Raw genomic sequence first — 57,671 nt, 5'->3', positions numbered from 1 at the left:
CGGTATCGTTACCCTCTGGAACCTGACCTTGCCCTTCAGTGCTATCTTCCCCTGGTTCGTCATTTGAATCCCATTCGCTTTCTTCATTGGCGCCTAGGTTTTCCAATTCCAAAATTTTAGTTCCGACAGGTACCTCATAAGACACGACCAACTTACTCCCTCCTATAGCACTTTCCTTTGAGGCAAAGGCCAAATCGTCCCCATCTTTATGATCTAACACAAGGCTTGTATACCCTGGTTCTATCCCCAAGGTATCCAAGGCAATCTGCACTTCGCTATTTACACGATACGGTTGGTCTATACTGCCCAAAGAAGCCCCGATGTCGGGCGCGGAGGTTTCGGAAAGATTTTGTTCCGTCCAATCATTCGACTCACCTTTGAACACAATAACTTCCCCATCACCATCATCGGTACTCACCACAAAGTCCAAACGAGCTTCAACGATTACCCCACCAATAGAATCCAAAGGGCTCAGATCAAACATAAGGTAACTCTTTCTACGTCCTTCCTCTAAACGGATGAGAGATTGGTTATAGCCCTTACCATTTTGGATATAGGCATCATGTATGGGATTAAAGACAGCGACCCTATTTTCAAATTGTATTTCGTTTTCGGGAGTTTGGCTTTCACTTTCGTCCTCCAACAGGTCTTCATCTACATCTGATGGACCTGTAGTCTCCTCATCCGACCCATTAATTATTGGGATATTTTTGTCTAACACGGCATCACGCAATGTATCGACATCTTTATTACAGGATAAAATCAATAAAAAAGTAATTCCTATAAAACATAGGCGATTGGCCAAGGTAGGAGTTTGGCGTAATTTCATAAGTAGTGTTCTTTACTGGGGAATTTAACGGCTAAAACTATGCCGCTATATACGGTAAGCACCCCTGATAAAGTCGCTAAACGGTCATTAAATTCGACGAAATGCGTATAATTTTAACATTTCATACACAATTCCGAATAATCAGTTATGTTTCGCACCCTTTTTAAGTGAAAGACACTTACTAAATTTGACTAAAGTCTAACAACAAGGCCCAACGCAATATTTGAACCGCATTTCTTTAAAAACCCAAGGAAGGTTAATCGGGAAACACAAGTGAATAAGCATCTACGCCATAATCGAGATCTTGGGGTTTTCGCATAATAGTACGTAGGGTACCGATAGAAGTATTCAACTCAGATATGTTCCTTTGGACAGAAGCCAACACATTTTCATCCGTTTTCCAACGCCATTTATAAATACCGATTTTCCAGTATCCCCCATATGGTTGCTCCGTATAAACCGTACGCTCCTGTTTTCTATACACCTGAACTCCATCGATCCATACCTCGTAGAGTCCATTACCCTCGTCTCCCCAAACCAAGTGTATTACTATCTTAAGGGTCTGACCCGCCTTGGGTATGATACCGACGGGCGTAAATTTTCTCCCCGTAGCCGGAGTGTTGTTAACTACGAACAACTCCCCAACAGGATTAACACTACCGTTATAATTCGTGGGCGCCAACTGTAAGTTCGTCATGGGGCTCGCCGGATTACTAAAACTCCCATGGGTCTGCCACAATATCCAAGGCAATTCATCTGGCACATAATCATCCCCAAATTTATAATCGAAGCCCCACCATTGTTCGGTTCCTACAGGGTAGTCAACATCTGAAGGGTGTTCCCTAATTTCTGCACGATAGTTAAACTCCGCCCCACATGTTGCAGGGGCCGTGGGCGTAGTAGGGTTTACCTTAAAATAAAGTCTCCCCTCCCTTTCTTTTACCATGCCCAAACTACAATGGCTGCTGATAAACAATTTATGGTTATCGAAAAAACCTTCCTCGGGTACCGAAATATTATCCCAACACCATACTTTGGCCCCACTCTCGTCGGCCGACTTACTCCCCGTAGAACATGGAAGATTTTCAGTCTCCGGAAGTCTTGAAGTATTCTGTTGCTGTTCAACGGAATCGGATTTAGTTCCGGTAATATTTTCCGATGATATATCTATTGACGGCTTGTTGGTTGAAACCAGCGTATCTTGTAACAAATCTTCATCCGAGCATGACCATGAAAAAATAAAAAAAAGAGGCAGTAACACTATCATTTGAATTCTATAAAATCTTGCGATTGAGCTTTTCATAATTTAAGACTTAGGGACGAGGGTGTTCCTAGTCTTAACGGCAAATACGTCTAGATGTTCACTATTTTCGATGAAAGACACGGAAATCTAAAAAAAATATGCAGAAGTGACATTTTATCGACAAATGACACGACTCTAACTGCTATATTACATAACATACGTTTTTGAACATTGTTAAATTAACCAACATTAAGTTTTCCTTTTTCAAAAAACAGCTGTCTTACAAGCTATATATTACACTTTGCCATCTCTAAGAGATGATCTAAAATTAAACTATGATAATGGAAAAAAGTATGTCTCATTCCAGTGCGAACCTTTAAATTAGCCGTTTCAAATCAAATATTTAGGTATCATATACGTGTGTTCCCGTATAATTTTTTAATCTAAAAAAAAAGAAATTGCCGAAAGCCAAAATTCAACAGAAAAGGAGCCGCCTTAATTGGTATTTGAGCAGAATACGAACCATGTCTCTGCCCGAGGTAGTTTATAGGGTACGAACGGCCCTAAAAAAGAAAAAGGACCAACGTTTTAAAATGGGCTATCTTCCCAAAGGAAACCTGAACCATTTGCCCAAGCCCCTTTTTTTCGCCCCCCGGACGGAAGAAGAGATTGTACTTCGCGACTATTCCATTTTCGGGCATGGCCTAAACTATCAACAAGCCATTGACTGGCATAAAGATTTGATGGACGGAAGGGAGTTCCCCAAAAAATTCTCCTTCGACATCGATACACGAAGCGGTAAAAATGGTACGGTAAAAGTGGTTTGGGAAGTAAACCGCTTGCAATACCTCGTACACATATGCCATAAATACCACCAAAGCAAGGACAAAAAATACCTCGACCTGTTCGTTCAACATATTGAGGACTGGCACAAGGCCAACCCTTATTTGACCGGGGTAAACTGGTATTCGAACATCGAGGTGAACATACGAATAATCAATTGGGTGTTCTGTTGGGAAATGATCGGGGCCAACGAACTTATGGCAAGCGATGCCGATTTTAAGAAATTTGCCGAAACAACCTGGCTTCCCCTGATCGAGCTACATGCACGGCACGCCTACCGCTACGAATCGAAATACTCTTCGTCGAACAACCATTTGATAGCCGAGGCCAGTGGCCTGTTTATTGCCGGCTGCTATTGGTCGTTCAAAGACAGTGACCGATGGGTCAAAAAAGGCCAAGCCATTTTGGAAGAGGAAATCGAAAAGCAACATTCGGCCAATGGCATCAACAAGGAAGAGGCCTCGGAGTATATTCAGTTTATCACCGATTTTTTCCTAATCGCATTCTTGATCGGGGAGCGATCAGGCCATGGGTTCAGCAAGACATATACCCATACGCTTAAAACCATATTCGACTACATCTACCATTTGATGGACATGGGCGGCAACGTACCTTACTACGGTGACGACGATGACGGGAAAGTGATTTCACTGACCACCGACGAAAGCCATTTCAACAATTTCAGGTCTTTGCTGACCTCGGCGGCCATCGTATTCAAAGACCCTAAATATAAGGGAAAGGCGCCTTTATTCGACCTTAAAAACCAGGTTTTGTTCGGCGACGCGGGCAGGCAAATATTCGACAGCCTTGTTGTTCCCCAAAAAGTGGAACCCAAAACGGTACTCTATAAAAACGAGGGGCACTTTTTTATTAAAAAGGGAAGCGATAACAGTGAGGTCTACCTGCATGTAGACATCGCCCCGCTTGGCTATTTGTCCATTGCCGCGCATGGCCACGCCGATGCCCTGTCATTCTTTCTCAACATCGACGGAAAGCCCTATATCATAGATCCCGGCACCTATACCTATCATTCCTTTCCTGAATGGAGGGCCTATTTTAAGGGAACCTTGGCCCATAATACCGTTCGCATAGACGGCCTGGACCAGTCGGTAAACGGAGGGCCCTGCCTATGGCTCAACCATTACCAGACCGAGGTACTGGAAGTAAAGGACACGCCCGAAGAAATCGTTTTAAAAGGAAGCCATAACGGATATGCCCAGCAGGGCGTACAACACATCAGGACCTATACCATCGATAAAAAAGACGATAGCATCCTGATCGTCGACGAGCTTAATACCGAGAACAACGAACCCCACACCTATGAATATCCATTGCACCTGCACCCCGACATTCAAATAGAACAGGTAGGGGCCAACCAATTTACGATCGAGCATCACGGGGAGCGCAAAGTAAGCGTTTTGCTGGACAAACGTTTAAGTCCAGAAATTGTGCGGGGTTCCAAGAGTCCATTATTGGGCTGGTTCTCCCCCTCTTTTTTACAAAAACAGCCTACTTCGGTTATCTATAGCAAAATAGAGGTTTCCGGAAATTTGCAATTGACCACAAAAATAAACGTGCAAAAAAAATGAAAAAGAAAATCCTTATACACTCACCGAACCTTTCGACCCCTGGAGGGAAGCAAACCTACTTTGCTTCGTTACTAAATCACTTTACCAGTGATATCGAGTTTTTCTTTTACGGGGCACAAGGCAAAAAAGAAGGAAAGCTACGGGTCATAACTAGACTAATTTCCGATTTTTGGAAATTCTACCGAAAGCTCAAAAAAAACAAATATGATTTGGTGCACCTCAACCCTTCAATGAACATGAAGTCGTTTTTTAGGGATAGTGTCTTTGCATTAATATGTCGGCTGACCGGTACGCGAATGACCGTATTTTGGCATGGCTGGCAGTGGGAATTCGAGAAAAAAGTAACGCAAAGGATCTTACCATATTTTCGCGCAACCTTTGGTAAAGCCGACTCTATGATCGTCCTTGGAAAGGAATTTGCCGATCAATTGAGAAAATACGGGTATAAGAAGCCCATTTACCCCATAACCACCGTCGCCGACCCTATCTTTTTTAAACTGGACAACAAGTTTGAGAAGGCCGAAACATCGAACCATGAAAATGATGGAATCACCCTTTTATTCCTTTCCCGTATCGAACGGGTCAAAGGTATCTATGAAGCCTTGGAGAGTTTTGTGGTCCTTCAAAAAAGGTTTCCCAACGTCAAATTAAAGATTGCGGGAACTGGAGGAGAACTACCTGCGGTTGAAGAATATGTTCGTTCCCGTCAAATGAAAGGAGTGGAATTACTAGGCTGGATAACCGGGGACAACAAAGCCAAAGTATTTTATGAATCTGACATTTACCTATTACCCTCGTATCACGGAGAAGGACTCCCCTGTTCCATATTGGAGGCCATGGCCACCGGTTTGCCCGTTATCTCCACCGACGTGGGAGGCATTAAGGATTTCTTTGAGGACGGACAAATGGGTTACTTGGTCGAAATGAAGCATCCGGAACAGATAACCGAGAAAGTCAGTTTATTAATAAACGACCGTGATAGCATACGTACTATGGGCCAGTACAATATCGTTTATGCCCATAACCGATTTACACCTGAAAAAGTAAGCTCTGAACTAGAACGTATATATTCAAAAAGCATTCTTGGTTCATAGGAAAATCACAAACTTAAGATAATCGTCATTAAAATCAACAATTACAATTATTGTTAATAGTTTCAACTCTATGCTCTTGTTGATAGTTTCAATTCTTGGCCCAATCTGATGTCCCATTCGTATGGAATGATTGGTCTAATACCCCCATCATGATGAAAAGTAAGCTCTCCGAAGTATAATTTACCATCTACATCATACCAATCAACCCGAACGTAATCAAAATCCGAAGCTAAAGTTTCAGAAAGCATAATCATTTCATTTAAAGTCTGAGGTTTTTCCACTTCAGTATCACTAGGGTCAGTAAAAGCCCCTGACCTTTTAGGAGAAGACCATTTGTACGGTTCGCGTTTCCATTCTAAATCGTACCAATTTCGACTATGTTTTTCTGTACCTCTATCAATATCAACCTGTATCATTCTCGCTTTTCCATTAAAGCAATGCAATTTAAAATCTAAAGGTATATTACCTTTACTATCAAGTAGCAACTTCTCAACTATAATACGAGGTTTGATATTTTTATATTGCCACTCTCTAGATTTTCTATAGTAATTTTTTCTGATTCTTTTCTTTAACTGACTTCGAAGCTCCTTCCAATCCACTACCTCTTTATCATAAATAAAAATTCCGCCACTACTATCGTGATTGGTTTTGATTATACAAGGAGTATCCTTGATATTCTCAGAAACTATCTCATTAGGATTCTTAGTCTGAAAATAAAGTGGAACTAAATATTTATCTCCAATTCTTTCTAAAATTATTTCACGGACTTTATATTTATCAGCACATTTCGTAAGTATGTCCCTACGATCATAAAGTTTTAACCAATTAATCTTCTCATTAAGAGTTGTAGGTGGATTCAACTGAAGTTTTTTACCCATACTAATCCTATATTTATAGGCTAAAAAAATCTTATCTGGAAGTATTCCTTGTAACCAATGGTACAGGTTACGAACTAAATTACCAACAATGGTCTTCCTATATATTTTGTAAAAAAATGAATTCATAATTCACTAGTTATATTTTCCAATATTGTTCGACCATTTTAATCATCCGACCAAAAAAAACAAAGTAGACTAAAAATTTCTCATGATTTTAAAAGAAGAAATATCACAGAAAATTATTAAAAAAACGCCTCATCCTTAATCCATGAACTTTATAATCAAACTCCTTTAATCCTAGTTCTTTGCCATTTATACCAATAGCTCGTGCTCTATCTGGTTCCTTCAAAACAAAACTCATTTTTTCAGTGAAAGAAAGTATGCTATACTCCTCGGCCACCAAAGCAGTTTCGCCGTCTTTAAAATAATTTTTAATTTCTCCAACATCTGTCGTTATTACAGGATTACCCGATGCTAGATATTCGCCTATTTTGTGTGGAAATCTTGACGCATCCTGTAATGTCGGCCTCAGAGGAATAAGTAAGGCTATAGCATGATTATACAAATGCACAAGTTGCAAATAAGGGATGTTCGTAAATAGTTTGACTGGGCTTCCTTCAAACTGTCTATTAATTTTATCCTGTAGTTCTTTGGTAGCCTCTTTTGAACCGCCACTTACAATCATATACATTTCTACATGGTGGACCTCTAATTTCTTGTAACACTCTAGGACAAAGTCAATAACCCCCATATAATTCACACTTCCACAATACAAAAAATAAGGATTCTCCATTTTTTTAGGAAGATTGAATTTTTCATAATCGCATAAAATCGGAAGTTTCATACTAGGCCTAGAGCGTGCAATAATCTTATAATAATCCATCAGTTTATCACTGATAGGAAGCGCCCCATCAAAATACTTATATAACCAGCGACTTACGATATAATCATTAACTTTTTCCGATAGTTTTGTTCTCTCTTGCATTGCGTTAGGCATTTCAACAAGATTTAATATCACTGGAATGCGAAAGAAGAATGAAAAAAACAAATAACGAAAAAGATGTAGCGCCTTCATATTCGAGACGAGAGCCAAATCAATATTATCATTCTTCTTTAAAAGTTGCAAATATTTAAACTCCCCGTATATTCCCTTTATTTTAAGTAGATTTCTTCGAAAAAAGGATTTAGGCTTAATAACGGTTCCCGATGTATATGTATAGTCTATTCCCTCAAAATTGCCATTATTATCAAACCCATCATGCTCATATGGCCCGTACGTACCCTTTCTACAAACCACCGTAACTTTACAATTCTCAGACAACAACGCCTTCCCCATCAAAATAGTTCTTTGAACTGCCGCTAAACCATATGGAAAGCCTGAAGTGCCTAAAAACACAATATGCCTACTATCATTTTCCATTTATAACATATTTTAAACAAAAGTAAATTATACCCCTCACTTTCTCTAACATAATCGAACATTTGAAAGCCCTGAACTCACTACTTTTGCGTTATTCCTAAAATAGAAAAACAGATTACTTTTTCTATCTAATTATCATGTTAATGAAATCAAGTTTAATTGAAGAGATTGCTATATTTCAGTACTTTTCACCCATGATAAATTACGCCCATCCAACATTGCATTAGAATCTTAAAAAAAAACATGAAAATCATTTTTTTAATTGACAACCTTAGAAAAGGCGGTAAAGAGAGACGTATGTTAGAACTTGTCAAAGGTCTTTCAAAAGATAAAACATTTAATCTCGAAGTAGTTATTTTCAAAGATATCATAGAATACCCCATCGTACACGATCTAAACGTTAGGCTACATATCATTGAACGAAAACCCAAATATTCGCCAGCCCCTTTTTTTAAAGTCTATAAAATCTGTCGCGAGTTTAAACCTGATATTATACATTCGTGGTCAACGATGTGTACCTTGTTTGCCATTCCATCATCCCTATTACTCAACATTAAGCTAATTAATGGGAACATCGCAAAAGCACCGCGAAAGCTCAGTATTTGGCATAAAGAACTGTTTTTGGCCAAACTATCGTTTATATTTTCAGATGTGGTAATTGGCAATTCATCCGCTGGATTAAAGGCTTACAGAGCTCCCAAATCAAAAAGTAAAGCTATTAAAAACGGGTTTGATTTCAAACGCATTCAACATATTGAGGAAGCGCAAATAATTAGAAAAAAATATAACATAAAGACCGATATAGTTATAGCCAAAGTAGCAGCTTTCGCCAATCGCAAAGATTACGACACTTATATCTCTGCTGCACAAATAGTTCTATCGTCAAGAAAAGACGTAACCTTTCTTGCTATAGGTAGTGGAACCAACTTAGAACAGTTTAAAAAGAAAGTTCAAGCAAATGGGGAAGAAAACATAATCTTTACCGGCCCTGTTCAAGATATAGAATCGTTGGTGAGTATTATAAATGTAGGGATATTATCAACCAATGACACGGTACATGGCGAAGGTATTTCTAATTCCATATTGGAATATATGGCTTTGGCCAAACCTGTTATCGCAACAAGAGGAGGAGGTACGGATGAGATTGTACTTGATGATGAAACAGGCTATCTTATTCCGCCGAAGTCCCCCCAAGCTATGGCTAATAAAATTATAGAACTGATAAACAACCCTGAAAAATCATCTGAAATGGGTCTAAAAGGTAAATGTCGGATAGAAAAACATTTTAACCTCGAACACATGACCGATATGTATAAGAAAGTATACGAAGAAATTTTAAGCTAGTTAAAAGCTCCACACATAAAACTGATAGAAACTCTCATCAGAACAATAAAATTATAACCGTCCATACTAAAACACATGGACGGTTGAATCCCTTACCAACAAATACCCTCATAGTTTTCACTGGGGGCATTGTCTTTGATCTTTACCAGATCGATAAAATGCTTGTCGGCATACCTGAGGTTAATATCCTTAAATTCCGGCTCGTTATGCGAAATGACAATAGTCTCCGAATCATTAATTACTTTTTCCAAGTCATCGGAAATAAGTTCGGATAAATGAGGAATATGCTTATCGATATAAGCCTTATTGGTTCCCGAAAGCATGGAAACGTTCACGTTCTTATCGTAAATCGCAATGGAAAACCCCTTACCCAGTAGACTTTCAGCCAATTCTACAATAGGGCTATACCTTAAATCATCCGTACCCTTCTTAAAGCTCAACCCCAAAATACCTATTTTCCTATTGTTTTTTTCCAAGACCAAGTTAAGGGCCTGATTTTTCTGGTTCTCGTTGGAATCAAGGATAGAATTTAACACCGGGCTCTCCAAATAAAAATCATGGGCCATGGTCTTAAAGGCTTTTAGATCTTTTGGCAAACACGAGCCCCCAAATGCAAAACCTGGTTTTAAATAGTATGGCGATAGGTTCAGTTGGGTGTCCATACAGAAAAGGTTCATCAACTCATGCGAATCGATATTCATTTTTTTACAAATGTTTCCGACTTCATTGGCGAAAGAAACTTTTAATGCATGGAATGAATTGTTTACATATTTTATCAGCTCGGCTATTTCAATATTGGTTTCCTTTACGGGAGCATTGATTCCTTTGTACATTTCGGCTATCTTTTTTGACGCCTTTTCATTATCCGTACCGATCACGGTAACTGGGGGATTGTAATAATCCTTCACCGCAGAGCCTTCTCTCAAAAATTCGGGATTAGACACTACCGCAAAGGCCTCATTTCGCTTCTTCCCCGAACGTTCCGCTATTATCTCCCCGATTTTTTGATTGGTCCCGGGCAGCACAGTACTCCGAATAACCGCAATGTGAAAACCATCTTTTTCTTTTAAGGCCTCCCCTATCTGCTCTGCTGTCTGGTAAATGGCATTCAGGTTTAAATGACCGTTTACATCCGAAGGGGTGCCCACACAAATAATGGAAATCTCGGTATTCAGTACCGCATCCTTAAAGTTTTGGCTAGCCGAAATCCTGCCCTTCTCCCAATTGGATGTGAGCAGGATATCGATGTCCTTCTCTATAATGGTAGCCTTTCCTGCATTGATCAGGTCTATTTTGTGCGGAACTACATCTACTCCGGTAACCGTATGCCCGTTTTCTGCCAAACAGGCAATACTCACGCACCCCACATAACCTAATCCAAAAATTGATATATTCATTTTTTACTTTCTTTATGATTGATTTCTTTATTTTAACTTGTCCAACAAAAGGGTGGTGACGTCATCCCACTCCTCCAAAAGCTCTTGTCTAAACACATCGGGTTCCGGAAATGTCAATTCCCCACTTCTCATTTTCGCTACGGTTTCCACAATCTCGGAAGGATGTAATTTTAAAAGCATTCCCTTCTTCATCATGATTACATTGGCCGGCATATCGCGAATACCTGCGTAGATGGAAGGTACACCCAACATAGCCCCTTCCCTTGCCACACTATCTCCGGAAGAAATAACTACCTGACTATAATACATCAATGAATGAATATCTTTTACGGGTTCTTTAAGAATGATCCAACTTTTAGGGAATTTGTCCACCAGCTCTTTATTCTCCAATGAAAGCACAACTTTTAACGTCGTTGGAAAATTGGCCGATATGGATAATATAGCCCCTGTTTCCTGAGAAAGATAATTAGAGGTCTCCGTGGAGACTTCTCTAATAAAAATATATTCTTTCGGTGCCAAGCCATACTCTTCAAGAGCCGAAATCTGGGGCTTAAAATACTTCGGCGAAAGATATGACCACTCCTTCAACGCATTGAAATACTTTACCCCTTCAAACTTCTTTTCAAATGGGGGCAAGTATACGTCATCTGCGGAAAATTTTAAAAGGGGAAAAACAAATCTTCTAGGATCATCAATAAAGGCCACATTGGGAATGCCTTTAAGTTTTGCTATAAAGTTCGCTTGATAATGGGCCGTGATGACATACCTATATTTAGAAGACTTGATCAACCGGAACAACTTCCATAACCTTGGCACGATAATCTTAAAAACCATCGAATACATGCCCTTATTGTGCCTGTAATCCCCTATGCAGATAATATTGTATTCTGGCAATTCATATTGAATTACCGGTAAAAGCTTACCTCGGTTAACACAATAGATATCGACCTCGGAAGGGTCGAAGTTTCTAATCGTGTTACGAAACATGTTGTATTGGGGCAAGTGATATATATCAATTAAAACTTTTTTCATTTTCGTTTTTTCATTTTCAAAACTCAATTAACCAGTGTTTCTAATAGCTTAGAGAAATGAGCCTACACAAGCCATTACTTTGCCCATATACCCTTATCTGTTTTTGCTAGAATCTTATTAACTTGGATGGGCGAAATTACAACTAATGGGACGAGACTAGCCACGGTTCCCAAAACAATACCCACCACACCTAAATCAAGAACTCTTACAAAAAATATGGAAGCGGGAATATTGATCAATGCCGCAAAAAGCCACGCGTACATCTGTAACTTAATCTTACCTGTGCCGTTCAGCACAATATTAAACATGTTCACCCAAGTCGTAAGGCATATTGAAATAGCCACTGCTATAGAAACCTCCATAGGCACTGTCAATCCATCTTGCAACCAAAGTCTATATATAATAGGTGACACCAAAACCATAACCAAGGCGAGGGCTACTGTCGCCAACCAAATTTTAACTACCCCCCGTATGGATTTTTTCATCCACTCGAATTCTCCCTTCGCATAGGCCTCTATATTTGAAGGCCAAAGCTGATTATTTAATATTACGAACAGGAGCATAAAAATGGACAAGTACTTATAGGCGGCTTCATACTGGGGTACTCCTTCCAAAGAAACAAAACTGGCAATAAGGATGTTATTCGTTTGATGAATAATTAACATCGCTATTTTTATGAGGAAAAACTTTGTTCCTAAAGAAAATAAACTTTTGAAATAATCTTTGCGTACGTACTTTAAACGAGGTTTATACTTTTGGTATTTCCTGTTAAAATAAAAAAGCCCCACAGCAAGAGGGACTATTGCAAAAGTAAGGGCTTTGGCCGTACCAAATAGGAAAAGTGAATCTGACACTATAAATGGAAGTACCAGGATAAGTGCAAGAAATGAAAGTTTGGTCAGGAAAGTAAAAAACTCCACATAGGCCATTTGTTGCATGGCAAAGAAAATTTCATAAACATTTCGGGCAACGAACCGTATTCCAAAAGCCAAGATAATTACCGCTCCAAGCAAAACTACTTCTTCCTTTAAATCAGCCGAAATATTGATCCAGTCCGTCCAAGGCAATGTAAAATTCAGTATTAGAAGAAATAGGGTAACAAGGGTAATCATCGCCCCTAAGGCAAAATACGCCGTACTCACATAACGTATGGCATCTTCATCGTCTCCCCGTGCAACCGATTCGCCAAATTTATTACGCAATCCAAGCCCTATTCCAACATCAAAATTCAAAAACCAGTCAACAATGGAAAGGAGGGTAAGATAAATTCCAAACTTGACCGTTCCGAGGTAATCTAAAGATAAAGGGAAATAAAGAAAGCCAATAATCACCCCCAAACCTTTAATAAGGACAGTCTGTAAAACATTTTTCTTGGCACGTATTGACCGGGCATCCCCTTTCAAAAAAAAATCCTTAAATCTATTTATAACTCCCATTAAAATGAATAAACTAACCTAATTAGTAATTTTCGTTAATTGACTTGTCTCTATTTTTCGCACCCCCATACCAATACCTATGTGAATTGCATAAAGTACAGAAAGGTATTTTAGGAATAAAAATGAATTCGTAAGGTTACCTACAAAATAAAGCACACTTACTAAAAATGGGACCATAAAATATATCTTAAATTTAACAAGCCGCAGGTAGTAAGGAATAGGAAGGAGAACAAAAAGTAGAAAGCAAACAAATGCCGGGATACCATATTGAAACATCGACATAAAATATCCACTGTGCAAATCACCCTCTTCTGCAGTTGCCCTCGATCGCTTTCCCGTTATTCTCAATAGGTTTTCATAATAAACCTCATTCTTTAAATCCCCAAAACCCAAAAACGGTTTTTTTCCAATGTTATTCAAAACAAATGAATAATACTCTTGGCGCCCCTCTACAGAATCGGTCAGACGATCCTGAACCAATGAGCTTTTCATAATGTCCTGATAGTAAAAAACAGAAAGTGAAAGGATGATAGCGAAACCAGCGACGGCAGCAAATAATAGTCTAGCCAAGCTAACCTTTGCTATAAAAATGAAATAAATAACTATTACCAGAAACAAAATGATCCAACTCATTCGTTGAAACGAACAAATCACCCCTAATGTAAATAATGTCACCAAAAATGCTCTTAAAATTTTGTTTTTGACCATCACCAATACCCACGTAATCGCAACAATCAGGTAATATGAATTAAAATATTCAGTATCGAAGATACCGTTAGACCTAATAAAATTGCCAAAAGCAGCCCTATCATCACCTATACGCAGAAAAAAAGGATTAATAGTCAATTGAAGTAAGCTAATAATACTAGATGCTATCGCTCCAATTATTATCGACTTACCTATTATATCATACGAATGCTGGTCTTTCAAAGAGCTTATACCAAAGACTATCAGAATGAAAGCAACCGAATCAATTATAGTAACATAACCCTTCTCCACCCCCGTATAAAGCACGGATAAACTAAGAAACAGAACATATAGGAAAAGAGGTAAAACAAACCATGGCAATTTCTTGTCGTCCACAAAATTAAATCTTGTCCCAGAAAATACCTTATCCCGAACCATACGAAACAACAATAACAAATAGACTACCCGTACGATTTGTACTTCAAAAAAACTTATTCCAGGAATCTTAAAATTAAGCAAGACATTAAAGCTCCCTGTTAATAAATAGAACGATAAAAAGAACATTTCCAATTTGAACTTGGATTGACTTTTTAAAACAAGATATAGGGCTACGATAGCAGCTATAAGCATGTAAAGGTAAAAATGCTCATAATGGACCTTATCAAGATCAAAATAAAAATATCGTGCGTATTTACCCATATTCAAAGAAACAAACCAATGCCCCTACTAGTTTTCAGATTACTACACCGATAAAGATTTACTCACCAGTTGCTCCTCTTCATTCACTCCGTATTTTGAACCATACCCATATTTATGATTGTCACGCGGGGCATCATTAAAAATGATATAGCTCTTCTTGTGTTTATTTTGGGGAATCAAATCCTCTAGGTCTTCTAAAAACCGGACTTTTGAAATGTTTCTACGTACGACGAACAAATTAATATCTATGTCATCCAACAGCAACAAGAAGTCCGACACCAGACCCACGGCAGGTGTATCAAGAATTACATAATCATATTCTTGCCTCAGTTGCCCTACCAAGGTATTCATTCGATTGCCAGAAAGCAACTCATGCACATTAGCTTCAACTATTGATGTAGGAATGAATTTTAAGTTAGTGACCTTCTCATGCGAATAGGTTATCTCTTCATGTGATTTCAATTCACCATTCAAATAACTAGCGAGGCCTTTTCCTTTAATTTCGCTAAGCCTCCCTACCAAACTAGGGTTTCTTAAATCGGCATCAACCACAATGACTTTCTTACCTGATTCGGCCAAAGTGATACCAAGGTTTATAGCATTATAAGTTTTGCCCTCTTCAGGCAATATCGAAGTAATACCTATAACCCCCTTCCCACTAGAGTTGACCAATTTTAGTTTCGCGCAAAGGTCTCGAAACGATTCCTTTAGTTTCCATAAGTCAACATCAGAACCTTCATTTTCCGATCCCTCCTCGTAGTGTACTATACTAGCAATAACCGGAATCTCACTATTGGCTATAATTTGCCCTATGTTATCAATAGCTTCCTCCGGAGGGAAAAAAATCATTTTACCCAAAGGAACCAACATACCCAATGTTACGGCAAGTGCCAACAATAATGATTTTTGTGGTGCCACAGGTCCATCTCCTTCCATTCTAGCCTCATCCAATACCCTAGTATCAGAAGTGCTTTCAGCACGCGCGATACCTGTTTTTGCCAACTCTTGGCTCAAGTATTTGAAAAGGTTCTCATAAAGGGTGCTCTGTCGCTGGATATTAAGCAACTCTATCTCGGTAGTAGGGAGTGAACTGATTTCACTATCGATACGTGACATTCTAGAGTTTATACTTCCCAACGCGATTTGAGAAGAACGGACAGCACTTTTTAAATTGCTCAATAGTACCTCCGTGGCCTCCTGAACCTGTTGGTTTAAAATGGTCATTTCTTGATTATTACTGGTCACATAAAACCTTTTCTTCGAACGCTCAGTATACAGTTGTTTAAGGTCTAAAATATTCCTATTGATTAAAGGGTCTTCTATACCGATACCCGAAGGCATGATAAACTCATCACTATTTCTATTATTCTCTACACTTTTAATGACAGAATTATAAAAATTGATGTTCATTCTTAATTTCGCAGCCTCTACCTGCAAATCATTGGTTTGATCTAACGCATTTGATGCGGTCGCACTTAAATCAACCGCTTTTCTATTTCTTTTAAACTCTTCTAAAACCACTTCAAACTTGGACAAGGAATCCGAAATAATGCGCAACTGATTCCGAATAAAACTCTCTTTACCGGCAGCAATTTCATTTCTCGACCCTAGCTCGTTTTGAATATAATTCTTAGTGAGCATGTTGAGAAAATCAACTTCTTTATTCACATTAGTTCCTGTGGAAACAATTTTAAATATACTAGCCTCTATATCTATATTATTAGCCTCTACCGAGGACATATAATTTTTAGCGACATCTTCAACATCGTGAACTACAAAGCTTAAGTCTGCACCTGAAAAATCTTCTAGGTTCACTTCATAAGAGGGTTTCGTGAGGGTAAATGAGAAAAACTCGTGTTCGACAGCCTGCCCAAAGGCAAACTCCTTTTCAAAGTCAAAACTGCGCTCTACCACACGCTTAGACCCATTAGACGGATTTGAAACAACAAAGTCATCGGCTTCAATTGACAACTTATATGCAGAGTCGGATAATATGGTTATTTCAAAGGGCACCCCATATAATTGGACGGCACTATCATTCAAGGTTACTTTAAAAGGAAAATATCCGTAATGCTCTTTACGCCCAAACAACTTTTCACTATGGTATGTCACATCGAAATTCAGATCTTTTACCGTTTGTTTAATAAGGCTAAAAGACTTTATAATTCCTATTTCATTAAAAAGGTTTTTTTCAACTTCTATCAAGCTAACCCCACCTTCAACATATTCACTATCGCCCAGAACACGATTTTTCCCCTTAGAATCGATTAGAATTGAAGTCGACGCCTCATAAACAGGGGTTGACACAGCAATGTAAATCAGTGCAAGAAAAACAAACGCCCCGATACTCAATAAAAAGAAAAATTTATTCTTATAGATTTTCAGTAAAAAAGCCTTAAAATCAACTTCCTGTTGACTATTGCCTCCATTATTCTTTTTTTCCTTCATTTTAATATTTCTTCATTTTTCAAGAAACCTTATTCAAGAAAACACTAAAAGCGTTTTTCCCTTAGACGTTTCCGACTCACTTCCTTTTTTAAGGATATTTTTTTAATTACTATTGAAACTAAGAACCAATATGGTAGTGGATATCGCTGACAAAACTAGGCTAAACACCCCCAAATTGCGCTGAAAAATATTGGCCTTCGATGTCTCCACATATAATACATCGTTAGGATGTAAAAAGTAATATGGGGAATTTATTATCGTTGGGCTGGTAAGGTCTAGGTTTACCACAATTGACTTTTCCCCCACTTGGCGGACCAGCTTTACGTTTTTACGCTTTGCCGAAATATTTAAATCTCCTGCGGCACTCAAGGCCTCAAAAATAGTAGCCTGGGTATTGTATATATAGTTCGTACCCGGATTTTTCACATCGCCCAATACCGACACCTTAAAACTAGTCAGCTTAACCGTCACCAAGGCATTCAAAAGATACTTGTCTATTTCTGCCTGTACCTGATTCCTTATTTCCTCAACAGTCTTATTGGCCACCTCTAACTCCCCAACAATAGCAAGATTGATCCTACCCTCCGTATCGACCGTGTACCCATTAAGAAAAAGCGAAGCCGGATTGGCCTGCAAGTTTCTGTTTTCGACCGTTGTAATATTGAAAAAAGCAGCTTGGTCAGGATCACGGCTCTGTACCTTAACACTCAGCACATCGTTAGGTTGAACCAAATATTCCGATTTGTTTAAGCGTATCGACAATTCTTGATCCTCGCTCTGAAGATAGTTCACCCCTTTTGAGGTATAACAAGAAGCTAGCGACATCATCAGTAACAACAAAATCGTTTTTCGTATTAGTCCCACTCTGCAAACACCCTGAAACCGGGATTTTGCTATGGTTGGTCTATTAAAATTTGGTTTGATATGCATCTTTCCTATTTATTTTACTTTGTATTTGTATGGCTAATATTTTTCAAAAAGCTTTCTTGTGATGATTCCCGAAAATGGTTAAAAAAATGATTTTAACATCTAACCAGAGGCTCCAATTTTCTATATACCACAAATCGTGGTTTACACGCTGGTTTTTTTGCTCATCAGTTACCGTTGGCCCACGCCATCCGTTCACTTGAGCCCAACCCGTAATACCTGGCTTGACATAGCTCCTTACCATATAATGGTTTACACTCTTTCTAAAATCGTTCTGTAGATTGACCCTATGCGGTCTAGGGCCGATTACACTCATCTCCCCCTTAAGAACATTGTAGAACTGTGGTAATTCATCCAAGTCCATTTTTCTCAAAAACTTTCCCACACGAGTGATTCTTGGATCATCGACCACGGTCGACCGTGCCCCGTTTATCGGATCCTCCGTTACATGCATCGTTCTAAACTTATAGCATTTAAACGTTCTTCCCCCCTCGCCCTTCCTTAAGGGTGAATAAAAAATGGGCCCCTTGGAATCTATTTTTATAACAATGGCTATAATTAAAAACACAGGAACCAAAAAGAGTAATACTAGGAAAGCAAAACAAAAATCGAACAAACGCTTTAAGACGGTCGTACTAAAATGGTCCAATGGCGATTCCCGCAGCTTGAAAACAGCAAGATCACCCATAGTAACCGCTTTATAATTCTTCGATTTGAGTAATGGGTTTTTTGGAATCAATTTCACCCTCACCCCAAAACTATCAGCTATTCGTATAGTCTCCATGATTTTCTCATGTTTCATACCCCCCATAGCTATAAAAATCTCGTCAATGCCGTTATCATTCAAAGCTTTTGGCAAGTCATCTATACTTCCGAAAACACTAAAATCCAAAACGTTCTTCGGCTTCTTCTCCGTGTTTTCCAAATAGCCCATAATGTTATACCCATATTGGGTCATGGCGTTGGTAAAACTCTTAATATTGCTTTCGTCGTAGCCCGAACCAATCAACAAGGTGTCGGAAAAAAGATGTGCAGCCCTCTTTTTTAAATATCGCAACAGATATTTATGGCTGACCAAATTCAAATAGGAGAATATAAAGATGGGAACTATAAAGGTTGACCGTTCAAAATATCTAATCTTCAAGAGAATAACTACACTCATCACAAAACCTACAAAGAAAAAGAGTGAAGTTATTATACTCTTAAAATAACCGAAATCGGGATTAAAATAAAACTCGCTATTTCGGATATACATTATAATAACCAACCAGGTAATATTATAGATTGCTATCAAGGAAAGCATCTTTGGAAGGATTGCTGTATGGCTTAGTGAAAAGTCCGGTAGTTTAAAAAGAAAACATATCGTTAAAACCACATTTAAAAGAACAAACTCAAAAGCCAATAAGTTTATAAGTATGAATCTATTCTTTGAGTTCATTTTGAGAGACTAATTTTAATTTTTCGCTTAATAATTAGTATTGTTTATTGTAAACCTTGTGGAGTGAAAACGGGTGTCAAATATAGGAACGAAATAGTTAACATATAGAGAATACGAGCCCTGCAAAGACAATCAACCAAATTATTAGTTAATCGGTATCTTTTAAAGGGAAACACCAAGAAACACGCTACCCATATGAGCCGGTATTTCCCAAACCACATCATTCTTCCCTCGTTCGGAATAACAGCTATCGATACTTCGTAATTGGCAACTGAACAAGGCAGAACAAATCTTTTTCATTACAGGTTATTAATAAGCCATTTACACTTCAAAAGCTAAAAACAAACCTTACATCCACAAGCAACGGCACATTAACTAGGCTATTCTACCCTACTCAACTTACAAATCACATCATCTTGATTGTCAGTCAATACATTCACATAAAAATACTACATTTTTTCAAAGGAAAAATACTACTTCTATTATTACGGCTTAACCGCCCCATTCTACTTGTAAAATTTGAATGGAGCCGCTTTGTCCCAAAGAAAAAGGGAAGCCATTAGCTTCCCTTTTTCTCCCATTCGGGTTTCCTGTAATCACACGCTTTTTCGTCGCGCTTCTTCGTAAGGGCTACGCCATATCATCCCTAGCCTTCAAACAACGAGGGGCCAATTAAATATGATGGTCTATGACCTGGTGGGCATCAATTAACGGTCCACCATGTATGACCTCATCCGAAGCTTGGTTAATAAACTTGTCGAAATTTAGATGAAAGGAATGGGCCAATTGTATCGCCTTGCTGATATAAGCTCCTTTCTGAAGCCAAGTATTCATAGGGTCCAACAATTCAGTAGGCACATTATGGCAGTATTTAGGCATGTGCAAACCAAAAATAGGATGCTGTTCATAATCTACCCTTTCCAACTCCCCTTCTAAAATAGAGGAAATCATGGCCCGTGTGTATTTCAATTTGATTCTAGAGCCCACTCCATAAGGACCACCGCTCCAGCCCGTGTTCAAGAGCCAGACGTTCACATGGGCCTCGGTCATCTTTTTACTGAGCATTTCGGCATAGACCGTCGGATGCAAGGGCATAAAAGGCTCCCCGAAACAGGCCGAAAAAGAAGGTACAGGTTCGTTGATACCTGCCTCCGTACCCGCAACCTTCGCCGTGTAGCCCGAAATAAAATGATAAGCGGCCTGCCCCGGTGTAAGCTTCGATACCGGTGGTAAGACGCCAAAGGCATCACAGGTCAAAAAGAAAATGTTCTTTGGATTGCCTCCGTAAGAAGGCACCTGTATGTTGTCGATATGATGGATCGGATAACTTACCCTTGTATTTTGCGTAATGGAACTATCGGAATAATCGACCTCTTTGGTCCCTTCCTTAAATACTACATTTTCCAAGAGCGCCCCAGGTCGTATGGCACGGAAAATATCAGGCTCTTTTTCTTCGGTCAGGTCGATAACCTTGGCATAACAACCTCCTTCAAAGTTAAAAATGATGTTATCGGCAGTCCAACCATGCTCGTCATCGCCTATAAGTTTACGCTTTGGATCGGCGGACAAGGTTGTTTTACCCGTCCCCGAAAGACCAAAGAATATGGCCGTATCACCGTTCTCCCCATAATTGGCGGAACAATGCATGGGCAAAACGTTCTTCTCGGTAGGCAGAATGAGGTTGAGGGCCGAGAAAATTCCTTTTTTAATTTCACCGGTATAGGCAGAACCCGCAATCAAGACCGTTTTCTTCGTAAAATCTAGGACGGAAAAATTTCCCGCCCTTAGACCGCTATTGGCCGGGTCTTTGGCTTCGTAACCGGGCGCACATATGACCAGCCATTCTTCCTCAAAGTTTTTAATTTCATCATCGGCCAACTGAATGAACATGTTCTTTACAAAGTAATTCGACCAAGGGTATTCCGTAATCGTACGTACGTTCATTCTATACGCTGGTGCCGCACCTACGTAGGCATCGCGCACGTACACTTCCTTATTCGACAAATACGCTACTACCTCGTCGTAAAGCTTTTTGAAGTTTTCCGAGGCTATCGGTTTGTTTATCCGGCCCCACCATACTTTATCTTCGGTATAATTGTCCTTTACGATAAAACGGTCTTTTGGCGAACGCCCCGTAAACTTTCCTGTATTGACACAAAGCGTACCATTAGCGGTCTCGGTCCCCATACCTTTTTCAAGGGTCAATTTTTGAAGGGTCTCCCCGTCGAGGTTCCAATTGGCCTTTACATTTTTCAGCCCATACTTTTCAAGGTTGGTATTCTTTGGTGTTCGAGATAGTGTTTCCATACTTCCATTTTTTTATTCATATTAAAAGGCCCTATTACGGACGCCCCAAGCCGCATTCCCTTCTTAATGACCGCCACCACAGCTCCCCTGACAGCTAAAAATAGTCCACATATCAGGGAAGAATGACAATGGACAAAGCCACGAACAATACTGCTATGATTTCTTTTGTTTATATGGTCTAATCAATAGCAAGTACCGGAATATGGGAATGTAAAGTCAACATTTCAGTAAGTTCTCCCTTTGACGGTTCGCTTTTCTGTACGTGGTTTCTAGGAAGAATAGCAATCATATCAAGCTCATTTTTAGACGCATAGTCCAGTACCCCTTTAACTACATCGGGATTTTCCACAAAAACATGCTCCGAATAGAAGCTTTCCAGATAATACTCTAAGGTATTTTCATTTTTCTCGTCTGCAGGGGAATACCCGTAAGTTTCTTGACTGTTCTGTACGGTAATTACATATACCTTGGCATTGAAGCGTCTTGCCACCCTAAGCAAGGTATCAAGAACACGTTTATCTTCTATTTCTTCTTTTCCCAATACTAAACCGATTCGCTCTATTTGAAGCTTATCGGAGGTAAAGGGCACTACCAAAACAGGACAATCTATCTCCAAAACCAACTTCGATGTATTTGTGGGCGTAGAATCCTCCTTGTCGAATGCACCGAACGTACCCATGATAATAAGGTCTATCTGTTCTTCTTTCTGGATTTTTACCAATGATTCGGTCAAAGTTCCATTTATGACCATCCACTCGATCTTGTTCTTAAGAATTTTGGCATATTCTTGCTCAATACCTTTAAAAGCCTCCCTAGCCATATCCATATCATTACTTTCGGAAATATGGGCCAGTACGATTTTAAGTTTAGCATCTTGCCCTACATAATGCACGGCATAATCAAGCGCCTTTTTTGAAGTCTTGGAAAAATCAAAAGGAATAAGAATTGTAGGCTTTTGTTTCATCGTATGTAATTGATTATCGTTTACTTCAAATTTAGACACTGTATATCCCAAAAAACATGATTGTCGTCATATAAGCGAAATTTAGAATGCAAAAGAACCTCCTTAAACCCACCAACCTTCCTTAACATTTAAAAAATACTGAAAGTCAGAGGCTTGAACACTTTTAAACCTATGTTACCAAACGGTTGTATCCAACAGGGTAGCAAAAATTGCCTAAAACACCTTTTCCTATGGATGGTCTGTAGCCTTTCTACCTTAGAAAAAAATATTAGGGAGAGGGGTTCCGAACCGGGTTCAGTAGGAAGAACAACCCTCATTCAAAAAACATCTTCACTCCAATGAAAAAGGACATAACCCGAAAGGTCAAGCCCTTAAAAGCTTTTTAGTTGCACCCCACCCGGAATCGAAGCAAGCATATCCATGAAACGAAACACCCGTCACTATACCACAACAGGTTAAAATAGTGTCGACAAAAGATAAACAACACAAATACCTTATGATAATTTAAGGTTTTATTTGTGTTAAAACATAAGAATTTTACTACAAACATTTAAAACGGATCATATGGAATAGTCATAAGAATTTACAACCATGACCAATTCACCAACCCTTGCATAAGCATATGCAATCACACATACGCCCCTACCATTTACAAATAACGATTTACCGACGAAAAAGTCTTATTACCCACAGTAACAGAATTCACTTTTACCCCAAATTTTTATAAGAACAACTTTTAAACATTTAAAATGAAAAACGAAAATTTAAATCCGTAATCTCTTTATTTTTGGCCGCCATTATCAATGCCACATTTCTTTTGGCCCAATCTGGCGCACCGATAACCCGACCTGTCGACCTAAATGAAAACAACTTTTTCAGCGACACTTCGGGCAGCATCCCAGCATCTCGAAGAAAAACATTAGCAAACAACGGTCCGGGAGACGATTCCGGAACCTTAAACCAATTAATAACCACGCTTGCCGATCAAGGTGGAGGGGTAATTACGATTCCCGCAGGAACTTGGCTCTTGGGCGCCATTAAACTGAAGTCAAATATCCATTTGGTTTTTGACCAAGGAGCCATAGTAAAACCCAAACTCGGAAATTTCACGGATCATTCGATTTTTGAAATAGGTTATACGGGAGTAAAAGTGTCAAATGTCAGCATCAGATCCAACACAAACAAGTTCAAAATTGACATGTCGGAACTCCCCTATAACACGAGGATATTACCCTTCAATATAAAAGAAACGGAAAACTTCATGATTTCCGGATGCCATGTGATAGACAAATGGACGGTCCATTCTACCGTAAATTTAGGGTTAAGTAAAAGAAACGGGGTATGGGCCGGCTCAAAAAATGGTCTGGTCAAAAATATTTCGGTAATAAATGCCCATGGGGGATATGGTGCCGTACAAACCAGGGTGGCACACAAAGTGTTTTTCAAGAATATTAGTTCCCAAGGAGGAGGAGCAACCCTTCGTATAGAAACCGATGGCAGGGAAACCAGTGGAAACCAAGCTCCTCAAAATATCGCTAGAGTTTCCGAAATTTCGGCCTACAATATATCGTGCAAAAACGGGAATTCGGCAGTAATGATTCAACCTTGGGGCGCAAAAAATGGTTGGTTCGACATCCAAAAGGTGAGAGCTACAAGTTGTATGGCCGCCGTACGCATCGATCGGGCATTTGTTGATTTGAACGCTCCAAGTATTGGTAATTTTGACCCAGATTCGCGTATTACCGACATCGCCAGTACTTACGGAACAAATGCCTAAGTAAAAGATGGAAATATCCCATTTGTTCCTTGTAATCTACGAACGAACCCCAATATTTTAAAAACAACCAGCAAACCTGGGCAGGCAAGATGGTTCCAAGGACCTTCTTTGGCGCCCCTTTTGTATTCGGCCAGTAGTACCACGGGACAAGACCCTAGATACTACAGTATTAAAATTCCTTCTGCAGCCACCCTTGAACAGAACGCCACAAACTTCCCTCCGAATACACCCGTTATTCGAAGATGGAACCATCGGGTAGATAATTGTGCCGCTCAAGGAAACAATGGTGATAACAACAGTGAAGCACCTATAGGAAAAATCATAACACTTAAAAATAATAAGGCCTATGTAAGTTCTGAGAATGGTTCAAAAGCCATGACCTGCTTCAGAACAACCGCAGGAGATTGGGAAAAATTCAAGGTTGTTGATGCAGGAGAAGGAAAAATAGCCCTTAAAGGCAACAATAATAAATATGTTAGTGCCGAAAATGGTATAAACCGAATGACTTGCAATAAAAGTACCATTGGCCATACGGAAAAATTCAACTGGGAGGAGCTTAATACCAACACGGTCGTCTTACGCGGAAGCAATGGAAAAAACGTTAGTTCGGCAGGTAATAAAAACCCTATGATATGTAACCTCACCACCATTGGACCATGGTCGAAATTTATTTGGACCGTTCCCAACAACTCCAATAGGGCCGGTAATAACTCAAGCCTATCTATGAAAGCTAGTATAGGGATCATCAAGAGTACTACAGTATTTCCAAATCCATCAAAAGGAGGTACCGTATTCTTACAACTCGATGATATTGACGGAAACCTCATCACCTATTATTCATTATTAGATGTATCGGGTAACATAGTTCTACCGAGAAAAAAGGCGGTCAATCCAAAAACCATTATTGACACTTCATCCTTGAATATCGGGGTGTACTTTGTAAAAGTCGAAAACTCGCAGGGAAGCAAAATGCTTAAGCTTATCTTACAATAGCAGCATAAGACGGCGCATGGTTTTTACAAAATCACCGCGCTAAAAAAACTCCGATTTAGCCATAGGGGGACCAGAAAATGACAATTGTCAGGAGCGGGACATTTTATCCCGCTTCATCTGGTTAAAAAACTCCGAAATACAAACTATTCACCTCTACAATAAGGTCCCGACCTATAAACTGCCCTTCGACTATAGAAGTAACGAACCAAGACGTGGACCCCATATCCATACCCTGGCATACGGTTAAATTAAAGGGTCACCCGAAATAACTTGACTAAGGGGATAAGGTTCACCAACACCGTATATCAGACCTAATGATACAGCCCTTAGTACATCATTGATTTACCGCACCCCAAATAGCAGACTTCCTTCATTGTAAATCCCAATTCTACAAACACTCCGGTAGGGCATCACCCTAAGGCAAGTAAGAGTCTTTTTTAACTGGAATGAACAAGGGCAATACCGAAAACCCGTCTTGGCGAGAGATTCTTTTTTCATTTCTTCTTTGCCCCCTATTGGGCTTCGCGCTATCGCGGGATAGACTTCTCGCCCGAACATCGATGCCATAAAAAACAAAAAATCCAACCTAAATTAATAGATTGGATTTCTAATTTTGCTCCCCCTCTTGGGCTTCCCGCTGTCGCGGGATAGACTTCTCGCCCGAACATCAATGCCATAAAAAACAAAAAATCCAACCTAAATTAATAGATTGGATTTCTAATTTTGCCCCCCTCTTGGGCTTCCCGCTGTCGCGGGATAGACTTCTCGCCCGAACATCAATGCCATAAAAAAACAAAAAATCCAACCTAAATTAATAGATTGGATTTCTAATTTTGCTCCCCCTCTTGGGCTTCCCGCTGTCGCGGGATAGACTTCTCGGATCAAGCTCAAAAGTTGTGTGTGAATTGAAATAGGAGTTCGATATTTGCAGTAAAACGAACAGCATTGGAATTATCTATCGACCTATTAAAGCTTATACTGCCGGAACTTTTACTAACCCACTTTAAACTAGTTTCCCATGAAACTGAAGATGGTATGCTTCATTTATATTTTGAAGAAAAAGAGGATACCCCTAAAGAGGAAAAACACCGCATTTTAATAGGCCATGGATTTCATAAGGAGATCGTCGTCCAGGACTTTCCATTGCGGGGAAAGTCGGTCTTTCTCCACATTAAGCGCCGCCGTTGGCTGGACAAGGCCACGGGGCAAGCCGTGCAAAGAGATTGGGAGTTGGTGGCCCAGGGAACTCGTATGACCGTAGAGTTCGCTGCTTTTTTAAAAGTACTTGGTCAGTACTAAAGCAAATGACTGTCATACCATCGGCCAATTCTATGGGGTAAACGGCAAAAAACTACAGCGACAGTTTAGGGATTATCTAAGCGATTTCAGGCAGTGGAAGGAGAAATCCCATGCCAAGCAATGGCTTATATTCCCCGAAAACATAGGGCCTAATCTGTCCATTGACGAAACAGCACTCTCCAAAGGAGAACTCTACACCATAATCACCAATAAAAAAGGCAAGGGCAAGAAAGGGTCCATAGTGGCCATATTCTCCGGTACCAAGGTGGGGCCGATTATAGAGCAGCTGTTAAAGATATCTGCCAAGAAAAGGGCCATGGTCAAAGAAATCACTCTGGATATGGCCAACTCCATGAAGACCATCGCCAAGACCTGCTTCCCAAAGGCGATACAGGTAACGGACAGGTTCCATGTGCAAAAACTGGCACTGGAGGCCCTTCAGGACATCCGAATCAAACACCGATGGGAGGCCATAGACCAAGAGAACCAACAGATTAAAGAGGCCAGGGCAAAGAACGGGACATTCGTCCCAAAAGAGTTTAGCAATGGGGATACCAGAAAACAACTCTTAGCCAGAAGTAGGTACCTACTTTACAAATCACCAAACAATTGGACGCAGAACCAAGCCGAAAGAAGTAAAATATTGTTCGCCCAATATCCCGATATAAAGGTCGCCTTCGATCTTGTGCAGGGGCTCAGGAACATATTCAATACAGCAGCTTCTATACAATCTGCATATACAAAGCTGGCACATTGGTACAAAGATGTACAGAACACAGGCTTTAGGGCCTTCAATACCATTGCCAATACGATATCACTCAATTATAGGTCGATCCTAAACTATTTTATAAATAGAAGTACGAATGCTTCTGCGGAATCCTTCAACGCAAAAATTAAAGCGTTCAGGGCACAGTTCAGAGGGGTGAAAAATGTAGAATTCTTCCTTTACAGATTGACGACAATTTTTGCATAAACACAACAATTGGTCATGATCCGACTTCTCGCCCGAACATCAATGCCATAAAAAACAAAAAATCCAACCTAAATTAATAGATTGGATTTCTAATTTTGCTCCCCCTCTTGGGCTCGAACCAAGGACCCTCTGATTAACAGTCAGATGCTCTAACCAACTGAGCTAAGGAGGAAAATATACCCGCTTTGTTTATCAAAGCGGGTGCAAATATAATTGTTTTTTTTATTGTCCCAAATAAATTTTGCAATCTATTTTCCAGTTAAATATCTATACAGGTCATTTCCGTTGGCAAATAGTATCAAAGCAAGCAATAAAAAGAAGCCTATCATCTGTGCATATTCCAAAAATTTATCGCTTGGTTTTCGTCCGGAAACTATCTCATATAGCAAGAACATTACATGTCCGCCATCTAAGGCGGGTATGGGCAAGAGGTTCAACACACCCAACATTATCGATAAGAAAGCCGTGGTACCCCAAAACACTTCCCAGTTCCAAGTATTCGGAAAAAGTCCGCCAATGGCCGCAAAGCCACCAACACCTTTATACGCGCCTGTATCTGGATTGAAAATTTTCTTCAATTGCTTTAGGTAGCCGGTAAATTTACTCACCCCTTTATTGATTCCTGCAGGAATAGACTGCGCAAAAGTGTATTTTTCCGTTTCCACACGTAAAAGTCCCCTTTGCTCCATATCCTTCATAGAAAGCCCCATCGGCCGCACACCTATTTGGGCCGAGTCATTGATAACTACAGGTATTACCTTACGTTCGTTATTCTCACGGACAACGGTCAAATCGATTTTTTCTCCCTTATGGTTTTCCAGAATAGGTTTTACCTCATCAAAATAGGTAACTTTTTTTCCTGCGATCTCCACCACTTCGTCTTGAGGTTCAAGTCCGGCTTCTTTGTTCAACGACCCGGGCGAAACCTCCCCTATGATAAAGGGAATACGAGGTCCTAAAAACAAAGCACGATCTTTATCCTCCATCAATGTAGCAATAAAGTCTACCGGAATGGCCTGTTCTATAGTTTGGCCGTCGCGCTCTATGGTAATCGAGTTCCCCTCGATTATACTCATAAAGATTCCGTTGAAATCTTTTACTTTGTTTCCATCGACCGCAAGAATCTTATCCCCCGTTTGAATACCCAGTTCATCACCTATCGTTTTCTCGATGACGTGAACCCCGTCTTTCAAACTGTCCGCAGGAATGTACTGATCACCATACCCATAGGCCATACCAATATAAATGACCAAGGCCAGGATAAAGTTTACCGTTACCCCTCCCAACATAATAATCAATCGTTGCCAGGCCGGCTTACTTCTGAACTCCCATTCCTTGGGTTCTTCCTTCATCGCCTCGGTATCCATACTTTCGTCGATCATACCGGCTATTTTCACGTAGCCCCCTAACGGAAGCCAACCGATCCCGTAAACGGTCTCACCGATCTTCTTTTTAAATAGGGAAAACTTAACATCAAAGAAGAGGTAGAATTTCTCTACACGGGTCTTAAATAATTTAGCTGGAATAAAATGCCCCATTTCGTGAAGCACTATCAATAACGAAAGGCTTAAAAGGAATTGTATAGTCTTAATAAGTAACGGACTCATCTATAGTTTTCTATAATTAACGAACTCATCTTGAATTCAGCCGACAAAAGTACACTTTTACGGCCGCTTAAAAAAAATTACTAGTCAACCTCAATTATTTTTAAGAAAGATTTAGGAGCACTCCGAGGGGTCTAGAGTTGAATGCTCGTAATGTCTAACGTATCTTTGCCAAAAAGATTATGCGCTCTTTTTTCGCCAAATACAAATTTTTCGGTCTTGTACTCTTAGGGATTTCATCCATAATCATTTATCTTTTCTACAACGCCCTACAACCCGCCAAAACCTTAACGATCTACCAGCCGACCATGGTCAACCCCGAACTCGTTGACAGTACCCTTCAATACAAAAGAAAGTACCATACCATTGCCGATTTTTCGTTGACCAATCAAAATGGCGAAACCATTACGCAAGAAGATTACGCGGATAAGATTTATATCGCCGACTTTTTCTTTACCACCTGCCCTACCATCTGCCCCATCATGACGAAGAATATGGCCAGTATACAGGAACGCATCAAAAATTTTGACGATGTACTGCTTTTGTCGCATTCGGTAACCCCACAAATCGATTCCGTGGCCCAATTAAAAAAATACGCCATAGAAAAAGGCGTTGACGACGCCAAATGGAATTTGGTAACGGGTGATAAGAAACAGATATACGAATTGGCCAGAAAATCATACTTGGCCGTCAAAGACGATGGTGATGGCGGGCCCTTCGACATGATCCATACCGAAAACTTTATTTTGGTCGACAAGAAAAAACGCATTCGCGGATTTTACGACGGAACCAATCCGGAAGAGATAGAAAAACTAATGGGCGACCTAGAAATCCTTAGGGCATCCTACGAAAAGAAATAGATCCGCAGCCGAGACAATATGCATCAATTTTAGCATCTGTTTTATATCCCTTGTGCTATCATAGCTTTAAAGAGCGGAAACTTCCGAATTTTTAGGAATTTTTGGGATTAGGGAGCCTCATTTTAGGATAAATTATGCTACTTTTGTCCTTACTTATAATCAATCTAAATAAACATTGACAACTACGGTCGCGCAACTCAAAAAAGGACAAAAAGGGATCATCAAAGAATTCTCAGATGATTCGCTTCCCATAAAACTATTGGAATTGGGTTGTTTGCCCGGAAACGAAGTAGAGTTAATTCAAATTGCGCCTTTCAAAGACCCCATCTACATCAATGTTAACGGTTCACATATTGCCATTAGGCGCGAAACGGCCCAACTTATTGAACTCGATATTCTAGATGATACCCCGGCGCTATGAGCAAACAAATCAATGTTGCCCTTATAGGCAATCCTAACACAGGTAAGACTTCCGTTTTCAACCAACTGACGGGATTAAAGCAAAAGGTCGGCAATTATCCCGGCATTACCGTTGAAAAAAAAGAGGGTATTTGCAAATTACCCCGTGGCGTAAAAGCCCATATTCTTGATTTACCCGGTACCTATAGCCTGAATACGACCTCTTTGGACGAGAGCGTTGCCGTTGAGCTTTTACTGAACAAAAACGATAAGAACCACCCCGATGTGGCCATAGTGGTTTCAGATGTTGAAAACCTGAAACGAAACCTTTTGCTGTTCACGCAGATCAAAGACCTTAAAATACCGGCCATTCTTGTCATTAACATGGCCGACCGCATGTCGCGCAAGGGAATTTCGGTGGATATTGCCCTCCTAGAACAAAAACTGAACACTAAAATCGCCCTGGTCAGCACAAGAAAAAGGATGGGTATCGACCGCCTAAAGGAACTCATCACCGATTACAAAAACCTCTCTACCGAACAGAACGTAGACATCACGGTAATTTCACCGGAGTATTTTGATAAACTCAGGTCGGCATTCCCTAACGAAGACCTCTATAAGTTATGGCTTGTGATCACGCAAGACGTCAACTTCATGCCCATTGAAAAAAAGCTGTTCAAAGATGCCACATCTTTCGCTACCAAATCAAAATCGGAACTGAAGCGATTACAGCAAAAAGAAACCATTCTAAGATATCAGTTCATCAACGGCATTCTAAAGGAAACCTACAAAGTAGATTTGGCCGCGGCCAAGGGCTTAAGGGCTTCCTTTGACAAAATACTGACACATAAAGTATTCGGCTACGTTATTTTCTTTGCCATACTGCTTACCATATTTCAAGCCATATACGATTGGAGTGGATATCCACAAGACATGATAGAAACCTTCTTTGCCAACGCAAGCGGATGGGTCAAAGACACCCTGCCTCCTGGGGTGTTCACCAATCTCATTGCAGAAGGGGTCTTAACGGGTATCGGCGGCATTGTCATGTTCATTCCGCAAATCGCCTTTTTATTCCTCTTTATATCGCTTTTAGAGGAAACGGGCTATATGAGCCGTGTAGTGTTCTTAATGGACCGCCTAATGCGCCCATTCGGCCTGAGCGGGAAGAGTGTCGTACCCCTCATGTCGGGTACCGCCTGTGCGATCCCCGCGGTAATGGCCACCCGTACCATTGAAAATTGGAAGGAAAGGCTGATTACCATACTCGTAACACCTTTTACGACCTGCTCGGCCCGATTGCCGATTTATATCATCATCATCGCCTTGGTCATTCCCGAAGGCAGTATTCTCGGATTGGGCTATAAAGCCTTGACCTTAATGCTCTTATATCTACTCGGTTTTGCCGCGGCCATTCTATCGGCCATGGTATTGAACAAGATATTGAAAATCAAAGGCCGATCCTTCTTTGTGGTCGAAATGCCCAACTACAAATTGCCATTACCCAAAAACGTGGCCTACACGGTATGGGAAAAGACTAAAAGTTTTGTTCTAGGGGCAGGAAAGATCATCTTGGCAATTTCCATAGTGCTTTGGTTCCTAGGCTCCAATGGTTATGCCGACGATTTTAAGAATGCCGATGAAATCGTAACCAACCAAATCAAGAAAGAAGGGTTTTCTGATTTTAACCAGGCCAATATCCAAAACGAGCTATCGGCCTATGAATCGGCCTTAAAGGACAGTATAAGTAACAATGTATATACCATTGATGCCGCGGCCCTCTCCGATTCCATAGCACAAAAAAAGACCTTTCTCGAAGAAAGGGCCCTACACCAAGAGATTTCGAGCTACAAACTGGAGAATTCCTATATGGGCTATATGGGCAAGGCCATTGAGCCAGTGGTCCATCCCTTGGGCTACGATTGGAAAATAGGTATTGCCGTACTCACTTCATTTGCCGCACGTGAAGTATTCGTGGGCACCTTGGCCACCATATACAGCGTGGGAAGTGACGAGGAGCAGACCATTCAAAACCGCATGGCCGCCGAAATCAACCCAAAGACCAAAAAACCATTGTTCAACTTGGCTTCCGGCATTTCGCTCCTGCTATTTTATGCCTTCGCCATGCAATGTATGAGTACGTTGGCAGTGGTAAAACGAGAGACAAACACATGGAAATGGCCCGCAGCACAATTGGTATTTATGAGTTCTTTTGCCTATATTGTTGCTCTGGTCGCCTATCAAATACTGAAATAAAATGAGCGTACTTCAACCCATATTGGTTTATATCGTAGTTGCTATTTCTGCAGGTTATTTAGTGAAGAAATTCCTTTTGCCCAAAACATTGTTCTCCACCAAAAAAGGCAGTAACAAAGCTTGTGGGCAAGATGGCTGTGGCTGTCATTGACCTTGCTACACCCTTGCCGTACCCCGCTACTTATGTAAGTTAATTCGTTAACAAAAGGATAAATCGGTATTAAATAAATCAAAAAAGGCATGCTTTCCTCAGTGCTATCGCTTTTTTTTGAATAGCCATTAACGATGATTATGTCAAGAGCTTTTGTCTTCCCGTTCGTATTTTGCCTATTTTTTAGCGCGGCACAACATGCACAAAGTTTAAGTTCAACCATTGTAGACTCCGTCTCGAAAAAGCCGGTACCCTATGCCACGGTGCAGTTGAACAACAAAGGGATGATTACCAATGAAGAGGGCAAGTTCAAGTTTTTGCTCAAAGACCGGATAGCAGCTTCCGATTCCCTTTTTATTTCCTGTATCGGATACGAATCTATAGGAAAACCTATTTCCGCTTTTACCGATAGTCTTATCTACCTTAAGCCTAAAGCCATAGAACTTCAAGAAGTTATCGTATCGAACAAAAATTACGAGCCCAAGGAAATTATTGAACTTGTTGAGGAAAACATTGAAAAAAACTACAATACCGGACTTTCCAAAAAGCGTCTTTTCTTAAGGGAAACCTATCAGAACAACATTATCAAGACCAACTACGAAATCAAAAAATCGACCATAGACGCCTTCAACAAAAACTTCCTTGACAGCGTAATACAGACCATTCCCAAAAACAATGTGTACTATACCGAAATGCTGGGCGACCTTTATGTTTCAGACGATGCCGAAACGCAAAAACTAGACCTTATAAAGGCTTCCGAACTATACGATAAGAGCAAAGACCTCGATATAGAAATGCTTGAAAAAAAGTTCAATAAAATAGCCAAGGAAAATATTAAGACCGACTCTTACTTTAAGATAAAATCAGGACTCTTCGGTACTAAGGTAGATGCCGAAGACATAGGCGATGTTTTTAAGGAGGAAGTCGATTCTACCGATGTTGCCGCCCTAAACAAACATATTGAGGAAGAGAAGAAAAACAAAGAGGAAAGACGTGAATTTTTTCTAGAATACAAACGGAAAACCTTGGGCAATCTTTTTCAGAACCTTCCCATTTTTAAGGATAGCGACTACAACGTTATTTACAAGCCCAGGCGTTACGAACTCACACTTGAAAACCACACTTATATAGGGGACCAGGCCGTATATGTCATTCGTTTTGTGCCCGACGGTTCCCCTGAATTTGAAGGCGTGCTCTACATCAACTCCGATGACTTCGCCTTGATTCGAATGGACTTCGAGAATACCAAACCCCTTCGCGATTTTAAATTGCTCGGCATTTCGGTGAACGAATATCTGGCCAAAGGAAGCATTCTGTTCGATAAGGGCCCGGACCAAAAATACTACTTGCGCTACTACAACATTATAAAAGGTGTTCGCGCCGGAATCAAAAGGCCCTTGACCATTATTGAAAAGAACAAACACGTTAAAGGAAGACGAAAACAGAACGAACTGGCCCTAAAGATCGATGCCTCCTTTGGCAATATCAACCGATACGAGCTGGTAGTTTTTGATGAAGAGTCCATCAATTCGGGCCAATTTGAAGCCTTTAAAGAAAAAACAGGCGTACTTCCCACCTATATGCCCGACTACGACCCGAACTTTTGGAAAGGTTACGACATTATAGAGCCCAATCAGGCCATTAAGGAGTTTACTTCAGAAGTACAATCGGAGCACTAGACCAGGTTCCGAAGAAAGCTGTACAACAACAGCGCCCAACCGCACACCAACAATAAGCCGCCAAGCGGGGTCACAGGCCCTAAAAATCGAAGTTTCCTTCCTTTAGCAGCACTAATCACCAAAGCGTATATACTAAAAGAGAACAAGAAGGTACCTATTACAAAACAATAGACCATATACTCCTGAAAGGGAACATCCATATTAAAATTGAAGCCGATGAGAAGCAATACCATCGCGTGGTACATTTGGTATTTCACCCCGGTCTCAAAACTTTTGAGCTGATCTACCGAAAGTAACTTCTTAAGGGCATGGGCGCCAAAGGCACCGAACACAACCGCTAAAAGACCATATAATGCACCAACAATTTGAGCCAGTAGAACCATGAATGAATTTTAAAGCAAAGATAGCCTTTAACCCTTCTAAAAGCAAAGAGCCGCTCTACAGTAGAACGGCTCTTATACTATAACTTTTCAAAATTATCTATCCTTTGTCATCGTAGAAGAATTGCTCTTTTACAATTTTACCTTCCTTTACTTCGTAGACCGCTATTTCCGACATGCTCGAACGTTGCCCCGACGGCTTATGGGTGGTGTCCATGGTAAACTTTACCGAAAACCAGTTGTCCGCCACTACCGGGTTCGAAGCCTTACTACTGTGCACCTCAAAATTCTCACGCCACCACTCCCCTTTTTTCTTGATACCTTCAAAGCCTTCAACATAGGCTCCTTCGCCCTTACCATCGTTTTCTATACTGACGATTTTTTCACTGTACAATTCCTTGTACGGCTTTTCAAAATCACCTGAATTGCACCATGCGACCAATTTTGCCGCAATTTCATCTGTTTCCATGACTGTTCGTTTTATTGATTCCACAACAAAATACGACACATTCGCCTGAATAACAAAACACTGCAAATAATTTAAAGCAGATTTAATACGGAAAGTAAATAAAAAATCTCGCGCGTTAGGCTAATTCGGTTCTACGGGCAACTTACTCGAAAGCAAATCGAACAATTGCTGGGTTTCTGTAGAGTCTTTAAGGTTGATAAAGAGTTTTAGCGAATCGTGATGTACGATCTTTATCTTTTGGTTTTCAAGGTTATCTATATATACGTATACCTTTTTATCGGTAAGCGAATCTTTGAACTCCCTAAAAACACCTTTTTCCTTTTGGAAGGCGGAAAAACCGTTCAGCCGCACCATTGGAGGTATTTTCTCGACCAAATCAACACTGTCTAAAGCGGAAAACGGAACTTTTTGTAGATAGAAGCCAGAAATGACCCGCATTCCGGTAGCATCGGTTTTCGTCCAGTTCTTAAAATGTAAGACAAAGACCGAAAGACATACAATTACCGTAAGTACGCCCAAAATGTTCCACAATAGATGTCCTTTTTTCTGCATATTCAAGTAATTTCCCGATTTTGACCCTGACCGACAAAACCATCTGCCAATCACTCTATGAACGTACAAAATTGATGAAAATTTCCGATAGTGCTCAAAATTTTAGCACACCGGTCATTAATATCTTGTAAGCAGCGGTTTATATGTCTAAATTTAAGTGCAATTATAAAGTGATTTTTATCGGGTAAACTACAACCTATTTGTACGGTAGTTCAGGTCAAAAGAGATGACTTCCCATAAAGCAATAAATACAATATGACCCACATCACCAAAGAACACCAAAGACTTGACGACCATTACAACAAGAAGAAAGATTGGCTCAAATGGGGCCCTTATCTTAGCGAAAGGCAATGGGGAACGGTTCGCGAAGATTACAGCCCTAACGGTGATGCCTGGAACTATTTGCCCCACGACCACGCCCGTAGCAGGACCTACCGTTGGGGCGAAGATGGTATTGCCGGTATTTCGGACCGTTATTGCAATATCTGTTTTTCGGTGGCGCTTTGGAATGGCAAAGACCCTATTTTAAAAGAACGCCTCTTCGGGCTTACCGGCCCTCAAGGCAACCACGGTGAAGATGTTAAGGAACTCTATTATTACTTAGAGAACACCCCTTCACATTCGTATATGAAACATCTTTACAAATACCCTCAAAACGAATTTCCGTACAATGATTTAGTAGAAAAAAACCGAAACATAGGTAAGCACGATAACGAATACGAACTGCTAGACACGGGCATCTTTGACAATGACGAATACTTCGATGTATTTACCGAATATGCCAAGGCGGAAAGTGAAGACCTATTGATCAAGATTTCCGTTTGTAACCGCGGACCGAAAACCGCAACGGCCCATGTATTGCCCACGCTCTGGATACGGAATTTCTGGAGCTTCACCGGTATGCCCGAAAAACCGATCATCACCCAACAAAAGGGCAATACCGCACCTTATGTTTCCGTTGACCACAGTTACGTCGGCCAATACAACCTGTATTTCGACACCCCAAAAAAAATACTGTTCACCGAAAACGAAACCAATATGGAACGGGTTTTCGATGGTACCAACGAACATCCCTTTAAAAAAGACCTATTCCACGACGCTGTAATCAACAATGACTTTACACTGGCGGAAAAGAACAGGAAAGGAACAAAGTGCGCCCCACTCTACACCTTGGAAATCGCCCCTGGCGAGACCCATGTAATAAAACTTAGGCTAACGAAAGACAAACTAGAATCTCCCTTATCGGATACCTTCGACTCCGCCTTCGCCCTACGACAGGAAGAATCGAAAAACTTTCTACATGCCATCACCGACAAATCATCGGAAGACGAGCGGGAAATACAAAAACAGGCCTTTGCCGGCCTGCTATGGACCAAGCAATATTACAATTACGAGGTAGACCTATGGTTAGAGGGCGACCCTGGCACGACCCCGCCCCAAGAGCGCCTGCACGGCAGGAACAGTACATGGAAAACTTTCCGTAACCACGATATCCTATCGATGCCCGATGCTTGGGAATACCCATGGTTCGCGGCTTGGGACTCGGCCTTTCATTGTGTCACCTTCTCGATGGTAGACCATGAATTCGCAAAAAAACAGCTTTTATTGTTTACCAAAGAATGGTATATGGCGCCAAACGGTCAAATACCCGCCTATGAATGGAACTTTAGCGATGTAAACCCTCCTGTACAAGCTTGGGCCGCCATTCAAATCTATCAAATGGAACAGCGAAAAACCGGCAAGGGCGATATCAAGTTCTTAAAACGGATGTTCAATAAATTGGCCCTGAACTTCACTTGGTGGGTGAATAGGGAAGATAGCCTAAACAATAACGTATTTGAAGGTGGATTTTTGGGCCTTGACAATATCGGGGTCTTCGACCGCAGTAACGGCGTGCCCGGAGGAGGTGTTCTTGAACAGGTAGACGGCACTTCTTGGATGGCCCTCTACTGTCTGAACATGCTGGAAATAGCACTAGAGATCGCGCAAGACGACGACACCTTTGAAGACATGGCCCTAAAGTATTTTGGCCACTTCGTTTTCATTGCCGAAGCACTCAATAAAATTACCAAGGACTCCATGAATTCATGGGACGAAAAGGAAGGCTTCTTCTACGATACGCTTATCTTGCCCCATGGGCAAAAAATACCTATTAAGGTTAGGTCTATTTCCGGTCTACTTTCATTGACCGCCGTGCTCAACATAAGAAAAGGATGCCTAGAGAAGTTGCCCCGGTTCAAAGCCAGTATGGAGTGGTACCGAAAATACCGTATTGAACGACAACAGTACCAAGTAGTCGAAGAATATGGCCCCGACAATGATGTTCTGCTCTCATTGGTCCCAAGGAAAAGACTCGACATCTTGATCAATAGCATACTCGACGAATCGGAATTCTTGGCCGAGTATGGCATTCGTTCGCTATCAAAAGAACACGAAAACAGGTATGAAGTAGAGATCAACGGAGCTACTTACGGGATTGAATATGAACCTGCCGAATCATCTACCGATTTGTTCGGAGGGAATTCGAATTGGCGCGGCCCCATATGGATGCCCATGAACTACCTATTCATCAGCACCTTCAAAGAATACCACAATTATTTTGGTGACAACTTAAAATACGCCTATCCATCAGGAAGCGATAAGCAACTCAATTTAAAAGAGATAGCATTCGAGATAAGCAAAAGACTCATCGGTATTTTTCAAAAAAACGAAGACGGGAAGCGTCCGGTAAACCTATTGCACGAGAATAAATATACCGAAAAGCACTTTGAGGACCTTATTCTGTTCTATGAGTATTTCGATGGCAACAACGGACGTGGCGTGGGTGCTTCCCACCAAACCGGCTGGACGGCCCTAGTGGCAAATCTTATAGAGGAAATCAATCGATGACACCCATCGTTTTACCTTTTTTAGGTTTATCAGGCCATTGAGGGACTCATATGGGAGGCTGCTTTTATCGTAAAGGAAAAGGTAGCTCCTTCACCTACCTTTGAGCTGACCGCAACTTGACCTCCAAGTCCTTCTACCACTTTTTTTACGGTAGCTAGGCCTATACCGGTTCCCTTTTCCCCAAATCTGTCCTTCGGAGAAACGATCTCAAAAATTTTAAAGATTTTTTCTTGATCTTCTTCGTTGATTCCTGGACCGTTATCCCTAACGGAAAACTCATAATGAGATTCGCTTTCCCCAACATCGAGGTCTATTTCAATTTTGGACTTGTCATTGTACTTTATAGCATTGGCAATCAAGTTGATCAAAATCTGTTCAACCGCCACCTTATTGGCATAAATGGAATCTAACTCACTGTTTATCCGTATGACACATTCTTTATGCCCCCCAAAAAGTTCAGAAATATTTTTATGCAGGTCGGTCAAACTTATGCGCGTCTTATCGTTGCTATTGTACTGTCCCGATTTACTATAATCTAAAAGTCCGGTTATCAGTTTTCGCAATGTTTCCGATGAACTTCTGATAAATTCAATGATCTGCTTCCCCTCATCATCGACTAAAGGCGCATAATCTTCGTACAAGCAGTTAGACAGGGTTAAAATATTATTCAAAGGCGACTTAAGGTCATGTGCGGCAATGGCGGCAAAATTGTCAAGTTCATGGTTCGTGCGGGCCAATTGTTCATTAGCCTTTTCCAATTCCATTTTTTTCTTTCGAAGATCAAGCAAGTTCATGATTTGATCCGACAATATCTTCAATGCATTGACTTGGCTTTTTGTAAGGGCCCTAGGTTTGGTATCTATGACACAGAGGGTACCTAACGGTAGTCCGCCCGCCCCTTTTAGCGGTACGCCCGCATAAAAAATAACATGGGGATCACCTTGAACCATGGGATTATCGTGAAAACGCTCGTCGATACGTGCGTCTTCAATAACAAAGATACTATCGGAGGCATTTATGGTATGCCCACAAAATGAATATTCCTTTTCGGTTTCTCTTACATCGATACCATGATACGCCTTAAACCATTGGCGATCTTTATCCAAAAGCGTCACTACGGATATCGGGGTTCCACAAATTTCAGAGGCCAGTGTCACTAGGTTATCGTAATCTTCCTCTAAAGGAGTATCAAGAATACCGTACGATTCAAGCAGCGCTAGTCTTTCAGCCTCTCTCTTATGTTTTTCGGGAGCAATCATAAAAAAAAATTGAGATAGCCGAAGATATTTATACTTCTATCGGCTTGCTGTACTACAACGCTAAAGTATCTAATATCTTGTATTCCAAAGGTTAAAAATTTGACTATGCTAGTCTTGACTATCTTCCAAAACCCATCACAGAAAACAAGCACAAACCTTTTTTTATAAGACGTCAGAATATTGCCGAACAGTATTATATTCGGCTTATCCCAAACCTACATCAAGGGTCATCATAATAATAAACCCGCCAATAAAACCCATGGTAGCAATATCTGTGTATTTGTCTTGCTGGGTTTCAGGTATTACTTCCTCTACCACGACAAATATCATGGCACCGGCGGCAAACGATAGGGCATAAGGCAACATCGGCTGAAAGGTCATGACCGCCCAAGCTCCCAAAACGGCGGCTATAGGCTCTACAATTGCCGAGGCCTGCCCATACATAAAGCTTTTATAACGGCTAAGCCCCTGCCTCCTAAGCGGCATAGCTACGGCAAATCCTTCGGGGAAATTCTGAAGACCGATACCTAAGGCCAAAGCCACGGCCCCACCGATACTCGCCCCTTCAAATCCAGCGGCCACACCTCCAAAAAGAACCCCAACGGCAAGCCCTTCGGGAATGTTGTGAAGCGTAATGGCCAAGGTCAGCAGGGTGGTACGGTGCCAAGGGGTTTTAATCCCTTCCTTTTCGCTTTCCTTAAAATTGATATGGAGATGGGGCAGCACCTTGTCTAATCCGAAAATGAACAACGAGCCCATAAGAAAGCCCACTGCGGCGGGAATTACTTTCACAAAACCTTCTCCCGGACTCATTTCTATGCCCGGGGCCAAGAGGCTCCAAAAGCTGGCCGCTACCATAACACCACCGGTAAAACCCAGCATACCATCTAAAAGCGCCCGGTTCATGCCCTTAAAGAAAAAAACCAAGGCAGCACCGGCAGCCGTAAGACCCCATGTAAACAATGTGGCATAAAAAGCCGCCAAAACCGGATCTATCGATTCAAAATAATCAATTATCTCTTGCATATCATTCGGTTATTTTAAGATACAAATTGGCCGCTATTTGATTTGAGATGTGAATACTCTTCCCTTTCACCTCAATATGTAACGACCCGTCAAATTCTTCTTTTTCCAATACCGTTATAGCATCGCCCAAGGCAATTTTATTCTTATCGAGAAATTTCAGGAAAGGCGCTGAAGAATCCTTGACCCCAACACAGGTACCGCTGGTTCCTACCGGCACCTCGTTCAGCAATTTTTTTACCGCTTTTTTAAACTCCCCGGTTTTAGACGGTATGGGGTCGCCGTGCGGGTCGACCTCAGGATACCCTAGTAATTTATCAAGCCTATCCGTCAATTTTTCGCTCTTAATATGCTCTAGCTGCTCGGCTACTTCATGGACTTCATCCCAAGCAAAGTTGAGCTTGTCGACCAAGAATACTTCCCATAACCTATGCTTTCTGACCAAGGTCAAGGCTAGTTTTTGGCCGTGTTCGGTAAGGCAAACACCTTTGTATTTCCTATAGTTGGCCACCCCTTTTTCCGATAGTTTTTTGATCATATCGGTTACGGATGAAGGTTTCGTACGCATCTGCTCCGCTACCTCGTTGGTCGAGACCATGCTATTCTCACCCTTTCCTAGATGATAAATGGCCTTTATATAATCTTCTTCTGAAAGTGTCATAAAAAATTTGAATTACACAAAAATACGTTTTTATATCTAGAAACAAATATTTAGATTTATCTAAATTTTAATTTATATAGATGAAAATAAATTTAAAGACTAGCCTATATTTACTCGTATGTGTTTTAGGCACAACATTGAGCAACGCCCAGAACAATCAAATTAGCGGTACCATCACCGATAAAAATGGTTCTGTTCCCTTCGCAAACATTTACCTAAAAGACACAAAAATTGGCACCTCGGCATTAGACGATGGGTCTTATATTTTGAAAAACATACCTTCCGGCACCTATAAATTGCAGGTTTCCGTACTAGGATATCAAGATTTCTCCACAAAAATCACTTTAAAAGGAAGCGAGAACAAATCGCTTGATATCAAGATCATTCCCGCCTCGGAACAATTGGAGGAAATGGTAGTTACCGGAACCCTAAAAGCGGTCAGCCGTTCGGAAAGTCCGGTTCCTGTTGAAGTGTATAGCCCTACTTTTCTTAAAAAGAATCCTACTGCCAGCATTTTTGAAGCACTACAAAACGTAAACGGCGTACGACCACAGATCAATTGTAACGTCTGCAATACGGGCGACATTCATATTAACGGGCTTGAAGGCCCGTATACCTTGGTCTTGATAGACGGAATGCCCATTGTTAGTGGGCTGGGAACCGTTTACGGCCTTTCGGGCATACCCAACTCCCTCATAGAGCAGATTGAAATTATAAAAGGCCCTGCCTCCACGCTTTACGGTAGTGAAGCTGTGGGCGGATTAATCAATATTATTACCAAGAACACTTTAGACGCCCCTGATTTCTTTGCGGATGCCTTTGTTACGGGTTGGGGGGAGTACAATATCGATCTTGGCACAAAAATCAACATAGGTCAAAAGACCGATATGCTTTTGGGCATCAACTACTTTAACTATGACCATCCTATTGACAACAATGGCGACAACTTCACCGACCTCACCCTACAGAACCGTATTTCGGTATTTCAAAAATGGAATTTTCAGCGAGACAACAATCGCATCCTTTCACTGGCTGGCCGATTTTTCTACGAAGACCGTTGGGGCGGGGAAATGCAATGGACCCCTGAATTTAGGGGTGGAGACGAAGTTTATGGAGAAAGCATTTATACCCGAAGGTGGGAAGTTTTAGGCAAATACCAATTGCCCATTGAAGAAAAAGTCTTGTTTTCATTCTCATATAACGACCACAGCCAGAACTCGGTATACGGAGATGTGCCCTACATTGCCGATCAGCGTATAGGTTTTGGACAGTTTACTTGGGATAAATCCCTCGAAAACCATGACCTTCTCATCGGTACCGCCCTTCGATATAATTACTATGATGATAACACCACAGCAACCGCCTCCGCAGACGAAGTCGTCATACCAAGCCTATTCGTTCAAGATGAAATCGCCTTGGCCAACAAACACTCCTTATTGCTTGGCATGCGCTATGACTACGACGAAAGGCACGGCAGTATCTACACCCCTAGAATGGCCTATAGGTATAAAATGACGGACAACGATATTATCCGCCTTAACGCGGGTACCGGGTTTCGGGTAGTAAACCTATTTACCGAAGAACACGCCGCCTTAACCGGAGCCCGTGATGTTGTCGTAACCGAAGAACTCAAGCCCGAGCAGTCGTTCAACGTAAACCTAAATTACCTTAAAAAAATATATGCCGACAATGGCACTTTTGTCAGTGTAGACGCTTCACTTTTTTACACAAATTTCAGCAATGCCATCCTTCCCGATTACGATACGGACCCAAATAAAATCATTTATGACAACCTAAATGGCAAGTCCGTTTCAAAAGGCGTTAGCGCCAATATCGACTTTTCTTTTCCTAGCGGGTTTAAATTTTTGATCGGGGCCACCTTCCAAGATGTGAGCCAAACAGAAAACGGGGTTACCGAACGCCAAATACTAACGGAAAGCTTCACGGGTACCTGGAATGCATCGTACGAAATAGAAGAAATCGACTTATCAATAGATTATACAGGAAATATTTACGGCCCAATGCGTTTGCCGACCCTTGGCGAAAGCGATCCAAGAAGCGATTTCTCACCCACTTGGAGTATTCAAAACATTCAATTTACCTGGAAAGGTCTCGAACAGTTTGAATTCTACGGAGGCATCAAAAATCTATTGAATTGGACCCCCAACCGTGGAAATCCTTTTATCATTGCCCGTGCCAACGATCCTTTTGACAAGAACGTAACTTTTGACACCGATGGAAACGTAGTAGCCACCCCAAATAACCCCAATGCCCTAACCTTTGACCCATCATATGTGTATGGCCCCAATCAAGGCATTCGCGGTTTCCTAGGGCTTCGCTATCGCATCAATTAAAAATGAAATGCGCTCAAATAGAATCGCTATTTTTGAAAAAGTAACGTTTCTACAATAGACTTGGAAAAAATCACACATTTTGACTATATCATAATAGGCGCAGGCGCAGCTGGTCTAATGCTCGCCAGTGCCCTAGTCAAAGATGATTTCTTTAGCAACACGTCTATTTTGCTGTTAGACAGGGATGCCAAAAGCTCTAATGACAGAACTTGGTGCTTCTGGGAAAAAGGCGAGGGAAGTTTTGAGTCCATCGTTTCCAAAACATGGAATCACATTTATTTCGGCAGCGAAAACTTTTCAAAAGACTATTCCATTGCCCCATACCAGTACAAAATGGTTCGGGGAGCCGATTTTTACAAAGTTTATTTTGACGCGTTGAAAGGCAAGTCCAATATTACCTTCCAGCAAGAAGAGGTTGCGGAGATAGTCGACATAGGTTCAAAAATAACCGTTACGACCCATCGTTCCACCTATTCGGCATCAAAGGTCTTCAGCAGTAGTTTCGATTATAAAATGGCCACCCATCAAAAGAAATACCCTGTACTGCAACAACATTTTCTAGGGTGGACGGTAAAAACCGAAAAGCCCGTTTTCAATCCTGACCAGGCCACTTACATGGATTTTTCCATTCCGCAGAAAGGGAATACCCGGTTTATGTACATCCTTCCATTTTCAAAAAACGAGGCCTTAGTGGAATACACCTTATTCTCTAAAAATCGCTTGCCTAAGGAAGCATATGAAGATGCCATAATATACTATTTGGAAAACCATCTAAAATGTGGCACTTATAACATCACGGAAACGGAACAAGGCAGTATACCCATGACCTCCTATGATTTTAGCGAACACCACACCGAAAACATCCGCTATATCGGAACGGCAGGCGGATGGGCCAAGCCAAGCACAGGGTATACGTTTATGAGTACGGCCAAGAAAATTCCCGTATTGGTCGATTTTATCAAAACCGGAAAACCTCTGAATACACTAAGCTTTAAGAACAGATTTTGGTTTTACGACCTGCTATTCTTAGACGTATTGGCCAAACACAATGACCAAGGCCATAAAATATTCGAGTCGCTCTTCAAGAAAAGCGACCCACAATTGATCTTTAGATTTTTAGACGAGAAGTCTTCCTTTAGGGAAGATATCGACTTCATTCTAAGCTGCCCTAAAAAAATGTTTATTGAAGCCTTTTTCAATAGGGTTTTTAAAAGAAAACGTCCCTCCTAGAGCTAAGTGACTTTCCTTAGACCTGTCGCATCATCAAACTATTTCCAAAACTCTCTAAAATAGCCTTTTTGTCTTCTGAAATCTTTAGTTTGGCCAATACCGAAAAAGCCTTTTCGGTATACTCCGCTATCGCTTCTTGCGTTTTTTCGGCCGAACCGCTATCCTTAAAGATTTCCTTTATCGTATCGACTTTAGCCGAAGGGTCTTTGGGTTGTATGGAATACATATCCCTAAGTTCCTTTTTTTGTTCGGCACTGCCCAACTCTAGGGCATTAAGGTACAAATAGGTCTTTTTGTTCTCTATAATATCGCCCCCCACTTGCTTGCCGAAAGTTTCCGGATCTCCGAAAGCATCAAGGTAATCATCTTGTAGTTGAAAGGCTATTCCCAAATTCAATCCGAAATCATAAATAAGCTTCTGCTCCCCTTCCGATGCCTTTGCGACTATGCCGCCCATCTGCAGTGCGGCAGCCACCAAAACGGCCGTCTTATATTCGATCATCTTCAGGTACTCGGGCAAGGTAACGTCATCCCTATCTTCAAAATCAATATCGTATTGCTGACCTTCACATACTTCCAAAGCCGTCTTGCTAAAGAGCTTTGCCAAATTTTTAAAGGTATCCCCGTCATAATTTTCAAATAATTGGTATGCCGTTATAAGCATGGCATCTCCCGAAAGAATTCCCGTATTGATATCCCACTTTTCATGCACGGTGGTTTTTCCTCTCCGCAATGGGGCATCATCCATAATATCATCATGGACCAATGAAAAATTATGAAAAGTTTCTACGGCCAAGGCTGCATCTAAGGCCTTGCGATAATCACAACCAAAAATTTCGGCCGATAATAAGGTGAGAACCGGTCTCAATCGCTTCCCTCCCAATCCTAAAATATAAGTAATCGGCTCATAGAGGTTCTTGGGCTCTTTGGTATGTTCATGCCGCTTCAAGTAATCGAGAAACTGGCTACGATAGAATTCTATAGATTGCATTCAACAAATTTTCCCCAAAAATACATCCATTTGATCAAAATAGGCCCCTTTCCCACATTTTGTAAAAAAATAATCAAGATCATGCAATAGTTTTGATTTCCTTCGTCTTTACTCTTGAATACTTTTGACAACAGCCACGAAATGACCCCAGAAACGGATAATTACAACAAGCTTAAACTCTTTTTTGACGAAGAGTACCGTTCGCTCAAGGCTTATGCCAAATCGCGTATTGACGATGCTGCCGATCGCGATGCCGAAGACGTGGTTCAAGAGGTGGCATTAAAAGTATTCTCTAGGGCCAACAACCTGTCGCCCATAGACAACATTGCAGGCTTTGTTTACAATTCTATCCGCAACAAGATTGTCGACCTAATGCGCACCAAACAAAAAGGGGTCCCCTTTGAGCAGGAAATGGAGGAAAAACTGATAGAGTTTACGGAGTTGGTATATGGCAAGACGGCCAACGCCTACTCCGACACCATGAAAACGAATCTTAAAACGGCCATTGCCCAACTAAAACCAGTGTATCGAAATATAATAGTAGCTATAGATTTTGAAGGTTACACCTATACCCAACTGTCACATGAGAGCGGTATCCCCATGGGCACGTTAATGTCAAGGCGGCACAGGGCCCTGGCCATATTATTAAAAGTACTAGAAATCAAAAAAACAGATCATTAACCAAGAAATTCTACAATTATGGAGAAACATATAGAGCACAAAGTAAAGAGCAAAGCCGAAAAGTTCATAAAGAAAACCGTAAAAATACTGTTCTACATCGTAGCCGGTATCGCCTTTTTGGTACTGTTCGCCTATATTTTTATGTATCTATGGAATTGGTTGATGCCTGAAATATTCGGACTAACGACCTTGGACTTTTGGCAAGCGGGCGGACTTCTAATTTTGGCAAAGATAATTTTCGGAAACTTCAGTGGCGGTAAGGACGGCGCCAACAAGGGCAACAAAAAGAAAAAAAGGGAACGCGCCTGCAAGGGCAATGGGAGTCGTATGTGGTGTGATGATTTTTCGAAATGGGAGTTCTATGACGAGTTCTGGAAGAAAGAAGGGGAACAAGCTTACAACGACTATTTGGAGCGGAAAAAAAATGATGCCGATCAGGCTCCGTCTTAAAGAGATGTTAAATTACGGTAAAACTTTGGAAACTTTTAGTGTTTTTAAAGTTTCCTAGACTACATTTGCAGTCCTTATGAAGACTAAAATTTTAAACAAAGCGACGGATATGTTCCTGAACTACGGGTTCAAGAGTGTTACTATGGACGATTTGGCCAATGAAATGGGCATCTCAAAGAAAACCATATACACTCATTTTGAGAACAAGACCAAGCTCGTGGAACAGTGCACCACACATCTAGCGGAAAGCATATCGAAAGGAATCAATGCTATCTGTGCCTTGAACAAAAACCCTATTGAAGAACTTTACGAGATAAAAAAGTTCGTAATGATAAATCTCAAAAATGAAAAATCATCACCACAATACCAATTACAGAAATACTATCCGAAAATACACAACTCCATTTCGGCATTTCAATTTGAAACCATGCAAGCCTGTGTAAAGGAAAATATTCAACGCGGGGTAAGCCAAGGCTTTTACAGGGATAACCTAGATATCGACTTTATATCCCGTATTTATTATTCGGGTATGACGAGCACGAAAGACCATCGCCTTTTCCCCCCGGACAAATTTCCCGTGACCACTTTAATGGACAATTATTTAGAATACCATATCAGGGGAATCGTAACCCCATTAGGAAGAAAAATATTGAACAAAATTATCAACTCAAATCCCGAATAACGATGAGAAACCTATTTATACTAACACTGACGCTCTTCATCACCGCGCCAGGATTTTCTCAAGATCCAGAACCCTTAAAAACCAATAGTTTTACCTTGGAAGAAGCCATAGAGTTCGCCCTTGAGAACAACTACAACGCCATTAATGCCGAGCGCGACCTGATCGACGCCCGAAAACAAAAATGGGAGACCATTGCGGACGGTCTTCCACAGATCAATGGTTCCGTCAGCTACCAAAATCAACTAAAACAGCCGGTTTCCTTGATTCCCGCAGAGTTTGCCGGAGGAACCCCCGGGGAATTTGTGCCCATCGTTTTTGGTCAAGCCCACCAAGCGACCGCTACGGCGACACTCACCCAAAAGATTTTCGACGGTTCTTATATCGTTGGTGTACAAGCAACGAAATCGTTTCTAAGCTATAGTGCCAACAACGAAGAAAAGACTGATCAAGAAGTACGAAAATCGGTGGTCGAGGCCTATGGAAACGTATTATTGGCCAAAGAAAGTGTGGCCATTTTCGAAAAGAACAAGGCCAATCTCGAAAAGAACCTGTTCGAGACCAATAAGCTGTATGAAAACGGACTCGCGGACGAGGAAAGTGTCGAACAGTTACAAATCACCCTTTCATCGGTAGAAAATCAGTTAAAAAATGCCATCCGACTGGAAAACATTACACTGCAAATGCTCAACCTGGTCATGGGTATTGCCATTGACGCCCCCACCAAATTAGAAGACGACCTTGATCAGTTGGCCACGGCCCAGATCGATTTTTCTTTAATGGAATCGGATTTCAATATCAACAACAACGTCGATTATAAGTTGGCCCTAAACTTGACCGAACAACGGTTTTACGAGTGGAAACTGGCAAAAAGCCGCGCCCTACCCACCTTAAGCAGTTTCATCAACTACGGTTCATCTGCCTTTTCCGATGACTTTAGCTTTTTCAAAAGCGACCAAGATTGGTTCGACTCGTCGGTCTTAGGTTTTGACCTCAGTATTCCCCTGTTCAGCTCCGGTAAGCGTAGTGCCAGTACCGCTAGGGCCAAAATAGCCATGCAAAAGGCAAAAACCCAATTATCGGAAGCCGAAGAGCAAATACGGCTTCAGCTCGAAAAAGCCAAGAGCGACTATATTCTTGCCATAGAAGAATATGAAACCGCAAAGCAAAACCTTGGTTTGGCCGAACGCATAGAAAACAAGAACCAAATTAAATACGCCGAGGGCATTGCAAGCAGCTTTGACCTTAGGCAAGCCCAAACACAGCTCTATGATGCACAACAAGGCTATCTTCAATCGATGGTCGAGGTCATTAATAAAAAGACGGAGCTCGAACTTATCATAAACGAACCCAATTCTAACCTAAAGTAATAAGGCAAACTACAAACAAACTTTTAAGATGAAAAAAATACTATATCTAGCGACCTCGGCCCTTCTCTTCTCCGCATGTGGAGGGAAACAGACCTCTGTGATCGATATCATTTCGGAGGGGAACATCGAAACCATACGGGCCAAGAAAACCGAACTTTCGGAAAAGCAAAGAGTCCTCGAGACCGAATTACAAAAGCTTGATTCGGCCATTAGCAGCATGAGCGGTGAAGAAAAACTGCCACTGGTTACCACCGTTGTGGCGAAGGTCGGAAAGTTCGAACACTTTTTAGAACTACAGGGCGATGTCAAGACCAAGCAAAACGTTTTGATCTACCCTGAAATGTCAGGTACCCTACAGCGTGTTTATGTGAAGGAAGGACAGCGTGTAACAAAAGGACAAGTCTTAGCGGTTATCGACGACGGAGGAAGAAGCAGCCAATTGTCGCAATTAAAGTCGCAAGCCGCACTTGCCAAGACCACCTTTGAACGCAGAAAACGCCTATGGGAGCAAAAAATAGGTTCTGAAATAGAGTATTTATCGGCACAAACCAATTATCAGGCCGCCGAAGATGCCGTAAAACAAGCCGAAAGCCAACTGGGCAAATCATCGATAAGGGCGCCGTTTTCAGGTATTATAGATGATGTCATCAAAGATCAGGGAACCGTTGTTTCTCCGGGCCCGGGATCTGAGGTTTTTAGGATCGTAAACCTTTCCGACATGTACATTGAGGTAGATGTACCTGAAACCTACCTAGGCGGGATAACAAAGGGCAAGGAAGCCAAGGTCTATTTTCCCGTTCTTGGCGATTCGATCTTGACCAAGGTGCGTCAGACCGGAAATTTCATCAATCCGAGCAACCGCGCATTTAGTGCTGAGATTCCCGTACCGAACAAGAAAGGGAACATCAAACCCAACCTTTCCGCCAAAGTGAGCATTAACGATTACACCAATGAGAATGCCATAGTCATTCCCCAAGGTATCATTTCGGAAAACGCCGAAGGCGAGCAATACGTTTATGTGGCCCAACCCACAGATGGCGAAAATGAGGCCCTATTGAAGAAAAGTATCATTCAAACAGGCAAGACCCAGGGCAGCCATATCGAAGTCCTCTCCGGTATCTCCGATGGCGACCATATCATTGAAGAAGGCGCCAGAAGTGTAAAAGACGGCCAAAAGGTTAAAATTCTAAACGACCAGACCGATGAACAGTAAACAACAGAAAAACGCCGATAAAGAGTTTAGCCTTGCATCGTGGGCCATTGACAATCCCTCGGTCATCTATGTGATGATCGCCATTTTCCTATGGTTGGGCCTGAAGTCGTATTTTGCAATGCCCCGTGAAGATTTTCCTGAAATCGTAGAGACCAAAATCTATATCAGTACCATTTACCCAGGTAACACGGCAGAAGACGTAGAACGTTTGATTACCGACCCTCTGGAAGATCGGCTTAAAAACGTAAGTAATGTAGTCGAGATAACCTCTACTTCGCAAGAAGACTATTCGATAATTACGGTCGAGTTCGATGAAGACCTAACGGTGGAACAGGCTAAACAGAAGGTCAAGGATGAGGTAGATAGCGAAAAGGCCGGAGAAGACTGGCCCACCTTTAACAATGCCAAGGTCGAGCCCAATGTCTTTGATCTTAACCTGTCGGAGTCATTTCCGATCATGAACGTGAATTTCACAGGCGACTATCCCGTTGAAAAGCTAAAGGAATTTGCCGAATACCTGCAAGATGAAATTGAAGACTTGCCCGAGATCAAAGAGGTAAACATTCGCGGGGCACAAGAGAAGGAGGTAGAAGTGGCCGTAGACGTCTATAAAATGATGGCCTCAAAAGTCAGCTTTCAAGATGTTATCAATGCCATCAGCAACGGTAACTCTACCATGTCGGCCGGTAACATCCAATCGGGCGGACAACGCCGGACCATACGTATTTTAGGCGAAATCGACGACCCCAAGGAACTAGACGACTTTGTAGTAAAATCCGAGAACGGGGCGGTATACCTAAAAGACATAGCCGAAGTTAGTTTTTCAGAGGAAGAAAAAACCACATACGCCCGAGAGTTCGGTAAAAACGTGGTAATGCTCGACATCAAAAAACGATCGGGCAAAAACATGATCGAAGCGACGACCAAGGTTCGTGAAATCGTAAAAAAAGAGCAAGAAAGCTATTTTCCGGCCGACCTGAACATCACCATTGCCAATGATTCTTCAGGCAGGACACTGAACCAGGTCGATGACCTTGTAAACAACATTATCTTTGGTATAATCTTGGTCGTAACGGTACTGATGTTCTTTTTAGGCTTTAGAAACGCCCTTTTTGTGGGCTTCGCCATTCCGATGTCAATGTTTATGTCGTTCATGATCTTAAACAATTTGGGCTATACCTTGAATACCATGATCCTTTTCGGTATGATTATGGGACTGGGTATGATGGTCGACAATGGAATCGTGGTCGTTGAGAACGTCTATCGTTTAATGAGCGAAGGCATGTCGCGCACCGAAGCCGCCAAAAAAGGTATCGGTGAAATTGCATTTCCTATCATCATTTCAACATTGACTACCGTGGCAGCCTTTGTACCCCTCGGTCTATGGCCCGGTATATTCGGCCAGTTTATGATCTATTTCCCGATTACCTTATCGGTAGTTCTGGGGTCGTCACTTTTCGTGGCCATTTTCATGAACTCCATGTTGGTTTCCCAATTTATGGAAATCGGCGAAAAAGAACTTACCGTCAAGCAACTCATCCGTATTAGTGCCATATTGGGCGGGTTCGGACTTTTTATCTTAATTTTCGGTGGGACCATGAGGGGCTTGGGCTCCGTAATGATCCTAACGGCACTGATGTTCTGGATCTACAAATACGCGCTTAAAAAGTGGGCCATCAGCTTTCAGAACGGCGCCATGGTGCGTTTTGAGAATTGGTACGAAAAACGTATCGCACATTCCCTTAGAGGTAAAAATGTATACTGGTACTTCGGTATTACTTTCGCTCTATTGATTGCCGTATTTATGGCTTTCGGGGCTTCGTTGGGCAGTGGACGTACGAAGGTGGAATTTTTCCCCGACAACAAACCCAATGAGATCTATGCCTATATAGAATACCCGCAGGGAACGTCTATTGAAAAGACCAATAAGCTTACCAAAGAAATCGAAAAAAGGGTATTCGAGGTAGCAAACCAAGACAAATACACCGATGGGGAGCACAACTTTTTGATTGAATCAGCAGTATCGCAGGTAGGCGAGGGCGCCGGTAACCCCCAAACCGATGGAGGGTCGGCGGCAGAAATGCCACATCGAGGCAAAGTCACCTTGTCAATGCGCGAATTTAAATATAGAAACGGACTCGATACCGAAGTACTGCGTGGTGAAATTCAAGAAGCCTTGACCGGAATATTTCCCGGGGTGGCCATCTCGGTAGAAAAGGAAGCCAACGGACCTCCGGCCGGCTACCCTATCAACATAGAACTGGAAGGTAAGGATTACACCGAATTGATCAACACCGCCGAAGATATTCGAAACTTTATCAATACCAAGAACATAGCCGGTATTGAAGAGTTGAAAATCGATGTAAACAAGAGCAAGCCTTCTATGGAGGTTGTGGTGGATCGCGAAAAAGCAGGTGAGCTAGGCGTATCCGTAGGCCAAGTCGGACTACAACTAAGACGTTCGCTTTTTGGCGAAAAAGCAGGCGTATACAAACTGGATGGTGACGATTACGACATTAACGTTCGCTTTAATGAGGATATCCGGTATAATAAAAATGCCCTGTTCAACCAGAACATCATTTTTAGGGATCCCGCAAACGGCCAAATCAAGGAAATTCCTGTCTCGGCCGTAGCCAAGCAGAAAAACTCCTCAGGCTTTAGCGCCATAAAACACAAAGACAAGAAAAGGGTAGTTACCATCTACTCTCAATTGAAACCTGGTTTTAGTGATGCCGGAGCGATCGTGGCCGAGATCCAGAAAGAAATGGACAACTTCAAACAGCTTCCTAAAGATGTAAAAATCGATTTCACGGGCCAAATCGAAGAACAAAACAAGCAAATGCAATTTTTGGTCGGCGCTTTTTTCTCTGGACTAGGACTTATAATGCTCATATTGGTATTTCAATTTGGCGGTGTATCCAAACCACTGATCATTATGATTGCCATCTTCTTGAGCTTTATAGGAGTCTTTGGCGGATTGATGGTTACCGGATGGTCTTTTGTTATTATGATGACCATGATGGGTATTATCTCCCTCGCCGGTATCGTAGTAAACAACGGGGTCGTGCTGTTAGATTATACACAGATACTTATCGACCGTAAGAAAGTGGAACTCGGACTGAGCGACAAAGACCTTATCTCATTGGAAGAAGTCACCGAAATCATTACCAAAGGAGGTAAAGCCAGGTTACGCCCTGTAATTCTAACGGCCATTACTACCGTTTTAGGACTAATTCCCTTGGCAATAGGTCTCAATATCGATTTCTTCTCCCTGTTCTCTGAGTTTGACGCCAAAATCTATATGGGTGGAGACAACGTAGTGTTCTGGGGTCCATTGGCATGGACGGTTATCTTCGGATTAGTCGTTGCCACATTCTTGACCTTGATTATCGTACCGGTATTGTTCAACATTACCTATCGCATAAAAATTGCGGTTTGGGGAAGAAAAAAGGAACGCCCCATAAAGGCAGAAAACCATCTGGAAGCTTCCGCTTAAAACAACGGATCAGAACACACCCGGATAAAAAACCCCGCCAATTGGCGGGGTTTTTGCTTGTTATTTAAGATACAGTAAAAAGAATTATTACTGATTCTCGGTTAGAGGAATTGGGAACATCGTCCATACATCATCTTCCGGTCTGTCTTTAGGTAGTTCATCCAACCGACCATACCTTCTCATATCTATCCATCGATGTCCTTCTGCATAGAGGGAATACCTTCTTTGGTTTAGTACCTCATCAATTAAAGAAGCTGCATCGGTATTACCCGTATATGCCGGTAAACCAGCACTTTCACGGATAAGGTCGATAGCGGCAACGGCTTCAATCGGATCTACCGTAATATTTGCCTCGGCGTACATTAATATCAACTCCTCGTTACGAATCATCGGAATAGGGTCCGTATCGGTTTTATACAAAGCCACCGCATAGCCTCCCGTTAATCCATCTTGGGTCAAAGGTTCGCTACGCTCCGCAACCTTACTTAACCTATTGTCGCCGGCCTCGGCATCGGACAAAAAGGTAGGTTGGGCTATTCGCGCACCGGCTGCCGTCGCTTCAACAGGGAAGTACATAGGGTTAAGTGCATCTGTCTGGTCTTCGGAAAAATTATAGTAAAGACCGGTACTTAAATCATCTTGAGCAGAGGTCAAATTCATAAACGAATTCTCCAAAAAGGATAAAGTTGCCGCCGCATCTCCTTGATATGTTGCCACCCTTGCCGCAATAGCTTGGTTGGCCTCAAGAAATGTAGCTGGGGTATCAAAACCATCGAAGCCTGAAGGAAGGAAAAAAGGAAAAGCATCCCCTCCATTGCCAAGATCCGTAGCCGCGTCTTCTAAAATGGTACGAATACCGCTCAAAGCTTCGGATTTTGAAACAAAAGGTCCTAAATTCTGCTCATCGGCGACATCGAGGCGGATACCGTTCTCATCGGTAAGGTTCAAATTCAACAACAGTTCATAAGCTATAAAGGTTTTAAGAAAGCCTTTAGTAGCATTCAGTTCTTCATCGGAAAACTGGTCCGACTGATCTGGGCCATCAATAAAGCCCAAAATCAAATTCGCGTTTTTGACCGTTCTATAACGTGCGGCCCAAGGGTTTGTAATATAGAAAGTATTATTGTCAAGAGTGTTGGTTCCTCCTCCCAATAAATCCCCGGTCAAACGCGGATCAGAGGCAGAAAATCGAAAAAACTCCCTTCCGATTACTCCGGTATCATCAAAATAATTCCCCAAGTTGACTCTTGAACTGTATAGAATCCCGCCCACAAGGTCCGGTAGGTCACCCCTTGTGATGTTCTCTTGAAACGCCTCTACTTCTGGGCTGTTCAAATCGGAAAACTCTTGGACCTGACATGATCCTAGCCCTAAAAGGACCAAGGAACAAAGTAAAAATTTGTTTTTATATAATTTCATGGTTCTTTTTTTAAAAGTTAATCGCTACGTTGAACATATATCTTTTGGAGGAAGGAAAGGGTGTTACCTCAACTCCTGTAAAAATTGTTCCTCCACCGAAGTTGGACACCTCTGGATCATAACTATTGTAATCAAAGATATTGATCAAATTGGAACCCGAAAGGCCGAACTTAACACTCTCTACATAGTCTCCAAAAACATTGGGCAAGTTCTCACTGTCTAAGGTATAGTAGAGTCCGATTTCCCTTAACCTCAAATAGGAAGCATCCTGAACAAAAACATCGGCATTCGCATCGGGCCTATATTTTCCGTTAGGAGTTACACCAGCTGGATCCAAAGTAATATCGTCATAGTCGGCACTTGTTCCGTTCAAATCAGACAACAGGTTGGTCAGGTTGATATTGTCCCCGCCCTGTTTCCATTGCCATAAGAAGGACAACTGAAGCTTTTTGTAGCTTAGGTTATTACTGAAACCCATCTGAAAGTCAGGTTCACCATCACCAATTACCCTAAGTTCATCTCCATATGAGCCTACAATTTGAGTGGCACTCTTACCTTCTTCAAGCCTGTAACTTCCTAAACCTGCACCGAAGGCTCCTGTATTATAGGCAGGTACGTCAAGTTGGGTAACTTCGGAAGCATTCTTGAAAAAATTGACGCCCAAATCCCATTGAAAATTTTCCGTAGCAACAGGAACCGTATTCAAAGAAATCTCTATACCCTTATTACGAAGGCTTCCCGCATTAACGTATCTCTGCGTATATCCCGTGGAAGGCTCTAAGGAAGCCAACAAAATTAAATCGTCAACCATTTTGATGTAATAGGTTGCAGACAATCCTAAACGGCCATTGAAAAAATTCAGGTCAGTACCAAATTCCAATTCCTTTTGACGCTCCGATTTCAGTTCACTATCCCCTCTCCTTCCTATTAAGCTGATGCCCAAAATTCCATCTGTAGAAAAGGCGTTATAGGAAGTAAACAAAGCACCGGAAGGAGGGAAATTACCTGCCTCACCATAAGCGACCCTTAGTTTTAATTGGTTCCAAAAAGAATCTTCTTTCCAAAAATCGAATTCGTTAAGGCTAAGCGCCAAAGACGCCTTGGGATAATAAGCCATCTCATTGGCATTACCATTGTTCGATGACTTATCCCCCCTTAAACCAACGGTGGCGATAATTTTGTCTTGAAAATTGACTTCCTCCTGTACAAAGAATCCCGCATCTTCTTGACGCACCCGTGTTTGGTCGACCCCTGTATTGGCGGCTTGATCAACATTGGTTTCAGAAGCCACTAGACCGGTTGCCGTAATCAAGTCTGTATTTCGGTCAAAAAATTCATTGGTCAAACCTGCCTGTGTACGAAAACGAAGGTTGTTTTCAGTAAAGTAGTTATGCACCAAAAAAGCCGAAAGGTTGTAGTTTTTGTTGATGGTTTCCCCTTGAACGGACACCCCGTTACGACCTCCATTGGAAGGTTTTTGAAACTGTAGGTCCTTAGGAAAGATGGCTCGGGTCTGCAATTGATAAAAATCAAGCCCTCCTCTTAAAATCAATTCTAAATTTGATTTTTCAGCTTTGTAAATATCAAGGTTGGCCGTACCCCCCATGATTACCCTATTAATTTTTTCATTGTTGGTCACCTGATCACGGGTCTGCAAAATATTGGAAGCCCCGAGCGCGTAATCTGGATACACACCATCTGCATTTGGAAACAGGTCATACCACGGATATGTAGAAACTAGACCAACCCCGATAGTTGCACCGGTGTTATCATTGTTGTAAAAACCCCTGTCCGATGAAGAGTAGATATAATTCGAACTCAATGCAAATTTCAAATAGTCGGTAGCTCGATGATCGAGATTAAGTCGTATCGAAGCTTTTTCATATCCCGTATTTTTTACGATACCGTTTTCATTATTATAGGTAATTCCCGAAAAAAACCTTGTCTTCTCGTCACCACCGCTCATACTAAAATTGGTAATACTGATAA

At 41.4% G+C, this 57,671-nt stretch carries 45 protein-coding genes and 1 tRNA gene (2 of these 46 running past the window's edge); 21 read left to right on the top strand and 25 right to left on the bottom strand.

Annotated features, from left to right (window positions below; all coding sequences use genetic code 11):
- Positions 1-829: the 5' portion of a PKD domain-containing protein gene (locus ZOBGAL_RS22670; protein WP_013993350.1), read on the bottom strand. Its footprint begins 2,144 nt before the window's first position; the window shows 829 of its 2,973 coding nt (coding positions 1-829); the start codon lies at positions 827-829; its stop codon lies off the left edge, out of view.
- A gap of 256 nt (positions 830-1,085) precedes the next feature.
- Positions 1,086-2,039 carry a heparin lyase I family protein gene (locus ZOBGAL_RS09385; protein WP_158499725.1) on the bottom strand — a complete coding sequence of 318 codons (954 nt, stop codon included), beginning with the start codon at positions 2,037-2,039 and terminating at the stop codon, positions 1,086-1,088.
- 539 nt (positions 2,040-2,578) lie between these two features.
- Here ZOBGAL_RS09385 and ZOBGAL_RS09380 point away from each other — a divergent pair.
- Positions 2,579-4,504 carry an alginate lyase family protein gene (locus ZOBGAL_RS09380; protein WP_148560701.1) on the top strand — a complete coding sequence of 642 codons (1,926 nt, stop codon included), beginning with the start codon at positions 2,579-2,581 and terminating at the stop codon, positions 4,502-4,504.
- Positions 4,501-5,598 (top strand): glycosyltransferase family 4 protein, encoded by a 1,098-nt coding sequence (locus ZOBGAL_RS09375; protein ID WP_013993347.1) that lies wholly within the window; start codon positions 4,501-4,503, stop codon positions 5,596-5,598. The genes ZOBGAL_RS09380 and ZOBGAL_RS09375 overlap by 4 nt, the downstream gene beginning before the upstream one ends.
- A gap of 68 nt (positions 5,599-5,666) precedes the next feature.
- Here the strand turns inward: ZOBGAL_RS09375 and ZOBGAL_RS09370 are convergent, their stop codons facing one another.
- Positions 5,667-6,602, bottom strand: coding sequence for an ATP-grasp fold amidoligase family protein (locus ZOBGAL_RS09370; protein WP_013993346.1), 936 nt, complete (start codon positions 6,600-6,602; stop codon positions 5,667-5,669).
- A gap of 103 nt (positions 6,603-6,705) precedes the next feature.
- Positions 6,706-7,896 carry a glycosyltransferase gene (locus ZOBGAL_RS09365; RefSeq protein WP_013993345.1) on the bottom strand — a complete coding sequence of 397 codons (1,191 nt, stop codon included), beginning with the start codon at positions 7,894-7,896 and terminating at the stop codon, positions 6,706-6,708.
- A gap of 243 nt (positions 7,897-8,139) precedes the next feature.
- On the opposite strand from ZOBGAL_RS09365, the gene ZOBGAL_RS09360 reads away from it, so the two are divergent.
- Complete coding sequence (locus ZOBGAL_RS09360; RefSeq protein ID WP_013993344.1) at positions 8,140-9,240, top strand: glycosyltransferase; 1,101 nt, start codon at positions 8,140-8,142, stop codon at positions 9,238-9,240.
- Between the two features lie 92 nt (positions 9,241-9,332).
- On the opposite strand, the gene ZOBGAL_RS09355 is transcribed toward ZOBGAL_RS09360, so the two are convergent.
- From ZOBGAL_RS09355 to ZOBGAL_RS09315, 10 genes are all read right to left on the bottom strand, one after another.
- Positions 9,333-10,637 carry a nucleotide sugar dehydrogenase gene (locus ZOBGAL_RS09355; RefSeq protein WP_013993343.1) on the bottom strand — a complete coding sequence of 435 codons (1,305 nt, stop codon included), beginning with the start codon at positions 10,635-10,637 and terminating at the stop codon, positions 9,333-9,335.
- A gap of 27 nt (positions 10,638-10,664) precedes the next feature.
- The gene (locus ZOBGAL_RS09350; protein ID WP_046287842.1) at positions 10,665-11,669 is read right to left on the bottom strand and encodes a DUF354 domain-containing protein; all 1,005 of its coding nucleotides are present in this window, start codon (positions 11,667-11,669) and stop codon (positions 10,665-10,667) included.
- A 74-nt stretch (positions 11,670-11,743) separates the two neighbouring features.
- Positions 11,744-13,105, bottom strand: coding sequence for a lipopolysaccharide biosynthesis protein (locus ZOBGAL_RS09345; protein WP_013993341.1), 1,362 nt, complete (start codon positions 13,103-13,105; stop codon positions 11,744-11,746).
- Positions 13,106-13,123: 18 nt separating this feature from the next.
- Positions 13,124-14,491: an O-antigen ligase family protein gene (locus tag ZOBGAL_RS09340; RefSeq protein WP_013993340.1), complete on the bottom strand. Its 1,368-nt coding sequence runs from the start codon at positions 14,489-14,491 to the stop codon at positions 13,124-13,126.
- Between the two features lie 42 nt (positions 14,492-14,533).
- Positions 14,534-16,939, bottom strand: coding sequence for a GumC family protein (locus tag ZOBGAL_RS09335; RefSeq protein WP_013993339.1), 2,406 nt, complete (start codon positions 16,937-16,939; stop codon positions 14,534-14,536).
- Between the two features lie 102 nt (positions 16,940-17,041).
- Complete coding sequence (locus tag ZOBGAL_RS09330; RefSeq protein WP_158499724.1) at positions 17,042-17,779, bottom strand: polysaccharide biosynthesis/export family protein; 738 nt, start codon at positions 17,777-17,779, stop codon at positions 17,042-17,044.
- A gap of 133 nt (positions 17,780-17,912) precedes the next feature.
- On the bottom strand, positions 17,913-19,304 hold the full coding sequence (locus ZOBGAL_RS09325; RefSeq protein WP_013993337.1) for an exopolysaccharide biosynthesis polyprenyl glycosylphosphotransferase: 1,392 nt from the start codon (positions 19,302-19,304) through the stop codon (positions 17,913-17,915).
- A gap of 162 nt (positions 19,305-19,466) precedes the next feature.
- Entirely contained in the window at positions 19,467-19,604 is a 138-nt protein-coding gene (locus tag ZOBGAL_RS23555) for a hypothetical protein (protein WP_158499723.1), read from the bottom strand.
- Between the two features lie 372 nt (positions 19,605-19,976).
- Complete coding sequence (gene pckA, locus ZOBGAL_RS09320) at positions 19,977-21,611, bottom strand: phosphoenolpyruvate carboxykinase (ATP) (RefSeq protein ID WP_013993335.1); 1,635 nt, start codon at positions 21,609-21,611, stop codon at positions 19,977-19,979.
- Positions 21,612-21,789: 178 nt separating this feature from the next.
- Complete coding sequence (locus tag ZOBGAL_RS09315) at positions 21,790-22,575, bottom strand: universal stress protein (RefSeq protein ID WP_046287428.1); 786 nt, start codon at positions 22,573-22,575, stop codon at positions 21,790-21,792.
- Between the two features lie 787 nt (positions 22,576-23,362).
- Here ZOBGAL_RS09315 and ZOBGAL_RS09310 point away from each other — a divergent pair.
- The 4 genes from ZOBGAL_RS09310 (at position 23,363) to ZOBGAL_RS09295 (ending at position 27,617) form a co-directional block, all read left to right on the top strand.
- The gene (locus ZOBGAL_RS09310; RefSeq protein WP_013993332.1) at positions 23,363-24,352 is read left to right on the top strand and encodes an iota-carrageenase; all 990 of its coding nucleotides are present in this window, start codon (positions 23,363-23,365) and stop codon (positions 24,350-24,352) included.
- A 108-nt stretch (positions 24,353-24,460) separates the two neighbouring features.
- Positions 24,461-25,345 carry a T9SS type A sorting domain-containing protein gene (locus ZOBGAL_RS09305; protein ID WP_013993331.1) on the top strand — a complete coding sequence of 295 codons (885 nt, stop codon included), beginning with the start codon at positions 24,461-24,463 and terminating at the stop codon, positions 25,343-25,345.
- Between the two features lie 945 nt (positions 25,346-26,290).
- A complete protein-coding gene (locus ZOBGAL_RS09300; RefSeq protein ID WP_013992360.1) occupies positions 26,291-26,644 on the top strand; it encodes an ISAon1 family transposase N-terminal region protein in 354 nt (117 codons plus the stop codon).
- Positions 26,631-27,617, top strand: coding sequence for an ISAon1 family transposase (locus tag ZOBGAL_RS09295; protein WP_013993329.1), 987 nt, complete (start codon positions 26,631-26,633; stop codon positions 27,615-27,617). Before ZOBGAL_RS09300 ends, ZOBGAL_RS09295 begins: the two co-directional genes overlap by 14 nt.
- A gap of 98 nt (positions 27,618-27,715) precedes the next feature.
- Here ZOBGAL_RS09295 and ZOBGAL_RS09290 read toward each other — a convergent pair.
- Positions 27,716-27,789, bottom strand: a tRNA-Asn gene (locus ZOBGAL_RS09290).
- Between the two features lie 76 nt (positions 27,790-27,865).
- A complete protein-coding gene (gene rseP, locus ZOBGAL_RS09285; RefSeq protein WP_013993328.1) occupies positions 27,866-29,224 on the bottom strand; it encodes an RIP metalloprotease RseP in 1,359 nt (452 codons plus the stop codon).
- Between the two features lie 179 nt (positions 29,225-29,403).
- On the opposite strand from rseP, the gene ZOBGAL_RS09280 reads away from it, so the two are divergent.
- The 5 genes from ZOBGAL_RS09280 (at position 29,404) to ZOBGAL_RS09265 (ending at position 34,566) form a co-directional block, all read left to right on the top strand.
- A complete protein-coding gene (locus ZOBGAL_RS09280; RefSeq protein ID WP_013993327.1) occupies positions 29,404-30,081 on the top strand; it encodes an SCO family protein in 678 nt (225 codons plus the stop codon).
- 175 nt (positions 30,082-30,256) lie between these two features.
- Positions 30,257-30,502, top strand: a complete 246-nt coding sequence (locus ZOBGAL_RS09275) for a FeoA family protein (protein WP_013993326.1) — start codon at positions 30,257-30,259, stop codon at positions 30,500-30,502.
- Positions 30,499-32,736 (top strand): ferrous iron transport protein B, encoded by a 2,238-nt coding sequence (gene feoB / locus ZOBGAL_RS09270; RefSeq protein WP_013993325.1) that lies wholly within the window; start codon positions 30,499-30,501, stop codon positions 32,734-32,736. Before ZOBGAL_RS09275 ends, feoB begins: the two co-directional genes overlap by 4 nt.
- 1 nt (position 32,737) lies before the next feature.
- Positions 32,738-32,887: a hypothetical protein gene (locus tag ZOBGAL_RS23680; RefSeq protein WP_013993324.1), complete on the top strand. Its 150-nt coding sequence runs from the start codon at positions 32,738-32,740 to the stop codon at positions 32,885-32,887.
- Positions 32,888-33,027: 140 nt separating this feature from the next.
- A complete protein-coding gene (locus tag ZOBGAL_RS09265) occupies positions 33,028-34,566 on the top strand; it encodes a carboxypeptidase-like regulatory domain-containing protein (protein WP_046287426.1) in 1,539 nt (512 codons plus the stop codon).
- On the opposite strand, the gene ZOBGAL_RS09260 is transcribed toward ZOBGAL_RS09265, so the two are convergent.
- From ZOBGAL_RS09260 to ZOBGAL_RS09250, 3 genes are all read right to left on the bottom strand, one after another.
- On the bottom strand, positions 34,563-34,949 hold the full coding sequence (locus ZOBGAL_RS09260; RefSeq protein WP_046287425.1) for a DUF423 domain-containing protein: 387 nt from the start codon (positions 34,947-34,949) through the stop codon (positions 34,563-34,565). The genes ZOBGAL_RS09265 and ZOBGAL_RS09260 overlap by 4 nt on opposite strands.
- A 97-nt stretch (positions 34,950-35,046) precedes the next feature.
- Complete coding sequence (locus tag ZOBGAL_RS09255; RefSeq protein WP_013993321.1) at positions 35,047-35,415, bottom strand: nuclear transport factor 2 family protein; 369 nt, start codon at positions 35,413-35,415, stop codon at positions 35,047-35,049.
- 120 nt (positions 35,416-35,535) lie between these two features.
- Positions 35,536-35,967, bottom strand: a complete 432-nt coding sequence (locus tag ZOBGAL_RS09250) for a hypothetical protein (RefSeq protein ID WP_013993320.1) — start codon at positions 35,965-35,967, stop codon at positions 35,536-35,538.
- 255 nt (positions 35,968-36,222) lie between these two features.
- On the opposite strand from ZOBGAL_RS09250, the gene ZOBGAL_RS09245 reads away from it, so the two are divergent.
- A complete protein-coding gene (locus ZOBGAL_RS09245) occupies positions 36,223-38,856 on the top strand; it encodes an MGH1-like glycoside hydrolase domain-containing protein (RefSeq protein ID WP_013993318.1) in 2,634 nt (877 codons plus the stop codon).
- A 29-nt stretch (positions 38,857-38,885) separates the two neighbouring features.
- On the opposite strand, the gene ZOBGAL_RS09240 is transcribed toward ZOBGAL_RS09245, so the two are convergent.
- From ZOBGAL_RS09240 to ZOBGAL_RS09230, 3 genes are all read right to left on the bottom strand, one after another.
- Positions 38,886-40,115, bottom strand: a complete 1,230-nt coding sequence (locus ZOBGAL_RS09240; RefSeq protein WP_013993317.1) for a sensor histidine kinase — start codon at positions 40,113-40,115, stop codon at positions 38,886-38,888.
- A 204-nt stretch (positions 40,116-40,319) separates the two neighbouring features.
- Positions 40,320-41,141 carry a ZIP family metal transporter gene (locus ZOBGAL_RS09235; protein WP_013993316.1) on the bottom strand — a complete coding sequence of 274 codons (822 nt, stop codon included), beginning with the start codon at positions 41,139-41,141 and terminating at the stop codon, positions 40,320-40,322.
- A 1-nt stretch (position 41,142) separates the two neighbouring features.
- Positions 41,143-41,799 (bottom strand): metal-dependent transcriptional regulator, encoded by a 657-nt coding sequence (locus ZOBGAL_RS09230; RefSeq protein WP_013993315.1) that lies wholly within the window; start codon positions 41,797-41,799, stop codon positions 41,143-41,145.
- A gap of 80 nt (positions 41,800-41,879) precedes the next feature.
- On the opposite strand from ZOBGAL_RS09230, the gene ZOBGAL_RS09225 reads away from it, so the two are divergent.
- Both ZOBGAL_RS09225 and ZOBGAL_RS09220 read left to right on the top strand, forming a co-directional pair.
- Positions 41,880-44,153 (top strand): TonB-dependent receptor, encoded by a 2,274-nt coding sequence (locus ZOBGAL_RS09225; RefSeq protein ID WP_013993314.1) that lies wholly within the window; start codon positions 41,880-41,882, stop codon positions 44,151-44,153.
- Between the two features lie 60 nt (positions 44,154-44,213).
- The gene (locus tag ZOBGAL_RS09220) at positions 44,214-45,383 is read left to right on the top strand and encodes a lycopene cyclase family protein (protein ID WP_013993313.1); all 1,170 of its coding nucleotides are present in this window, start codon (positions 44,214-44,216) and stop codon (positions 45,381-45,383) included.
- 16 nt (positions 45,384-45,399) lie between these two features.
- Here the strand turns inward: ZOBGAL_RS09220 and ZOBGAL_RS09215 are convergent, their stop codons facing one another.
- A complete protein-coding gene (locus ZOBGAL_RS09215; RefSeq protein ID WP_013993312.1) occupies positions 45,400-46,374 on the bottom strand; it encodes a polyprenyl synthetase family protein in 975 nt (324 codons plus the stop codon).
- Between the two features lie 141 nt (positions 46,375-46,515).
- Here ZOBGAL_RS09215 and ZOBGAL_RS09210 point away from each other — a divergent pair, with 141 nt between their 5' ends.
- The 6 genes from ZOBGAL_RS09210 (at position 46,516) to ZOBGAL_RS09185 (ending at position 54,263) form a co-directional block, all read left to right on the top strand.
- Positions 46,516-47,055: an RNA polymerase sigma factor gene (locus tag ZOBGAL_RS09210; RefSeq protein ID WP_013993310.1), complete on the top strand. Its 540-nt coding sequence runs from the start codon at positions 46,516-46,518 to the stop codon at positions 47,053-47,055.
- An 18-nt stretch (positions 47,056-47,073) separates the two neighbouring features.
- Entirely contained in the window at positions 47,074-47,505 is a 432-nt protein-coding gene (locus ZOBGAL_RS09205) for a hypothetical protein (RefSeq protein ID WP_013993309.1), read from the top strand.
- 76 nt (positions 47,506-47,581) lie between these two features.
- On the top strand, positions 47,582-48,187 hold the full coding sequence (locus ZOBGAL_RS09200) for a TetR/AcrR family transcriptional regulator (protein WP_013993308.1): 606 nt from the start codon (positions 47,582-47,584) through the stop codon (positions 48,185-48,187).
- Positions 48,188-48,189: 2 nt separating this feature from the next.
- Positions 48,190-49,554 carry a TolC family protein gene (locus ZOBGAL_RS09195; protein ID WP_013993307.1) on the top strand — a complete coding sequence of 455 codons (1,365 nt, stop codon included), beginning with the start codon at positions 48,190-48,192 and terminating at the stop codon, positions 49,552-49,554.
- A gap of 28 nt (positions 49,555-49,582) precedes the next feature.
- A complete protein-coding gene (locus ZOBGAL_RS09190) occupies positions 49,583-50,767 on the top strand; it encodes an efflux RND transporter periplasmic adaptor subunit (protein ID WP_013993306.1) in 1,185 nt (394 codons plus the stop codon).
- Positions 50,757-54,263, top strand: coding sequence for an efflux RND transporter permease subunit (locus ZOBGAL_RS09185; protein WP_013993305.1), 3,507 nt, complete (start codon positions 50,757-50,759; stop codon positions 54,261-54,263). The genes ZOBGAL_RS09190 and ZOBGAL_RS09185 overlap by 11 nt, the downstream gene beginning before the upstream one ends.
- An 87-nt stretch (positions 54,264-54,350) precedes the next feature.
- Here ZOBGAL_RS09185 and ZOBGAL_RS09180 read toward each other — a convergent pair whose 3' ends face one another.
- Complete coding sequence (locus ZOBGAL_RS09180; RefSeq protein WP_013993304.1) at positions 54,351-55,682, bottom strand: RagB/SusD family nutrient uptake outer membrane protein; 1,332 nt, start codon at positions 55,680-55,682, stop codon at positions 54,351-54,353.
- Positions 55,683-55,692: 10 nt separating this feature from the next.
- Positions 55,693-57,671, bottom strand: the 3' portion of a protein-coding gene (locus tag ZOBGAL_RS09175; protein WP_013993303.1) for a SusC/RagA family TonB-linked outer membrane protein. 1,024 nt of this gene lie beyond the right edge of the window; only the last 1,979 of its 3,003 coding nucleotides appear in the window; its start codon lies off the right edge, out of view; the stop codon is at positions 55,693-55,695.

The organism is Zobellia galactanivorans (assembly GCF_000973105.1).
Taxonomy (GTDB): domain Bacteria; phylum Bacteroidota; class Bacteroidia; order Flavobacteriales; family Flavobacteriaceae; genus Zobellia; species Zobellia galactanivorans.
This window is presented reverse-complemented; position numbering and strand designations above follow the sequence as displayed.

Bases quoted from the DNA above. Each gene is read 5' to 3' on its own strand.
- ZOBGAL_RS09375 (WP_013993347.1), top strand. From the start codon at position 4,501: ATGAAAAAGAAAATCCTTATACACTCACCGAACCTTTCGACCCCTGGA.
- ZOBGAL_RS09370 (WP_013993346.1), bottom strand. From the start codon at position 6,602: ATGAATTCATTTTTTTACAAAATATATAGGAAGACCATTGTTGGTAAT.
- ZOBGAL_RS09365 (WP_013993345.1), bottom strand. From the start codon at position 7,896: ATGGAAAATGATAGTAGGCATATTGTGTTTTTAGGCACTTCAGGCTTT.
- ZOBGAL_RS09360 (WP_013993344.1), top strand. From the start codon at position 8,140: ATGAAAATCATTTTTTTAATTGACAACCTTAGAAAAGGCGGTAAAGAG.
- ZOBGAL_RS09355 (WP_013993343.1), bottom strand. From the start codon at position 10,637: ATGAATATATCAATTTTTGGATTAGGTTATGTGGGGTGCGTGAGTATT.
- ZOBGAL_RS09350 (WP_046287842.1), bottom strand. From the start codon at position 11,669: ATGAAAAAAGTTTTAATTGATATATATCACTTGCCCCAATACAACATG.
- ZOBGAL_RS09345 (WP_013993341.1), bottom strand. From the start codon at position 13,105: ATGGGAGTTATAAATAGATTTAAGGATTTTTTTTTGAAAGGGGATGCC.
- ZOBGAL_RS09340 (WP_013993340.1), bottom strand. From the start codon at position 14,491: ATGGGTAAATACGCACGATATTTTTATTTTGATCTTGATAAGGTCCAT.
- ZOBGAL_RS09335 (WP_013993339.1), bottom strand. From the start codon at position 16,939: ATGAAGGAAAAAAAGAATAATGGAGGCAATAGTCAACAGGAAGTTGAT.
- ZOBGAL_RS09325 (WP_013993337.1), bottom strand. From the start codon at position 19,304: ATGAACTCAAAGAATAGATTCATACTTATAAACTTATTGGCTTTTGAG.
- ZOBGAL_RS23555 (WP_158499723.1), bottom strand. From the start codon at position 19,604: ATGAAAAAGATTTGTTCTGCCTTGTTCAGTTGCCAATTACGAAGTATC.
- pckA (WP_013993335.1), bottom strand. From the start codon at position 21,611: ATGGAAACACTATCTCGAACACCAAAGAATACCAACCTTGAAAAGTAT.
- ZOBGAL_RS09315 (WP_046287428.1), bottom strand. From the start codon at position 22,575: ATGAAACAAAAGCCTACAATTCTTATTCCTTTTGATTTTTCCAAGACT.
- rseP (WP_013993328.1), bottom strand. From the start codon at position 29,224: ATGAGTCCGTTACTTATTAAGACTATACAATTCCTTTTAAGCCTTTCG.
- ZOBGAL_RS09280 (WP_013993327.1), top strand. From the start codon at position 29,404: ATGCGCTCTTTTTTCGCCAAATACAAATTTTTCGGTCTTGTACTCTTA.
- feoB (WP_013993325.1), top strand. From the start codon at position 30,499: ATGAGCAAACAAATCAATGTTGCCCTTATAGGCAATCCTAACACAGGT.
- ZOBGAL_RS23680 (WP_013993324.1), top strand. From the start codon at position 32,738: ATGAGCGTACTTCAACCCATATTGGTTTATATCGTAGTTGCTATTTCT.
- ZOBGAL_RS09265 (WP_046287426.1), top strand. From the start codon at position 33,028: ATGTCAAGAGCTTTTGTCTTCCCGTTCGTATTTTGCCTATTTTTTAGC.
- ZOBGAL_RS09260 (WP_046287425.1), bottom strand. From the start codon at position 34,949: ATGGTTCTACTGGCTCAAATTGTTGGTGCATTATATGGTCTTTTAGCG.
- ZOBGAL_RS09255 (WP_013993321.1), bottom strand. From the start codon at position 35,415: ATGGAAACAGATGAAATTGCGGCAAAATTGGTCGCATGGTGCAATTCA.
- ZOBGAL_RS09250 (WP_013993320.1), bottom strand. From the start codon at position 35,967: ATGCAGAAAAAAGGACATCTATTGTGGAACATTTTGGGCGTACTTACG.
- ZOBGAL_RS09245 (WP_013993318.1), top strand. From the start codon at position 36,223: ATGACCCACATCACCAAAGAACACCAAAGACTTGACGACCATTACAAC.
- ZOBGAL_RS09240 (WP_013993317.1), bottom strand. From the start codon at position 40,115: ATGATTGCTCCCGAAAAACATAAGAGAGAGGCTGAAAGACTAGCGCTG.
- ZOBGAL_RS09235 (WP_013993316.1), bottom strand. From the start codon at position 41,141: ATGCAAGAGATAATTGATTATTTTGAATCGATAGATCCGGTTTTGGCG.
- ZOBGAL_RS09230 (WP_013993315.1), bottom strand. From the start codon at position 41,799: ATGACACTTTCAGAAGAAGATTATATAAAGGCCATTTATCATCTAGGA.
- ZOBGAL_RS09225 (WP_013993314.1), top strand. From the start codon at position 41,880: ATGAAAATAAATTTAAAGACTAGCCTATATTTACTCGTATGTGTTTTA.
- ZOBGAL_RS09215 (WP_013993312.1), bottom strand. From the start codon at position 46,374: ATGCAATCTATAGAATTCTATCGTAGCCAGTTTCTCGATTACTTGAAG.
- ZOBGAL_RS09210 (WP_013993310.1), top strand. From the start codon at position 46,516: ATGACCCCAGAAACGGATAATTACAACAAGCTTAAACTCTTTTTTGAC.
- ZOBGAL_RS09205 (WP_013993309.1), top strand. From the start codon at position 47,074: ATGGAGAAACATATAGAGCACAAAGTAAAGAGCAAAGCCGAAAAGTTC.
- ZOBGAL_RS09200 (WP_013993308.1), top strand. From the start codon at position 47,582: ATGAAGACTAAAATTTTAAACAAAGCGACGGATATGTTCCTGAACTAC.
- ZOBGAL_RS09195 (WP_013993307.1), top strand. From the start codon at position 48,190: ATGAGAAACCTATTTATACTAACACTGACGCTCTTCATCACCGCGCCA.
- ZOBGAL_RS09190 (WP_013993306.1), top strand. From the start codon at position 49,583: ATGAAAAAAATACTATATCTAGCGACCTCGGCCCTTCTCTTCTCCGCA.
- ZOBGAL_RS09185 (WP_013993305.1), top strand. From the start codon at position 50,757: ATGAACAGTAAACAACAGAAAAACGCCGATAAAGAGTTTAGCCTTGCA.
- ZOBGAL_RS09180 (WP_013993304.1), bottom strand. From the start codon at position 55,682: ATGAAATTATATAAAAACAAATTTTTACTTTGTTCCTTGGTCCTTTTA.